Source organism: Amycolatopsis sp. NPDC051061 (genome assembly GCF_040682935.1).
Classification (GTDB): domain Bacteria; phylum Actinomycetota; class Actinomycetes; order Mycobacteriales; family Pseudonocardiaceae; genus Amycolatopsis.
The window spans coordinates 57,672-113,484 of sequence record NZ_JBFBBZ010000023.1 but is presented as its reverse complement, the minus strand read 5'-3'; the positions used below and the strand labels follow the sequence as shown (position 1 = coordinate 113,484).

The window sequence follows — 55,813 nt, the reverse complement described above, 5'->3', positions numbered from 1 at the left end:
TCCCTGTGCTGGTGAAAGGGGGTGCGTCATGCCGTCTTCGTGGCCTCCCCCGCCGTTCGACGACGCGCACGCGCGTATGCGCGAGTGGGATGCCTGGTACACCGGTGATCCCGAGCGGCTCGTCGAGATCTACACCGGTGAACGCCGCCGCGCTGTTACACCTCGGCTCCGTCCTTCGACCTACCGCGGCGGCCTGGTGGGCGGGCTCGCCCGGTTCTTCTGGGGCCGGCCGGTCCCTGTTGGCCAGACGCGACAGCGGGTGCACGTGCCGCTCGCCGCGGACATCGCGACCGCGTCGGCCGACCTTCTGTTCTCCGAACCGCCCCGCATCGGCATCGACGACGCCGCGGCACAAGCTCGGCTCGACTTGGTGCTCAACTCGCCGGCGATGCACTCGAGGCTGCTCGAGGCGGCGGAGATCGCCTCGGCGCTCGGTGGCGCCTACCTGCGCGTGGTCTGGGATGCCGACGTGGCCGAGCACGCCATGCTCGACGCCGTCCACGCCGACGCCGCGGTGCCCGAGTGGCGATGGGGTGAGTTGTCCGCGGTCACCTTCTATACGCGGGTGCGCGTCGACGGGCCGGCCGTGTGGCGCCACCTCGAGCGCTACGAGCCGGGCCGGATCGTGCACGCGCTACACGTCGGCACCGACACCGAACTCGGTCGAGCGGTTCCGCTCGCCGAGGACCCGGCGACCGCGTGGGCGGCACCGCTGGTCAATGCCGAGGGCAGCATCACCACCGGCACCGACCGCCTCGCCGCCGCGTACGTGCCCAACGTTCGCCCTAACCGGGTGTGGCGCGGCACTCCGCAACTCGCTCCGCTGGGCCGGTCGGACTTCGACGGAGTCGAAGGTCTCTTCGACGCGCTCGACGAGACGTACACGAGTTGGATGCGCGACGTCCGGATCGCCAAGGCCCGGCTACTGGTGCCCACTGGGTACTTGCAGGACAACGGCGCCGGTCGCGGCGCGAGTTTCGACGAAGACCGCGAGGTCTACACCGAGTTGAACGCGCTCTCGCGCGGCGGCTCGGACACCCTCACCGTCTCCGCTAACCAATTCGCGATCCGGGTAGCCGAGCACCGCGAGACCGCCGAGGACATCACCCGGACCGCGCTCCGCGCCGCCGGCTACTCGTTGGCGACGCTCGGCGATGACGACGGCGACGCTTCGATCACCGCAACCGAGGTCACCGCCCGCGAGAAGCTGTCGAACCGGACCCGCGACAAGAAGGCGCGGTACTGGGCGTCGGGGCTCGCGCACGTCTCCGCCGCGCTTGTCGAGGTCGACCGGGCCGTCTTCGGCGGCACCGCGACCGTGTCCGAGCTGCCGAAGGTCGAGTTTCCCGACCGGACGCAACCGGACCCCGAAGCACTCGCGCGCACGGTGCAGGCGCTCAGCGCAGCCGAGGCCGCCTCGACCGACGTGCGGGTGCGGATGGTTCACCCCGATTGGGACGACGGTCAGGTCGACGACGAGGTCGCCGCCATCCTGGCCGAGTCCGGCCGAACGGTGCCCGACCCGGCTAAGTTCCGCGGGTCCGCCGGGTCCGACGACACTCCGGACGGAGGTTAGATTTCCTTCTACGGAGGTGGAGTATGCAGGTCGTTGGCTACTGGGAAGCATGGTCCCTGTGGTGGTCGGGGCAAAAAGTAGACGGCATGGAAATGTGGGGCCTACCGATGCACGCATGGGCACGCATGGGCAAGCTTGCACAGTACGCCGGCGGGTTAGTCGCCGTACTCGACCTCATAGGACACGAGCGTCTCAATAAGACTTCCACTTCCATCGCAAACTACTTCAAGGGCTTTGCTCGACGACAAAGAAAAAGCATTGTCGAGTCCAGCATAATAACCACCATCGCAGTCGGCGGACTTGGCATTTACCAGATGTTGAACGGTCCATCAAGCGGGCGGAGCTGGCCCTTAACAGTGCTAATAATCTTCCTCTACCTACTTGCATTTTCTTTCCTGTTTGGCCTGATTACCACAAATATTGACAAGATCATATATCCACTTACAAGAATCCTTCAAGCTCAGCATCAAAGCCACCCAGTCCGATGGTTTGCATTTTTCCTCGTCACCCTGGGGTTTAGCTTTGATTTATTAGCTTCGTAATCTCTAGCTACCGCCCGGGGCGTCACTTTAGGTCGACTCACCGGGGGTGGTCCATGTCGTGGGACCCCCCATCCGGAGTTGATCCGGCCGACGTCGTCGAGCAGCTCGCCGCGGACATCCTCGCCCTGTACACCCAGGCCGAGGCGCGGTTGCTCGGAGATATCGCCCGCCGGGTGCGCGCCAGCCAAGACGTGCCCGAGTGGGCGGCGCAGAAGGCCGCCGCGGCGCGCGAGCTTCGGCTCGCCGCCGAGCGGATCGCTACCCAGGTCACCGGGCAGGCAGGCCAGGCGGCCGCCGATTCCGTGTTCGCCGCGTGGCAGGCCGGCGCCGAGCAGGGGCTCGCGCAGCTCGCCGAACTCGGCGCGCTGTCGTCCGAGCAGCTCGAGCAGCTCGCCGGCGTAGTGCCCGGAATGCAGGCGGCCGCCATCCTCGCCGCGGACCTCACCAGCCGGCTCGATGCGCTGCCGCTCCGCGTCCTGCGCTGGCAGCAGGACGCCTACCGAACCGCCGTAGCCGCCGCGGCGCCTGACCAGTTGCTCGGTACCGGCACGATCCACTCGACGCAACGCGCCGCGTGGGACCGGCTCGCCGCCCTAGGCGTGACCGGGTTCGTTGACCGCGCCGGCCGCAACTGGAATCTCGCAAGCTACGTCGAGATGGCCGTGCGCACCGCGACCGGGCGTGCCTGGAACGACGGGCACCTCGCCCGCATGGCCTCCGCCGGCGTCGAGCTGGTCACGATCACCCGCTCGCGCCACGCCTGCCGGCTCTGTACCCGCTGGGAAGGGCGGGTGTTGGCGCTGTCCGGCCCGGCCGGCGAGCGCCAGGTCGAGCACACCCTCACCGACGAGACGGTCACCGTCGACGTCGCCGCCACCGTCGAGCAGGCGCGGCTCGAGGGGCTCATGCACCCGAACTGTCGGCATCAGTTTGTGCCGTACCTGCCCGGGGTGACCAAGCTCGACGAGATCCGCGAGCACGACGCCAAGGCCGAGCAGCACCGCGAAGGCCTGCGCGCGCTCGAGCGCAAGGTGCGACGGAACAAGCGCAAGGCCGCGGCCGCGCTCACCGACGACGAGCGCCAGGCCGCCGAGCGTCGGGTGCGCGAGACGCAAGCCGAGATCCGCGAGCACGTGAAGCGGACGGGGCTCAACCGCAAGCGCTACCGCGAGCAAGTCAACCTCGGACACGGCGACCTGCGGGCCGCCGAGCGCCGGCGTGACCAGCTCGCCGACCAGGTCGCCGAGGGCAGCGCCGAGCAGAACCGGTTCGACGCTATCGCCGCCGAACAGGCCCGCCGGCGCGAGGTCGAGCGGCTCGCCGCGGAGAAGGCCGCGGCCGACACCGCCATCGCCGACGCGCTCAACGTGCAGCAGCGGACGCCGGCCGAGCTGAGCGACGACGAACTCGCCGTCGCCGACCGGGTGTTCGCCGAGCGCGCCGAGTTGCTCGGCAAAACCGGTCAGGTCGGGCGGACGCACCGGGCCGTACGCGACGAGATCGAACGGCGGGCCGCGCCGCCGGCCGCGCCCGTCGACCTGCGGGAGCTGTCCGACGAGCAGCTCGCCGACCGGCTCGCCGATGTCGGCGACGACGAGGAAGCAGTCGCCGCGGTCCTCGCCGAACTGGACAGGCGCGAAGCCGATCAGCAGTACGCCGACGCGGTCGCCGACGACCCGGACGCCGAGAAGTGGGCCGAGGTCGACCGGCTCGTCGGGACCGGACTGGAATACGAACAGGCGTACGCCGAGGTGTTCGACAAAGACGTCGAGAAGATGCGCCGCGAGGACGCCATCGCCCGACTTCGGCGCGAGGGTTACCGCGGCCGCGGGTTCGACGAACTCGCGCGCGCCGCCTACGCCGACCGGCTCGAACGCGACTACTTCGCCGCCGAGGCAGCGACCAACGGCGTCCTACTCACCGCGGAGGGCCAGCGCTCCGGACTCGACCCGCGGAACCTGTGGCGCCAGAACGAGAACTACGCCCGCCGGTGGGCGTCCGACGAACTGAAACAGTGGTGGGACGAAAACGGTAGGGTCACGTTCGACCAATTCGTCGCCGAGCAGCTCGGCGGCGGCAACGGCGAACGGTTCCGCACCGGGGGTGAGTCGTGGCTGCAATAACCGCCGAGCAGGTCCGCGCCGCCCGCGACCGGGGCTACGCGGCAGGCTACGGGCTCGCGCCGCCTACACCGAACCCGTACACACCCGCCCACGTGCCCGAGTGGCTCGGGCCGCGGACGCCGGCCGAGCGTGCCCACCTCGCGAACGTCGAGCGTGGACCGCTCGCACTCGCGCGCGTGTGGCGCCAGGGCTACCAAGACGGACAAGCGGCGTACGCGCGCGAGCGTTCAGCCGGAGACGCCAGCTAGGCCGGTTCGGACGGGCCGCCGTCGAGTAGCTCGCGTTCCCAGTCCTTCATTTCCGGGTCAACCTTCGATGCAGGAGGCCGACCGCCACCCGCGCCGCGCCCTGGCATTCCGGCTCGCCATTGTTCGATCTCCGGCACGCGAGCCGGCAGCCAACCCGGGGTGCCGCCGTCGATTTCGACGTCTGGCGCGGGGAACGGGTGGGCCGAGTCGGCGGGGTAGCGCTTGAGCCACTTGTCGACCGCGTGCCGGGTGACGCCGAGACGCTCGGCCAGACCGCTTACGCCGAGGTAGCGAACGGTGCTCACGAGAGCACCATCCCGCCGAACAGCTCGTCGCGGACGTAGAGCGTCATAGGGCCGACAGGTTCCGGCCAAGCGAACGTTGCCGAATCTGCGGCCGCGCGTTCGGCAGCGACCTCGGCGCACGCCTCCCAGATGTCGACCTGCCCCGGAATCTGGTCTGCGATGTGCTTGCGCATGGCCTCTGCCTCGAGCAGCGGCTTGACCTCAAAAAGCGCGTCCATCTCTTCCCCCTCAAAACCTTGTCTCGACTTGAGACAATGTTAGAGGCAGTAGAAAACCTTGTCAATAATCGAGACAAGGTTTCTTTCTCGGCCAGGCGCCGAGCACCAATCCCACGACCGCCCAGGAGGCAACCGTGTCTGCACCCATCACCCCGGCCGGCCCCGCTGGCGAGCCATCCAGAACAACTGGCGAGCCGGCCGCCACCGGTGAGCAGCCGCAGGCGGCCGGTCAGCCGAGCGCGCCGACCCCGGCTGATTCGGGCGCGGCCACGGACGGACTCGCCGCGCTGGACCCGGCGACGCTGGCGAAGATGGTGCGCGACCTGCGCACCGAGAACGCCGCGGACCGCACGAACGCGAAGACGAAGGCGGCCGACGAGGCGCGGCAGCAGCTCGCGCAGGACATCGGCAAGGCGCTCGGCCTGGTCGCCGGCGAGGACGACAAGGCCGACCCGGCCAAGCTCGCCGAGCAGGTCACGGCCGAGCAGCAGCGCGCCCGCGCCGCCGCGGTCGAGCTGACCGTGTTCAAGTCCGCCGGTCCGCTCGGCGCCGACCCGGCCGCACTGGTCGATTCGCGCGCGTTCCTCTCGGCGGTCGAGCAGCTCGACCCCACCGCGGCCGACTTCGCCGACAAGGTCGGCGCAGCGATCACCAAGGCCGTGACCGACAACCCGAAGTTGCGCGCCGCCGGCAAGGCGCCGCCGCGCAGCAGCGGGCAGCACGCCGGCGGGTCCGGCGAGAAGCCCGCCGCGAAGTCGCTCACGGACGCCATTTCCCGCCACTACGGCAGCTAAGCCCCATAGGAGAGTTCCATGCCCGTGACCTTGGCCGAGGCCAAGAACAACGCACAGACCGACTACGACCCGGCAGTGATCGACGAGTTCCGCAAGGAGTCGGCGATCCTCGACTCGCTGATCTTCGACGACGTCGTCAACCCCTCCGGCGGCGGCGCGACCCTCACCTACGGGTACCGCCGGCTGATCACTCAGCCGACCGCGGATTTCCGCGCGCTCAACGCCGAGTACGCGCCGCAGAGCGTCACCACCGCACCGTTCTCGGTCAACCTGGCCGTGCTCGGTGGTGCGTTCGAGGTCGACCGGGTTATCGCAAAGGTCGGCCCGGCCGCGTCCGCCGCGGTGTCGCTGAACATGTCGCAGAAGATCAAGGCCGCGAACACCCGGTTTCAGGACGCGGTGATCAACGGCGACACCGCCGTCGACACCAACGGATTCGACGGGCTCGACAAGGCACTCGTCGGCTCCACCACCGAGTTCCGCGCTGGCCAGGTCACCGACTGGACAGACTTCGACACCAACGCTCGCGCCGAGCACAAGGCCCTCGACGCCATCGACGAATTCCTCTCCCTGCTCGACGGCGCGCCGTCGGTGGTCATCGGCAACGCGAAGTCGCTCGCCCGGGTCCGGGCGGCCGCGCGCCGCGCGAGCATGTACACCCGCGACCCGGTCGAGGGGCTGATCGGCGTCAACGGCCGGCCGGTGGTCCGCGAGACCTACGGCGGGGTGCTGCTCGTCGACGCGGGTGCCAAGGCCGGCACGAACAACCCGATCGTGCCGATTCTCAACCGGACCGTTGGCGGCACCGCGGCGACAGGGCTCACCGACCTCTACGCCTACCGCGTGGGGCTCGACGGCTTCCACGGCGTCGCGACCGTCGGCACGCAGCTCGTCGAGAGCTGGCTGCCCGACTTCACCGTCGCCGGCGCCGTCAAGAAGGGCGAGGTCGAGCTCGGCCCGGTCGCCGTCGCGCTCAAGGCCACGAAGTCCGCCGCCGTCTTCCGCAACATCAAGGTGCAGTGATGCCACGACACATCATCGAAACTCCCGTCGCCGAGTACGCCGGCACGGTCGCCGGCGTCCGGTTCACCGCCGGCCGCGGCGAGACCGACGACGAGAACGCCGTCGCCTACTTCCAACGTCAGGGCTACACCGTGACGCCAGTCGAGGACGACGTCGGGCCCGAAGAGCCGCTGGTCGACGGCCTAACGGGCGACACCGCACCCGTCGACGAGCCACCGGTCGATTCCGCGCCGACCGAGCCCGACGGGACCAAGCGCACTAGCCGCCGCACGCCGGCGAAGTAACCACCGCGGTCGGTACCCGACCGGGTGCCGGCCGCGGCTTCCCCACTAGTCATTTTCCAGAGCGCCGACCGCGGCGCCCGGCATTCCGTGCTCGGTAAGCTCCCCGTAAGCATGCCTTGCCCAAGGTGTTTCAGACGCATCCTTGAATGCAATACCTATCCGAGCATAGTCGGCGGCAACGTCTGCCCACATCTCTCCAAGCTTCGACAGCTCGGAGCCAGCGCGAATCTTATAGACATACTCAGTAGGGTTACCTCTCGCATCAGATCCAGACACGATCTTTTCGAGATCTCCACTGAACTTGCCCTCAATGCTTTTTTCGACTTTCGCAAGGCGCCTAGGCTCGACAGTTGGCCCCAATACTGAGTATTCAGCATAGATTCTCTCATCAGACCAACCCAGTTTAGCCGTAAACGACACGCGGTAGATCGGCAACCCGCTGGTATTGCTAAAAAGGACATGGAGTTGGCCTTCAACCGACTCAATCCATACCGCAACCTGACTTGCCTGACTCCGCCGATCCCGCTGGCGGGACTTTTCTTCAACCTCTTGCGCGTGAGCGATTTGATCGCGCATATGCTGAACTTGCCCGAAGGCCGCTTTTGCGGCCAGGCTGGCGATAACAAGCGCTCCGGTGGCACCGACGCCCGAAAACCAGTCCGGGAGCGCGCCTAAGGCAATCGACATACCGCATGGTAAGCCCCATAGTAAGCCTCCGGGAGGTGTGATGCCGCGTGTCTATGCGACGGCTGAGGATTACGCGAATTGGCTGGACGTCACCACACCACCCGAAGGCATTACCCGACAGCTCGCCCGCGCGTCGCAGCTCGTCGACTGGCTGCTCGTGACCGCGGTCTACGTCACCGACGCGGCCGGCTACCCGAGCGACCCGAACGTGCGCGCCGCGGTGCGCGACGCCACGTGCGCCACCGTCGCGTGGTGGGAAGACACCGGCGACGACTCCGGCGCGGCCACCCGGTTCACCTCCGCCGCCGTCGGGTCCGTGACCCTTACCCGGGCGACCACCGCGGCCGCCGGCACACCCGGCGGCGCACAGGTCGCGCGGCTCTCGCCCGAGGCCATGCAGATACTCACCGCGGCCGGCCTGCTCGGCGACGGCCCGGTCGAGCAGGAGGTCGCCCGGTGGCGCTAACCATGCCCGCGTTCCTGCTCCCGCACACCGTGACTGTCCAGCCCTACACCGGCAGTGGCGCGTACGGGCCGACCTTCGGCCGGCCGTTCACCGTCCGACGCGCGTACGTCGAGGACCGCCGGCGCAGGGTTCGCGCGACCGACGGTGCCGAGACCATCAGCGAAACGACCGTGATCACTCAACCCGGCGCCGCGATACCGGCTGGCTCGGAGGTCACCGTGTGGCCCGGGACGCTGGCCGAGCGCACGGCGACCGTCATCACCTCGAGCACCTTCGACCATCCCAGCGCGCCGGCGCACCTCGAGGTCACCCTCACCTAGTGGTGCCTTCGCGCCCCGGCTCGATGGCGTCGCCCGGTACCCACTGCCCGGCAGGCGCGCCGCCGTGGCCGTCGTGGATCTTGAACCGCACCCAACCCACCCAATGACCGGTGGTCGTCGCGTGCCACATCGCCAGCTCACCCGGCACGATCGCCTGTAGATCGAGTCCGTCCGGGATGACCGCTCGAGGCGGGCCGAGCGGATAGACCTTGCCCAGGTCAACCCACACGGGCCGGTGCGGACACAGCCCGCGGAAGTACCGCGACCCCGGCGCCTTACCCCGACCATCATCGAACACAAGTTCGGACTATTACACCGGCGCCTGACCGGCAACAACGACGAGGAGGCTCACCGTGCGGCTCAAGACCGAGTTTCACTGGAAGGGCGATCATGTCCTCGAGGACTTCACCCACGGCGCCGAGAAGGGCGTCAAGCTCGCCGCCGAGCACGTCCGCAGCGTCGCCGTGAACCGCGCGCCGAAGGATACGGGCGCACTCCGGAACACCGGCACGGCGACCACCGACGGGCTCACCGGTGCCGTCTCGTTCGACACCGAGTACGCCGTGCCCCAACACGAAGAGGAGACCTGGCACCACGAGGACGGCCAGGCGAAGTACCTCGAGACCGCGCTCGACGACGAGGGCGACGTCGCCCGGCAGATCATCGCCGCACAGATCCGGAAGGCGACCCGCTCATGAGGTTCGTCGCCGAGCTGGGCGACCTGATCGCCCGCCACCTGGCCGCGGCCGGCGTCGGAACCTACCGGCCCGACGCCGGCTACACGGCCGCCGAGACCGGCATCGTGTTCGGCGGCTTGCCAGCCGAACCGCCGCGCGCGGTAGCCCTGCTGCTCTACCCACTCACCCACGACACCGACGCCGACGCCGAGTACGGCCTGCGTATCCGGTTTCGCTCCGCCGGCCAAGACCCGCGCGACCTGTTCGAACTCGTCGACGCTGCGTTCGACGTGCTCGCTGGCGCCGGAGAGCAGCAGCTCGGGCTCGGCGTCCATCTGATCACCCGCGAGACCTCGAATCCCAGTGGTATCGACCAAAACGGCCGCCACGTGCACACAGCCATCTACCAGATTAAGGCCCACCAACCCACACGCTACCGCCAGTAACTAACCTCGGCTACGCTTTGTTGATGCAGAACATTCAAGTCTCAATATGGGTACCAATCATCGTGGCCATACTGGGAATCGGAGGAGTGATTGCCGGACAACTCATTACCTCCGCACGAGACCGAAAGAAATGGAAGCTAGACGAAGCGCAAGAGATACAGCGAAGCCAAAGGGATCGATCTATTTCTTGGCGAAACGACGTAAAAAAGGACTACGTCGATTTCGTACTTGCAGTCGAAAAGCTAATACTTCGCTTCCGCGAGACTGCCGGATTAGAGCTTCACGGCCTACACGACGGAAGCCAGCTATCTTACCTAGCTACGCAAGGCGATATACATCATCTGAGTCTCGCCTTGCAGATTACAGGAAGCAAGGCCGTACAAGAATTATGCCATAAATTTCGACACGAGGTTCTCCTTTCCGCAGTGCGGGCGATACAGGAAGACGACGTTGCGGCGTGCGATTCGCAACTAGTCGATTTCAGAAGGAAACTTGTCGACCAGATGCGAATAGACCTGGGATCATCCGAATATGGAGAGTAACTGTGAACTTACGTTCGATGCTCGCGAGTGATTGGACTCTTGAGGTCGATACTTCAACGGCCAGCGCGAGCGCCCCCCTTTGGACCCCAGTACGCGGCTTGTCCAGTTTCTCGGAGTCCAGCGACGACAACACCGAAGACGACTCGACCAACGACGCCCCCGGATGGGGTGCCGACGTCATCACGCAGCGGAAATGGAAGATCGAGGCCGAGGGCAAGCGCAAGCGGGACACCAGCGCAAGCACCTACACCCCCGACCCCGGACAGGAGTTCATCCGCAAAGCCGCGCGCAAGGTCGGGTTTTCAGCCGACGTGCATGTGCGGTGGTACCGCCGGGACGGCTCGCCGGACGCGTCCGAGGGACACGCGCAGGTGTCCGAGTTCACCAAGGGCGGCGAGACAACCGACCTCGAGCCGTTCAACTTCACGCTGCTGGGCCAGGGCGAGCCACTCGACATCGCCAACCCTGTGACCACGCCTCCCGCCGGCGGCACCGCAGCGGCCGCGACGACGAGCGGGGTCAAGTGATGGCGTATCGGGATCTCGACGAGCTGCTTGACTGCGGGCTCGAGCTGCCCATCGGCGGCAAGGTCTACGCCGTACCGCCGGTCGACGCCGAGACCGGTCTGCGCTTGCAGCGGCTTCACGACTGGATGTTCGGCGTAGCGGCCGCCGTCAAGGCGCACGAGGACAACCCCGACGCCGGCGAGCTGTCGGTGCCCGAGCCGGGCGGCGAGCTGCTGTCCGATGCGCAGGAAATCGACATGTACCGCAAGTCGCTCGGCACGGCCTACGACGAGATGCTCGCCGACGGCGTCGCCTGGCCGCGGTTCAAGGTGGCCGGCATGACGGCGTTCCTGCACCACACGCAGAGTCCGGAGGCCGCCGAGGCGTACTGGAACGCCGGCGGCCGCCCGGAAGCCTCGGCGGGGAATCGGGCGAGCCGTCGCGCGGCGGCCCGATCGACCCCGCAACGGGCATCCGGGAGTGGTACGAGCCGGACACGGAAGGCGGCGCCGGCGACGGTCCGCGCTGGTCGGACATCTTCGCGCGCTGGTCGCTCGTCGAGCTAGACCTGCACGAGGTCTACGGGCTCGACCTCGAGGCGCCCGGCCTGCTGCGCGCCCGCTCGTGGCGCTGGCTGCGCATCCGTATCGCCGGCTTGTTCTCCACCGACGCCAGTCGGCTACGCCGCGCCATCTACCCGGAGCCCGGTTAGCGCGTTAACAGAGGTGTTAACGCGCTAACGCGTTAACACCTCTGGACCGCCAGAGCCGCCCGCCCGTGACCGAGCAGCGGGCGGGGGTGGTCCCGTGGCGCTCACCATCGGCGAGCTTGTCGGTTACCTCCGCATCGACGACAAGGGCGTCGCCGGCAAGCTCGCGCAGGCCCGCGCCCGGTTCGCCGCCGCGGCCCGGGACACCGACGTCTACGACAACGCGCTCGTACGCGCGGGCAAGTCCGCGCGCGACATGGCGCTCTCCGCGGGCGCAAGTGCACTCAAGATCGGTGCTCTCGCCGGTGCCGCCAACCTCGCCGGGGGTGCTCTCGGCGCGCTCGGCGGCGGCATCGTCACAGCATCCGGCGCGCTGCTGATCCTGCCCGGTGCCGCGGTCGCCGGCGGCGCCGCACTGGCCTCGCTCAAGGTTGGGTTGTCCGGGTTCGGCGAAGCCTTGAAGGCGATCGACGATCCGGCGAAGTTCGCCGAAGCCACCGCGAAACTCGCCCCCGCGGCACGCGACACGGCGAACGCCGTGCGCGCACTGGCGCCGGCGTGGGACGCGGTCAAGCGCTCGGTACAGCAAGAGCTGTTCTCCGAGATGGGCTCGGTGGTGCGCCAGCTCGGCGCGCAGTACCTGCCGATTCTCAAGCGCGGCATGACCGACGTCGCCTCGAGCTTCGGCGTCGGCGCCGCCGGACTGGCCGCGTTCCTAAGGGAAGCACGGACCGGGCGCGACGTCGCGACGATCTTCGACAACTCGTCGACCGCGGTGTCGAACCTGGCCGAGGTCACACAGCCACTCGCGCAGGTGTTCCGCGACGTCGCGACGGTCGGGTCGACTGTGTTCGCCGACTTGACCACGGGCGCGGGATCGGCGGCCGAACGGTTCGCCGCGTTCATCTCCGCGGCGCGCGAGTCTGGGCAGCTCGAGGCGTGGATGCGCAACGGGCTCAATGCGCTACAGCAGCTCGGCCAGCTCGCCGGCAACGTCGGCGGCATCATCTCGGCCGTCTTCTCGGCGATGTCGGCGAACGGCACGTCGACGCTCGACGTGTTGTTGCAGGCCACCGGCGCCGTGCGCGACTTCCTCAACTCCGCGCAGGGCGCCACCCTGCTACAGCAGATCTTCGGCGGTATCGCCGCCGCCGGCCGCGGCTTGGCCCCCGTGCTCGCCGAGATCGGTCGCGTTCTCGCGTCCGATGTCGGCCCGGCAATCGCACTTCTCGGCCCGCAGATCGGTGAGGCGCTTGCTTCCCTGGCACCCGCGGTCGCCCCGCTGGGCAGCGTGCTCGCCGCACTCGCGCCCGTGGTCGCCGCGGTCGCGCAGAGCTTGGCCGGCGGACTGGCCTCGGCCGTCGAGTCCCTCGAGCCGACCGTCGTCGCGCTCGCCCCGGGGCTCGCCACGTTGGCCGGGCAAATCGGCACTGTGCTCGCCGCGGCGCTCCAGGTCGCTGGCCCCCTGCTGGCAATGCTGGCCGGATTCCTGTCCGACAACATGACCTGGCTCGGCCCGCTGGCGATCGGGTTCGGCACCGTCGCCGCGGCCGCCGGCCCGCTCACGACCCTTGTCGGCGGCCTCTCAACCGCCTTCCGCGCCGCGACGACGATTTTCAACGCCTTGCGCGTCGCGATGATAACCAACCCGTTTATCCTGATCGCAACGGCCGTTGCACTTCTCGCGGTGCTGATCATCTCAAATTGGGACACGATCAAGAACGCGATTGGCGCCGCTCTCGACTGGATCGGAAATTTTATTTCTGGCGCGGTCGACTTCATCGTCAATCTGTTCTTGAACTGGTCGCTGCCTGGCCTGATCATCAAGCACTGGGACACCATCGTGGCCGGCGTCCGCACGGCGGTGAACTGGGTCCTTGACGCGGTCGCGTGGCTCGGCTCCCTGCCGGGAAAGGTGGCCGCCTGGTTCGGCGATCTGGCGAAGGCCGCGATAGGCAAGGCGGCCGAGCTGGTCAACTGGCTACGCGGCTTGCCGGCTCGCGTACTCGACGGGCTCGGCAATTTCGGGTCGCTACTGCTGAACGCTGGACGCGATTTGCTCACCGGTTTGTGGAACGGGATTCAGAATGCGGCGGGATGGCTAAAAAACAAGGTGCTCGGTTTCTTCGGCGGCCTGCTGCCCGGTTGGGCGAAGGACATTCTCGGCATCAACTCGCCATCGACTGTGTTCGCCGGAATCGGCCGGTGGATTCCGGCCGGCCTGGCCGGCGGCATCGACAAGGCGGCCGGCGTCGCGCTGCGCTCGGCGTCCGATCTCGCGACGCGCGTGTCGGACACGATGGCAGCCGGCCTAACTACGCCGGCGCTCGCGCTCACCGGCGCGCCCGGCACGGGCACCGGTGGCGCGGCTGGCACGTACGCAGCGACCGGGAACCGGCCCACCGTCCATATTGACCAGTTCCACGCGACGCCGGCGCAGTCGCCGGCCGACATCGCCGGCGAGCTGGACTGGTTGAGCCGCGGGGGTGGGTAGTGGCTGCTGGGGACCTGATCACCCGCGACGGACAACTCGAGTGGCGCGGCACCCTGCTCGGCGCCGGCACGGCGTACGGGTGGCGCGCCCTCGAGGGCTGGCTCGACCTGCCGCAGATGCGCGGCGGTGACATCGACCGGCCCAGACAACACGGCGCGTTCCCTGGGCAGTTGCTCGCCCAGTCGCGCACGATCACCTACTCATTCGTGATCTCGGCGCGGCGCGCCACGCGCGAGCAGTACGCGGAAGCCGTCGAGCTGCTGCGCGCGGTCACCACGCCGACGGAGAATCCCGACGAGGAACCGCTCGTGATCCGGCTCGCCGGCCGGACCTGGCAAGCGCTCGCCCGGTGCACGCGCCGGTCGGTGCCGACCGGGCTCGCCTACGACGCCGGCTACGTCGCCGGCGCCGTGCAGTGGGTCGCCACCGATCCGCGGTTGCTCGAGCTGCCCGGCTACACCGCCTCGACGATGCTCGGCGCCGTCGACGCCGGCGGGCTCGGCTTCCCCGTTCGGTTCCCGATGCCGTTCGGCGCCTCGGCCCGCGGCGGAGTCATCACGTGGAAGAACACCGGCACGGCCGAGGCGTGGCCGCTCTGGCGGATCGCCGGCCCGGTCCGCGGCCCCTCGATCACCCGGCGCGACACCGGGCAGGCACTCGAGTTCGATCCGGACTGGATCATCCCCGCCGGCCAAGTCGTCGAGGTCGACACGCTCGCCCGGACCGTGTTGTTCGTCGGCAGCAACGTCTCGGCGTCCGATCGCCTGTTCACCCGCGGCTGGTTCAGCTTCCCGCCCGGCCGAGAGATACAGGCCGTTTTCGCTTCTGCCGCACCGAGTTCCGACTCTCGACTATCGGTGACCGTGCACAACACCGCCATGTGAGACGGAGGTTTCCTCATGCCCGAGCGCAATTCGTGGGCCGTCGGGTCCGACGCTCGCCCGCTCATCACCACCGAAGACGCCCGGGTCGCGGTGTCCGCGCTGCTCGTGCCCGGCCCGAACGCCGTCACCGCTCGCGACGGCATCCGGCCCGGCCCGGCAACCCCGGGGCGAGTGCACGCGGCCGGCACGGCAAACGGCTCGATCGTGGTCGAGCCCTTCCAGGGCAGCATCCGCGCTTCCCGCGGCATCGGCTCGTACCTGGTATCGCTAGACAGCCCGAAGACCCTCGACGTGCTCGCCGTCCCGGCCGACCCGGCGAACGACCGCTACGACCTGGTAGTCGCCCAGCAGTCCGACGAGTTCTACCTCGACACCGCGACCAAGTTCGAGGTTCGGCTCGTACGCGGTTCCGCGTCGGCCACACCGAGCGACCCCGTCGTCGACGGCTCCCGCGACTGGTTCACCCTCGGCCGCATCCGGGTGACCGCCGGCGCGAACAAGATCACCGACACCATGATCGACCAGCTACCGCCCGGGTGGACGGTCGCCCTCGGCGGCCTGCTGCCCGTCGGCAGCGTCGCCGAACGCAACGCGCTCGCCGCGTACCCCGGGCAGTCGGTCTACCGCATCGACAAGGGATGGACCGAGGTCTACGACGGCGCCGCGTGGCGCGTGCGCGGACAGGTGACCGCGGTCGCCCTGGCCGACATCACCGACCCGTACCCCGGGCAGCTCGTCGTGCTCTCCGGCACCGGTGGGCTCTACCGCTGGAACGGCGAGAAGTGGCTGTACGCCGCACTGCTCAGCGGGGCGACCCCGGGCGGCGACTGGACGATCACCACCAACCAGCCGACCTCGAACTCACCGACCCTGCTCACGTTCCCGCAGATCAACCGACCCCCGGTCGGCATCAGCCTCGCCGGCGGGGTGTTCACCGTCGGCGAACCCGGCTGGTGGGACCTGTCACTGAACCTGCGCTACGGGATCAGCAACACTGACAAGTACGCCATGATCGGCGGCTCGTCTGCAGGGAACCTGTGGGCGAAGGACAGCACCGCCGGCGGCGGCAACAACGTCTCGGCCTCCACCTCGAGGTGGCTCGATAAGGGCGCCACATTCCGGTGCTACGGCTACTCGGGCGCCGCGAGCGCGGTCACCAAGGAATCGGCCGGCGACCTCATCAGCGGGTTCGCCGCGGTGTGGCGGGGGCCGTGATGGCGCTTCCGACGTACACCTACCTTGTCGCCGACCTTCGCAGCGGCCGCGTGCTCGACGAGTTGCCGCTGTCCGGCGTCAAGTACAACAAGCCGTTGAACGACGCCGGCAAGTTCTCCGGCACGTGGAACCTGTCCCGCCACCCGGCCACCCGCCGGCGTGATCCGTACGAGCTGACCATGCCGGCCCGACGCGCGCTGTACGTCCTGCGCGACGACCGACCGATGTGGGGCGGGCTCATCTGGACCCGCAAATACGACAGCAGCACCGGCGCCGTCGACATCCAAGGCGCCGACTGGTGGAGCTACTTCGACCACCGCAAGGTGTTGCCGCTCCTGCCCGACACCGTCGCCGTCGACAAAGTCGCCACCCTCACCACCCGGTACAACGACACGGAGCAAAACGACATCGCGCGGCGCCTGGTCCAGCTCACGCAGTCGCACGCCGGCGGCGACATCCGCGTCGAGGTCGACGACTCGCAATCGTTCATCTACCGCGACCGCGAGTACCCCGGGCACGCATTGGCCGACACCGGCGAGGCCCTGCGCCAGCTCTCGAGCGTCATCGACGGCCCCGACATCATGTTCGGCATCGCCCCGGGCACCGGCGGCCGCGTCCGCCGAACCATGCGCGTAGGCACCCCGCGGCTCGGCCAGACCGGCACCGTCCACGTGTGGGAGACCGGCGGCAACATCCTCACCTACGTGTGGCCCTCCGACGCTACGCGGATGGCTACCCGCATGTTCGCCGCCGGCGACGGCGTGGCCGAGGGAACCCCGATCGCCGTCGCCGAGGACACCGCGAAGTATCCGGCGCACTGGCCGCTGCTCGAGTCCGAACAGGGCTACTCGAGCGTGAACGACCCCGACACCTTGCAAGGCCACGCCGACGCCGACCAGCTCGTCGCCCGACTGCCCGTCGTGCTCCCGACGCTCACCGTCCGCGGCGACACCGCCCCCTACGTCGGGGAGTGGGACACCGGCGACGACGTCCGCGTCGTCATCCGAGACGAATTCATGCGCCGCGGGCTGGACACCGCAATGCGGATCGTCGACGCGCAGTACGCGCCCGGCGAGTCCGTCGAAACCGTCACCATCACCATGAGCCCGCTAATTGAGGACGCCGCCTAATGCAGGTCAACCAGCCTTCCAACATCATCGACCGCGTCATCGCCCTTGAACGCGAACTCGCCGCCGTACGCAAGAAAGTCGGCTTGTCCTCGGCCGTGATCGCCCGCGGCGGCCTGACCCTCGTGGACGACAGCTACATCAAGGTGACCGACTCCGACGGCGTCGAAATCCTCTATATCGGTCCCGACGCCGAGGGCAAACAACGGTTCGTACTCCGCCGAGAAGGCGGCGCAACGCTCATGTACACCGCAGGGTCGGCTCAGTTCGGCCGCGACTTCTGGGCGATGACCGACTCAACCGGCCGCATCATCGTGTCCGACAACGCCGAGGTAGGCGTCGGCCTCGCCCGCCCGTGGATTCCTCTTCCGCTCTACGCGAAGTTTCAGAGCCACAGCTACGAAGACGATCCGGCGCTCGGTTTCCGCTTCTCCTACATGAGCATCGATACCAACCGGCTCGCCGGTGAAACGGTCATGTGGGAAGGCCGCGCGTCCATCTCACACCCGTGGGTCACGGTCGAAGGCGTCTGGGGTGCAGCAGTGGCCACGCCGAGCACGACGTACCGCCTGAATTTCAACGACACGACGGTCGGAACGTGGAATGGCGGGACCGGACCGGCGACCTCTCGCGTCGGCCGTTTCGACGTCAGCCAGTTCACCGGCCAAGACTGGATCAAGGTCACCCTCACCGTGTCTGCTTCCGGTGCCGGCGCGATCGCCTGCCAGGTCCTCGGCTGCTACCTGATGTAGCCCGCCTCACTGCCCGCAGCCGCAACACGCGGCCATTCCGTCATGCCCTAATACAGCAAGGAATTGCCCGTGAACCTCGCCGATCTCGGCGTGCTCGACATCGCCGGGACGGCGGGTGTCGCCGTCGCCGTGTACCTCGTCATCCGCCGGGTGTGGACAGCCGTACACGGCGCCGCACGCGGCCTGCGCCGCCTCGGCCACTTCGCCGACGACTGGTTCGGCGAACCCGAACGCAATGGCGCCCCAGCTCGACCCGGCGTGATCGAGCGCATAGCCGCAATCGAGACCGCCGGCGTTGCCACCGGCAAGGACGTGCGCGGCCTGGTCGAGCGGGTCGAGCGGGTCGAGCACGAACTGCGGCCCAACTCGGGCGCCAGTCTGCGCGACGCGATCGACCGCGTCGAGAACGCCGTCGCCGACGGCACCGATCCCACGAAACCCAACCCACACGAGAAAACGGGGTGAATCATGGCCGTTTCACAGAACGGCTGGCCGGTCGATCCGGCCCGCCGAGCACGCACGATCCCGGGCAGTTCGGTCCGGCTCACCGTCGCCGACGGACCCGCCGGCGACGTCCTGATGTACGTCGCGAGCCAGTTCGACAAGCGCGTCGAGGACATCGACCTGCGCTCAAGCCGCGGCGAATTCGACGACTGGGGGTACGCGAACCGTCCGATTCGAGGCAGCACGAGCACCTCGAACCACGCGTCGGCGACCGCGGTCGACTTCAACGCCACCCGGCACCCGATGGGCGTACGCAACACCTTCTCGGCGGCGCAGCGCGCCGAGATCCACCGGATTCTCGCCGAGGTCGACAACGTCGTGCGCTGGGGCGGCGACTACTCCGGCCGCGTCGACGAGATGCATTTCGAGATCAACGCGCCGTATGCGCGTGTCGCCACCGTCGCCGGCCACCTGGCGGCCAGCGCACCCGTCAACCCGACACCACCGAAAGAGGTCGAGATGAGCGCAATTCCCCTGTCCCTGCCGTACTCCGCGGACTGGAACTACGTCGCGTTGCCGTTCGAGAGCAAGTCGAACTCGGCCGTCATCGCCGACGGCTGGTTCACGATCTTCGCCGCGTGGGGCGAGGTCGAGTACGAGATCGCCACCGTCGGCGGCGGACTGAACTTGGTCGGGCTGATCGGCGGCAACCCGACCGCCGGCCGGCTCGCCGACCGGCAGCGTCTCGCTTGGCAGGTGCCGGACGGAATCAACGGGATCGGTCTGCGCTACCGCGCCCGCAATGCCAAGGGCGACGCCACGAACGGGCGCCTTGGCTACTCGTTCCCGCAGAAGGAGAAATAACCACGATCAGCCACCACTAATCGCCTTCACCGCTTCATTGCCCATCGCAATTGCTGTCGAGGTGACCACGCCCGGCGCGGCCTTCGTAACTCCTGCCATCACGGCATCGATCAACCGACGCCACCGGCCCCGATCGCTCTCGTTGGCCGTGGTCACCTCGCTCAGTTCATCCGCCTGGCGCCCCAACTCAGCGCGTTCATCTTCCGGCAGACCAAGTGTCGGCAGAACTTGACGAACAAAGTCCGCAAAGTCGACAAGCTTAGCTACATCAATACCCGAAGCTTGATTATTAACAATATTCTCGTTTCCAATGACGGTATTTCCAGTTACATGATTCATCGTTACATTTGTCCCATGCGACGCGCCATGACGATTAAGGTATTCCGACACGTCTCCTCCATATTCAATAACACAGTCACGACCCTCAGCAGTCAGCCGTGGCTTTACCGCAGCTGGACCAAGCTGATCGGCCGACATTCCAGTGACGAGATTCCGCTCCGCCAAGTCGCTGATGGCGGGCGCCACCTCGCTATCAGCGAAGCGAGACCCAAAGTAGTGGTTGTCAGCGCTTGCGAGAAAGTCGCTCCAGTCAACAGGGGGAGCACCGGCAACTTCCTGCTGATAGAGCCATGAAAGCATGGCTATTACGCAAGGCCCTAAACCGCTGAATATGATCGTTTCGCACAACAGCCGACCTCTGAGCGAATGCATACCCTTCGGGCGTAATTATCGCGCCCACATAGCCACCCAGCGTGAGAATTGCCTTCAGCAAGCCACGCGCCTCAAGATGTTGAGCAAGCAACCGCGCGCTGCCTTCAGGCAAGTCTTGAGATTCCGTGAACTCCCGAACATCAAAGGACTCAGGCTTCCCTGTTGAGTGTTCGTAAAGCCAGTCCATAAGAAGTGCGCCGTGCCGGTCTAAGTCGAGACGCATGTCGCCCTCTTCCTGCGCCCTTCGCGAGCGCGATTGACCAGCCCATGTGATGACACCAAGTTTTCGTTTTGCCTGCTGGTACCAGTCAACATCAGCAACGACCTGCGCGGGCTTGCGGCGACCCAAGATTGCTGTCGTGTCATAGATTTCGTCGCCGACTACGACATCCGTTCCCGCCTCGATAACCCCATAATCAGGAAAGAGCTGCATGTGGACCGTCCACTCCCGGCTCCGACCGCCGCGAGCGTGGCGTACCACGTGGACCTCTTTGGCCCAGTACCTAAAGAATAACGTCATGCTCGGGCGCCTCGTGTCACTTGCAGGTTGACCGCATGGTCGGACAGATGCCACCAACAGTAAGCGCAGACACCGACAGTCCCGGACACCGGCACATGCGACAACGTTGTCGAGAGAGGCCGCGGCAGTGCGATGCCGCATCAATCGAAGCGCAACTATGCGATAGCTGACTGTTGCTGGTTCGTCCAGCCCAGCAGAGCAAATGACACCCCATCGAGGTAGGCACGGATGCCAGCTAGCGGGTACGGGATCACGTCGTCAGGCAGACTGTCGAGCGGGAACCACCCGACAGCCGAGCATTTGTCAGGCTCGCGGTTGTACGGCTCACCGGACCAACGGCGAGCCTCGAAGAACACGCCTAGCCGCGGCACCGGCCCGGACCCCGCGACGTGCACGGTGTGCGCGTGCCGCAGGTCGGCCGGATCGATGAGCACGCCGACCTCTTCCGCGGCCTCGCGCGCCGCGCCGGCCGGCAGCGACTCGCCGGCGTCGAGCTTGCCGGATGGGAGGTGCCACATGCCGCCGCCGTAGGTGCCGCGTCGCTGGATGAGTAGCAGCTCGTCGCCGCGAACAAGCAGAACGTGCACGTCAATGATGGTGTGCTGGCCGTTGGGCATCCGGTGAGATCCTCACGGGGTGGCGGGTGCTGAACCTGCGAGCCCGCCCGCGCCGGCGGGCTCGCAGGCAGGCTACGCCGATGCCACTTCGGCAGCGGGACCCTCCACCAACTCGGCGATTCGGTCCGCGAGGTAGGCAGCGATCTTCACCGGTGAAGCACCGGAGGTGTCCACGGCAAGCACGGGAAACCGCCGTCGCGCGAGCCGTTCCGCGGCCTGTTCGTACAGCTCGCTTTCTCGCCGGCTGCTCTCCTCGCCGGTGTGAAACCGGTCGTGTGCGCCGCGACCGGCGACCCGCGCTGCCGTCACCTCCGGCGGCGCCTGCAAGATGACGGCGAGGTCCGGCACGTCGGCCGCCAAGTTGATCGCCTCGACGAACGGCAGCGGCACGCCGTCCATGCATTGCAGCACGTAGGACGAGGCGACGTAGCGGTCGCAGACGACGATGGACCCTGCGGCAAGTTGTGGTCGCACCTCCTGCTCGAGGTGGTGATACCGGTCGGCGGCGACCAAACAGGCGAGCGTGTACCCGCGGTAGGTGTCGGTGTTGTGCCGAGCGGTGTCGCCGAGCACCCCGTGCGACGGCTGAGTCGTGGCGTACACCTGGTACCCGCGCTTGCCGAGGTACTCGCGCAGCAGTCGGGTTGTCGTGGTCTTGCCGACGCCGGCAGGCCCGTCGATGGTTACGAACAGCCCGCGGTTCCATCGCCTCACGCGGCCGCCTTCCGGTCGAACTGCGCGCGGGTGACCTTAACCAAGTTGCGCCGGACGTAGTCGATCGGCGCCTCGCTCAACTGGATGTTGACGGAGAAATTGAACTCGTCACGCTCCCGCATCGACTCGTCGACGCCGCCGGAGGTGAGGTCCACGGCGCTGTAGTTGAGCAGTTGCTCGGCGGTGTACTTGCCGGACTTCATCAGCTCGCCCCAGTCGGGCGTACCCGGGTACGGGCGGTACTCGAAGGCCGAGGCACGGAACCGGCCCGGCTGGTTGTCGGTGATGTCCCACAGGTCGTGCACGAGCCGCACGGTGTCGTCGATCTCGGCGCACGTCTCGGTCGGAAACCCGAGGATGAAATACCCCTTGACGTTGATCCCCCGCTCGGCGAGCCGGCGCACTACCGACCGCGCCATGTCCGGGGTGATGCGCTTGTCTATCCGCTCGAGCATCCGCGCGTTGCCGGACTCGACGCCGAGCGCGACCTCACGCAGGCCGTTCGCGACAAGGGTGTCGAGCATGTCGTCGCTCGTCCGGTTCAGCACGTTGATTCGCCCGGTGGCGTCCCACTTCGCCCAGTCGCCGACGTGGTTGGTGGTGAACGCGGCCGTCATCGTCTTGATGACGCGCGGCACGCCGAGGAACAGGTCATCGACGAACCGGAAGGCGTTCACGCCCGTGCCGCGAAGTTGGTCCATCTCGTCGAGGATGTTGTGCGGTTCCCGCGTGCGGATGGTGATATCGGGGTTCGCCGAGACCGCGGCGCCGCAGAACGAGCAGTCGTAGGGGCAGCCGCGGGCGCCGACCATGTTCGCCTCGAGCCGGGCGCCGTCGTGGTGCGGGTCCTGCGCCAGGTAGCCGCGGTCGACGAACGGCAACCCGTTGATGTCCGGCGCGAGGTGGTGCCCGTTCTTGGACCCAATCCCGCCCGTGACCGGGGTGCGCATGATCGGGTCGAGCCACATCACCCCGGGCAGCTCGGTCCGCCGTCGGTGGTCGTCGAGCAGGGCAGCGACCCGCGTCTCGCCCTCACCGATCACCAGGGCTTCGCACTGGCTCATCCGCTGGTCGCACAGGATTTCGGCCGGCATGGCTTTCGCCTGGTGCCCGCCGAGCATGACCATGACGTCGCGGTCGAGCCTCTCGGCGATCCGGGCGCTGATTTCGTACGTCGGGGCCAGCAGGTTGAACCCGACCCACCGCGGCGCGGCCGCGTTCACCAACCGGGCAGTCTGCTCGACGCCGAGCCCGTGCGCCTCGGCGTCGAGCACTCCGACGTTGAATCCCTGAGCGGCCGCGTAGGTGGCGATATAGGCCATGCCGAGCACCGGCAGCGTGAAGTCGTTCACCCGCGGGCGCTCGTCGTAGTCGCGCAACGGCGCGTTGACGAACAGGGCGTCGATGTCGCGTGTCCGGTCGGCACCGGCGATCAGGTCAGAGAGCAACTCCGGTTGCATGTCGAACTCCCCAAGCGAGGGTGAGCAGCGTCCACTCGGACAACTGCGCGCCGGCCATCGCTTGCCACAACCGCCCGAACTCAGGTTCGAGTTTCGGCCAGGAGACCGAAGGGGCGAGCTTGCCCGCCCAGGTGCGCACCGCGAGGTCGGCGAAGGGATAGAGGCTGTAGTCGTTGGTGACGTCGGCGACCGTGGCGCCGGCCGTCCACGGGCCGATGCGACGCACGCTCTGCACCGCGGCGACGAGCTGCTCGCCCGTCATGCCGGCCCAGCCATCCGCCGACTTGAGGCTCGCCTCGGCGGCCGACCGCAAACCGCCGCGGAAGAACTTCATCCGCAGCACGTCGAACTCGTCGTCGGACAAGGCGAGCACGGTCTCGGGCGAGGGGAACAACCACGCCGGGCCGGCCGCGGTGTCGTACCGCTCGCCGTAGGCTTCGCAGAACCGGCGGTAGTTCTCGCGCGCGGTCGCCGCCTTGATGACCTGTCGGGTAACCGCCAGGCCAAGCGCTTCCCACACGTCGGAAGTCCGCACGCGCGCGACCGGGCCGTCGGCCCGCAACGGGTCGCACACGACCGTATCGCCTACCAGAGACTGCGGGTCGATCGTGTCGATGACCGGCGCGACGTCGGTGTCGCCAGCAAGCCGGACAACGTCGACCAGGTGCCCGCCGGTACTCGCCGGCGTACAGATCACCGACCACACCGAGCCGGCCGACCGCAGCACACGCCGAGCGCACCCGTCGTCGCCACGTAGCCATCCGTAGTGGTCAAGCATCATGATCGGTTGCGACACGTTCGACCCTTCTCACGTTGGTTCCCGGCATTCTTGCGCGGGAGGAGATCGCCCAGTCGCGCAGCGCGTGCGTGTCATGCGACCAGCTCAAGCTGTCCGCTGACGCTTTCGTATTCGCCGTCGTCAAACCATGAAACAGCAGGAAATTCGGTGGTTTGATCAGCTTTTTTCCAGAAGTCTTCAAGATATGGGCGAGCCCCCCTAAAATCGCAGGGTAAATCGTCGTAAACATCCGGCCCCACCCCATGCTGACCGACAAGGGGCTCGCCGATTTCCACATGTACATCCTCGCCCACCTCCCCGAAATCGCCTTTCGGGAGATGCACACGACTGTCGACACCGAGCGCGTGTCGTCCCGTGCCCGAAGCGGGCATGAAACAGTACAAGAAGGCGAAAACAAGCATCACGAGCACAACGGCGACAGCTATACCGACGATAGTCACGACAGACATAAGAACCCCACAGTTGGCAATCGGCGGGTGCTACGAATGGATTTTCGTACGCGCACCGGGCGGAACCCAAAGACTTCCCGGCGTCGGTATCACCAGCTTTGGCGCACGCGGGTTAGCCGGATGCGGCAGGTGGAACAGAAGTTCGTCTACTACGTCGACAACAGATCCGTCTTTCCACCAAACGACGAGCTTGCGCTCGACAAGGTTTGCCTCGTCCTCAAAGCGGAGGCGACAGGCCGTAGCATCGTCCTCGCCTCGGATGATCACCTCGTCCATAAACGGCTCGGCCCAGCCACGCGTATACAAGATGCACTCCGGCTGACCCGGCGACCCGGCGATTTCCATGCCTCGAAAACCGCGCTTGACCAGCTCCCTGATGGCGTCGTCACTCGTCCACATTGTTTTCTCCCTTGATCGTGACCACGTACACGCCAGCCGACAGGTTGAGCGCCTGCCAAGCAATACGGTGCATCTTGACCGCGGGAAGTCCGACAAGAATCGCACTGATAGATAGCGCCATAATCAGCACCCACGGCGAATACTCGCCAAGAGTGGCAACAAGCGAAGCCGCGAAGATCAGAACGCCGAGGGTGAAGAATTTTCCGAAGCTCGTCGCCCACCAGTAGGCGACTCGGAATGGTCGACTCTCGTCGACGAGATGTCGCCAGACGAGGACTCGCTCGCGGTCCGAGATAGACGCGCCCGCGCGAGCGAAAACCTCGCCGGTCATCGCGACCTTCCGAGCAGCCGCAGCGCTGGAACGTGGCAGGCGCGGAGGTCCGGGGGACTCACTCCCCGCGCCTGCCACGAACTCGAGGGGATCATCGGACGCACCTTCCGGCGTCCGGCCGTTGTGCGGTTGGGCCGACCGCTGCCCATCAAGGAAGCGGGCACGCTCTCGGCGGACATGCCGGAAGTACGGGACCAAGGCCGAGACCAGCGCGGCACCGGTGGCGAGCCCCATCACCACGCGCACGGCAAGCTCGCCGGCACTCATGACGCAACCCGCCCAGACAGGGCCAGCCAGCATCGTGACGCGCCATCGTTACCGTGTGCTACCTCGTACATGCATTGAGCGTCCGCTTGATCTTCGCGACGGAAAACGACAGCGGCGCATGAGATCCGGCAGGTAGAGCCGCAGAACGCAGGATTCCATACATGCTACGTATGGAATCTGCGACATACGGTACTGGCTCGCATACACTGCGCGTCGAATGGCAGACGAGGGGTGACAGGGTGCAGCGACCTACGCGCAGGTGCGAGAAGTGCAGTACGCGCCTCGCCCGTGACCGCGTGAGCAACCACTGCGGCCCCTGCGTTCGCCTGCTGATTTCCAACGAAGCCCAGCCGCAACCCGATAGCTTCTGGGAGGCAGAGAGCATCCGGGCTGCACTCAAGGCACGCCACTTCGGCCGGCTCTTCGCGTGCTACCGCAGGGAATCCCATCCCCACGTCTCGCAGGCCGCGCTCGGCCGTTGGGTCGGCCTGACGCAGGCGCAGGTCAGCCGCCTTGAGGCTCCCGGCGCACGCCCTCCCAGCAACCTCCTCAACCTCGAGCGCTGGGCGAAGGCTCTGCACGTTCCTTCCGCCCTCCTGTGGTTCAGCGTTTCCTATACACCGGAGGAATCTGCCGGGTCGGTTGTCGCGGTTAGCCTCGAACACGTGCAACGGCGACAGTTCTTGAAGACCGCAGGTGCAGGCGTCACGGCGATTGGCGCCTCATTGCTCGGCACCACCCCAGCGGCAGCGGTCGGTCCATCGAAGCCCAGAAGTACCGACGTCGAGATCGTGCGCGACATGACGGCGACGTTCCGCCGCCTCGACAACCGGTTCGGGGGCGGACACAGCCGTGCGACGACGACGATTACCAACTACCTGACCTCGACCGTGACGCCGATGCTGAACGACACGAGCAGGAAGGCAGCGGCGCGCGACGAGCTGTTCGCCGCGGCGGCCGAGCTGCACCAGGTCGCCGGCTGGATCGCCTACGACATCGGCAACGCCGCGATCGGACAACAGTACTTGCGCGACGCCTTGAAGCTGTCGCAAGATGCCGGCGACGATGCGCTCGAGGCCGAGATGCTCGCCGCCATGAGTCACCATGCCGCTTTCGCCGCGATGAGCGAACACAGGGCGTTCGACGTCGCCCGCGAGGTCGCCGTCGACATGGCGCTCGCTGCCCGGCAAACGGCGAAGCGATCCGGTCTCGTGGCTCTCCAAGCAGAGGCCGCGGTGCTGGAGGCCCACGGCCACGCGCTACAGCAGAACGCCCCGGCGTGCCTCGCTGCGCTCCGCGAGGCCGAACGCGCTTTCGAGCGGTTCACGCCAGGCGCGGGGCCGGCCTGGCTGAACTACTTCGACAGCGCGTACCTGTCAGCCAAGTTCGCCCACACCTTCCGCGACCTCGGCCGTCCTGCTGAGGCCGAGCAGTTCGCCCGCCGATCCCTCAGCATGAGCGACGGATACGACCGCGGGCGGCTGTTCAACACCGCGCTACTCGCGTCAACCCTGGCTGACCAAGGCCGCGTTGACGAGGCGTGCGCGGAGGCCCGCAGGGCAGTGGAGATGAGCGAGCACGTCCGGTCGATTCGAGGCGGCGCGTACCTCGCGGACGTCGGCCGGCGTCTTGCCCCCTACCGCACGGACCACCGGGTGCGTTCCGTCTATGCGCAGATGGGCGCCGCCGGCGTCCCCACACCGGCGTAGCTCAGCGGTAGAACGCAAGGATGTGCAGTAGCGCGACCTGCGAGGCAGCGCCGACAATCTCGCCCTTGGTGATGCGGTCCCGGACCGTGTCAAGCGGAATCCAGGCGACCCGCTCGGCTTCGTTGATGTCCTCGGGCTCACCGATGTACTCGGACCGTCGAGCCACATACAGCAGGTTCTCGGCGTCGGCACTGCCCACAATGGGCTGCAACGAGCCGAGCGGCTCGACGTCGAGCGGCCGCCAGCCGGTCTCTTCCTCGACCTCACGCGCCGCCGTCACCGTGGGATCTTCGTCCGGGTTGACGTAGCCGCCGGGCAGCTCCCACACCCACCGATCGATGATGAACCGGTGCCGCCAAAGCATCAGCACCCGGTCTTGATCGTCAAGGACAGCCATCATCGCGGACTTGCGGATGCGGAACACCCACTGCTCGAAAGTCACCCCGTCAGGTAGTTCGACCGAGGCGATGCTCACGCGGTCACGGCGTGTGTCGTCGACGAGCCGCTCGCCGTGGATCTTCCAGCGCGTCAGCTCTTGCCCGTTGGGTTCCGTGGCCACGTGGGTAGATGCTACGGCGAACCTTCGACGCCGCATTGTGAGCTAGCTGACCGGACCTGATTCAAGAGGACCGCGAGTCTGTCGCGTTGCTCGGAGCTAAGCGGGGGCGCCTGGGCGACAAGTCGCTCGACGTACTCGTCGACTTCGGCGCCGTCCGCCGTCCGCGTGCTGGTCGTCATGCCTCGACGATCACACGCCAGGTGTCACGCCGCGGCGCGCTCCTTCCATTCGGTGCGCACCGTCTCGGGCGAGAAGTAGAGGCCACTGGCGTGGCGGCCGGGCCGAGTCTTGAGAACGGTCACGGAAAGCAGAGTGTCGAGGATGGCTCGCCGACGCCCGATGCTCAGCCCATCTGAACGGTCCGGCTTCGTGCCGAACCACACCTCCGCGACGTTTGACGCGCCAGCAACACCCGACAGCGGGTCAAGCTGCGCCGCAGCGACGATGTCGCGCTCGATCGCGTCGAGCCGTTCACGAGACTTGTTCGTGCCGGCACGCAACTGCGCCGCGGTGATATCACCTTCGGCGAACATCCCCGACAGCTCGTCGAGCCGTTGCCGGAGCACATTCGCTTCGTTGTGCAGCGCGACCGTGTCGACCTCGCGCCCTCGGTCTTGGGCGACGAGCAGGTCTCGTGCATCCGGCTTCGCCAGGCGGGCAACGATCACCTTCTCGATGAAGTCGTCGAGCGAGTCGGCATGTCGTATGACGTGCTTAATGCCGTTCTTCGGCGCCGGGTTGCCGCACCTGTACCCGCGGTAACCCGGCTGGGCGCCACGTCCGATCTTCATGCCTGCCCAGTGGCAGACGCCGCAGATATACAAGCCGGTTCCCAACCACTTCACCCGGTTGTTTCCCCCGTTGGTGAGCCGCTTGGGGTCCGTAAGGAGCGCTCGAAGGGCATACCAGGTATCCACCGGGATGATCGGCGCCCACACAGCCTTACCGATGATCTCGCCGCGGTACACCGACAGGCCGGCGTTTCGCGGCCGCAACAGCATGTCGCGGTAACCAGGAGTATCCCACCGGTTACCTTGGGAAGTAGTCGCACCGCGCGCGTTCGCGTCCATCACCAGACCCCGAACGCTCCCGCCGGCGAGGACTACCTCGGTTGCCGAGATGATCTCAGCCGCTTCCTCGTAGCGGACGGTCTCGCCGTCGGGCTCGAAGCCAAATGGCCGCAATCCTCCGCTCCAATGGCCGTTCACGGCGTTCTGGTGGATAGCGGCACGAATCCTGTCCGCTTTGTGCTCGCTCTCGAAGCGAGCAACGGCGCCGAGCTGCCGGGCCACCATCCGGCCGGCCGGAGTCGAGAGGTCGAGGTGCCCGGCCTTGACCGTGAAGGTCATGCACCCTGCCGGCTCGCACACGGCGATGTAGTCCTCGAGTTCGACGGGGGAGCGGTGCAGTCGGTCGGTGTGCCAAGCCGTCACGGCCGTACCCGGACGGTGGGCGACGTCCTCGAGCATCTGGAGGTAGTCCGGACGCTTCTTGCCCGAGTAGGCCGAGATGTCGTTGTCGGCGTAGACCCCAGTGAGTCTCATGCCGAGCCGCTCGAACAGGTCGCATTGCTCCTCGAACTGGCGGACCACGCCCATGCCGGCACCGACGCGGTCCATGGAGATTCGCGCGTACATGAAGCTCGGCTTTCCCTGCCCCTCGGCCAGCGCGTGCAGGCGGTCGAGCAGGGTGTCGGGAAGGGCCAGCTTGGGGGGAAGTCGAAGTGCCATGAGCCCAGGTATGTCATCAAAGTGGCACCGGGAAACCGGCGCCGGACGTCTACCTCCGCGCGGCCGAGCTGCTGGGGGTGGCGCCCGAGCGGTGTGCAGCCGTGGAGGACACGACCAACGGGCTGCGGTCGGCGTTGGCGGCGGGGATGGCGGTGTACGCGGTGCCGAACCCGCATTTCCCGCCGGATCCGGAAGTGCTGAAGCAGGCCACGGCGGTGGTGGAAAAGATCACCGGCTTGCCGGGTTCGCTGGGACTGGGTTGACCTCGAAGCGCACCGGCGGAGAGCCGGGGGACACGTCGGTCACGAACACCCGGTCCGCCCCCAGCGCACCGAACGGCATCGTCGCCAGGCTCAGATCACCATCGGCGTTGAACATTCGCAGCGTGTCCACCTGGGGAGTGGCGAGGTAGACCGCTTTGCCCGACGGCAACGGCCCCGCGCCCTCGCCCACATAGCCCGCGCGCACCGGACCACCTCCCAGCGCCACGCAGACCGGCGAATTCATTCCGTACTGCGGTGCGTCGGAACTGAGCTGCGCACCCCTGGGCACCGCGGCAACGCAGAACTGCAGTGAACCAGTCACGGTGGCGGTGAACGCATACGAGGTCCACGCGTCGGTCTGGCCGGCGAAGTTGGTGAGGCTGACCGGCGTGCTCGCCATGCGGAGCTCGGACATCGGCCGATGCACCGGCCGCGCGAGCACCAGCGGTCCGCCGGGGTTCGCCGGCGGTGCCGAGGGCCTGTTCAGCTGCGTGGCCAGCAGCACGCTCGTCAGCACCACGAGGACCGCCGCCAGTGGCGCGATCACCACCGTCAAGCGGCGGCGAGGTGGCCTCCGCTGCCGGCGCTGCTGCTCGGCCCAGGCCGCGGCGAGGTTGGGCGTGACCGCACCCGCCTGCTCACGCAGCGTCTCGGCCAGCTTGCGTTCGAGGTCGGTCATCGCTCACCTCCTGGTTCGTCCCCCAGGTGTTTGCGCAGATTCTCCATCGCGTGGTGTGTGGTCGCCTTGACCGTGCCCGGTGAGATCCCCAAAGTCTCCGCGATGCCCGCTGTGCTCAAGTCCAGCCAATAGCGAAGCACCAACACCTCGCGTTGTCGCCGGGAGAGTTTCCCGAGCACCCCGCGCAGCTGTTCGTGCTCCCAGTTGGCCACCGCCCTGACCTCGGCCGACAGCTCGTCCGCGGGCCGTTCCTGCGGCGTGCGCCGGACGACCCGCAGGTGCCGCGTGCGCGACCGGGACATGTTCACCACGGTCGTGCGCAGGTAACCGGCCACTCGCGTGTGGTCGGTCAGCGTGTCCCACCGCTGGTGGAGCTTGACGAAAGCCTCCTGCGCGACGTTCTCCGCGTCGTCCGCGCCGAGCAGGTGCGCCAGCCGTGTCATCTGGGCGAAGTACTCCCGGAACAGGTCGTGGAACGTCGGCGCGCCCAGGTCCCCCGGCGCGCTCTCGCCCACGCTCGCACTCACACCCCGCCAACGCACACCCCGCCCCACCGGTTTAGTCCACCACGCGAAGAAGGCCGCCACCAGCGGTGACGGCCTTCGACGGGGGACGGTCTTACCGCTCGACCTCGCCACGGATGAACTTCTCGACGGCGTCGCGGGCGGTCGAGTCGTCGTACTGCTCCGGCGGCGACTTCATGAAGTACGACGACGCCGACAGGATCGGGCCGCCGATGCCGCGGTCGAGCGCGATCTTCGCGGCGCGGACGGCGTCGATGATGATGCCCGCCGAGTTCGGCGAGTCCCACACCTCGAGCTTGTACTCGAGGTTCAGCGGCACGTCGCCGAAGGCGCGGCCCTCGAGCCGGACGTAGGCCCACTTGCGGTCGTCGAGCCACTGCACGTAGTCCGACGGTCCGATGTGGATGTTCGCCTTGCCCAGGTCGCGGTCGATCTGGGAGGTGACGGACTGGGTCTTCGAGATCTTCTTCGACTCGAGGCGCTCCAGCTCCTTCATGTTCAGGAAGTCCATGTTCCCGCCCACGTTGAGCTGCATCGTCCGGTCGAGCTGGACGCCGCGGTCCTCGAACAGCTTCGCCAGCACGCGGTGCGTGATGGTGGCGCCGACCTGGGACTTGATGTCGTCGCCGACGATCGGGATGCCGGCGTCGGTGAACTTCCGCGCCCACTCCGGGTCGGAGGCGATGAACACCGGCAGCGCGTTGACGAACGCCACGCCGGCGTCGATCGCGGCCTGGGCGTAGAACTTGTCCGCCACCTCGGAGCCCACGGGCAGGTACGACACGAGCACGTCGGCCTCTACCTCGCGCAGCGCGGCGACGATGTCGACCGGGGTCTCGTCGGACTCCTCGATCGTCTCGCGGTAGAAGCGGCCGAGCCCGTCGTGGGTGTGGCCGCGCTGGACGGTGACGCCGAGCGGCGGCACGTCGGCGATCTTGATGGTGTTGTTCTCGGAGGCGAAGATCGCCTCGGACAGGTCGCGGCTGACCTTCTTGGCGTCCACGTCGAACGCGGCGACGAACTCGATGTCGCGGACGTGGTAGCCGCCGAAGTCGACGTGCATCAGACCCGGGACCCGCGTGGTGGGGTCCGCGTCGCGGTAGTACTGGACACCCTGGACCAGCGACGCCGCGCAGTTGCCGACGCCCACGATGGCCACCCGAACGCGGCGGTTCTCGCCCATGGGGGTTTCTCCTTCAATCCGTGTCTGTTCAGTAGGTCTGGTGCCGCGACGCTGCGGCCCGGCCGCGGCTCAGGTCTCCGGACCCTGCCGTTCGGCTTGTTCGTGCGCGATCAGCTCGTTGAGCCAGCGCACCTCCCGCTCGCTGGTCTCCAGCCCCAGCCGGTGCAGCTCGCGGGTGTAGCGATCGATCTTCTGCTCGGCCCTGGCCAGCGCCGCCCGCATTCCCTCGCGGCGTTCCTCGACCCGGCGGCGGCGACCCTCGAGGATCCGCATCCGCACGTCGGCCGGGGTCCGCGAGAAGAAGGCCAGGTGGACGCCGAAGCCTTCGTCGTCCCAGGTCTGCGGCCCGGCGTCGCCGAGCAGCTCACCGAAGCGCTCCTTGCCCTCCGCGGTGAGCTTGTAGACCCGCCGTCCGCGCCGCGACCACGCCCGGTCGTCGGCCTCGTCCAGCTCTTCGACCAGGTACCCGGCCCGCAGCAGCTTCCGCAGGGTCGGGTACAGCGAGCCGTACGAGAACGTCCGGAACGTGCCGAGCGTCTCGTTCAGCCGCTTGCGCAGCACATACCCGTGCATGGGCGCTTCGTGCAGAAGACCGAGGATCGCGAACTCCAGCACACCGCACCCCCTTCCGGGAACAAACCGAGCCGACCGACGTTGCTCCGAATGATCGCCTCGATCCAACCTACTCAGCCACTATATCGCGCCGATACATCGAAGTGGCGAAGCCAACAGGCCCGCTCACTCTGGAGTGGGCGAAATTCACCGGAGAGTTATCGAACGTCCGGCGTGTCCCTGCCGGGCGTGCCACCGGCCGCGCTAGGGGGCGTGGACGACACAGGAAGAGCCCGTACTCTGTCCTGGTGATTAACCAGCGGCAGGTCGTGGACTACGCGTTGCAGCGCCGTGCGCTGCTCGCCGAAGTCCGCTCCGGGCGCGTCGGCAGCTACGAAGCCTGCGACGCGAGCCCGTACCTGCTGCGGGCGGCGAAGTTCCACGGCCGGGCCGGTGACCAGCCCTGCCCGATCTGCCGCCAGGAACCGCTGACCCTGGTGTCCTGGGTCTACGGTGACGAACTCAAGCACGTCGCGGGCTCGGCGAGGACCCCCGAAGAGCTGGCCAGGATGGCCGGCCGGTTCGCCGAGTTCACCGTGTACGACGTCGAAGTGTGCCGGGCGTGCCACTGGAACCACCTGGTCCGGTCGTACGTCCTCGGCACGGGGGAACCGGCCGACGGTCCGCGAAGGACCGCGGGCCGGTGAGCTGTATCACAACCGCTGAAGAGCGCAGAACGGCGCGACACCGGGCGCCGGTCTGGGAGGCCCATTCGTGAACGACGACCGCAACCGCTCCTGGCCCGGCCAGGAGCCTGATGCACCTCGCCGTGCCCAGTCAGGCCCGTGGCCGGGGGAAGACCCCGGCCCCGCGTGGCCCGGCGAAGAAGCCCCCCGCCGGTCACGCGGTGATTCGGCGCAGCGTGGCACGCCGCCCCGGGGCAACCCGCGCGGCGGCTCGCCCGAATGGCCGTCCGGTGACGACGGTGGGCCCCAGTGGCCCGGCGACGAACCGCCACGGCGTCCGCAGCGCCCGCGTCAGCAGGGTCAGCAGGGTCAGCAGGGGATGCCGCCGCGGCGCGCGGTCCCGCCGACCGGTCAGCGTCCGCAGCAGGGTCCGCCCGGCTCTCCGCCGCAGGGCTTCCGCCAGCCCGGAAACCGGCCGGTGCCGCCGCCCGGGCGCGAGCCGGACCTGATCACCCACCACGCGCACAACGGCACCGACGACATCGGCCGCGACCCGTACGACGACGGCTACGAAGACGCCGCCTTCAACGAGTTCGCCGACGACGTCGAGCCCCAGGACGAGCTCGACGAAGAGGGCAAGAAGGTCCTCACGCCGGCGCAGCGCAAGAAGCGCCGGTGGAAGATCGCCCGGCGGGTGGCATACGCCTGCGTCGGGCTGTTCTTCGTCGTGCCCGCGATCGCGTTCGTCATCACCTACTTCCTGGTCGACGTGCCGACGCCGGAGAGCATCAAGTCGCTGCAGAACCAGCCGATCACCTACTACGACGCCAGCAACCAGGTGATGGGCCGGGAGCTGCCGCCGGGCGGTGACCGCCAGCTGCTCAAGCCGGGCGAGGTGCCCGACGTCGTCAAGCGCGCGGTGTACTCGGCGGAGGACGCGACGTTCGAAACGAACTCGGGCTTCGACGTCACCGGCATCCTGCGCGCGGTCTGGAACCAGGTCTCCGGCGGCCAGGGCGGTGGTTCGACCATCTCCCAGCAGTACATCAAGCAGGCGACGCAGAACGACGCCCCGACGCTGACCCGCAAGTGGACCGAGCTGGCCAAGTCGTTCAAGATGAACAACCAGCAGTCCAAGGAAGAGATCATCACTTCCTACCTGAACATCGTCTACTTCGGACGCGGGGCGAACGGCATCCAGGCGGCCGCCAAGGCCTACTTCAACAAGGACGCCAAGGACCTGAACGCGTCCGAGGCTTCGCTGCTGGCCGGCCTGATCCAGGGCCCGGGCCGCTCGGAAAACCAGGCCTACGCCCAAAAGCGCTGGGCGTACGTGATGGACCAGATGGTCGCCAACAAGTGGCTGCCGCAGGCCGAGCGGACCGCCGCCCAGTACCCGACGCCGATCGCGAAGAACGCCAACAAGGAGCAGAACTCGGGCAAGCTCACCTACCAGGTCCAGCAGCGGATCAAGGACGAGCTGGCGACGAGGGGCTACGACGAGAACAAGCTGTTCTCCAGCGGCGCCAAGATCTACACCACGATCGACCCGGCCGCCCAGGATGCCGCGGAGAAGGCCATCGCGGACGGCATGAAGGGCCAGACCGACGAGAACCTGCTCAACGCGCTGGTCGCGGTCGACCCGAAGACCGGCGGGGTGCTCGCCTACTACGGCGGGCCGGAGCTGGTGAAGGACGCCAACGGCAAGGACCAGATCGGCCAGGACCGCGCCAACCAGGCCAGAAACCCGGGTTCGTCGGTGAAGGCGTTCGACCTCACGGCGTTCCTCAAGATGGGCAAGGGCCTCGGCGAGACGTTCGACGGCTCGAACAACCGGGTGCTCGGCGGCCGCACGGTCCGGAACGCGGGTGACAGCGCCAGCTGCGGCAAGGACTGCACCGTCGCCAAGGCGATGGAGATCTCGGCGAACACCGTGTTCTACGACATGGTCCTGAACGTGACGAAGCCGTCGCGGGTCGCGGAAGCGGCGAAGGAAGCCGGCGTCAAGATCGCCCCGGACGGCAAGAGCACTCTCTACACCGACGACAACAACATCTCGCTCGGTGGTGGTGGCACGGCCGTGACGCCGGAGGACATGGCGGCCGCGTACGCGTCGTTCGCCAGCGGTGGCACGTACCACGAGCAGCACTTCGTCTCGAAGCTGACGAACAACCAGGACGAGGTGGAGTTCGACCAGAACAACATCAAGACCAACCCGGCGTTCGACGACGACGCGTCGAAGAGCCAGCAGATCGCGGGCAACGTCACCGAGGCACTGGTGCCGGTCATCGACCACTCGAAGCTGAAGTGCCCGAGCGGCCACGAGTGCGCGGGCAAGACCGGTACGCAGCAGTACACGGCGAAGGCCGACGACCCGAAGGCGTACAACGACCGCAACGCGCAGACGTGGATGGTCGGCTACACACCGTCGGTCTCGGCCGCGGTCTGGGTCGGCGGCGACGGCAACAAGCCGCTGCACGACCCGAAGAACAAGCCGATCTTCGGTGCGACCATCGCCGGTCCGACGTGGCAGAACTTCATGAACCTCTACCTCAAGGGCAAGCCGGCGGAGAAGTTCGACAAGGTGCAGGCGATCGGCAAGGACGTCAACGCCGTGACGACCACGCCGTCGAAGCCGTCCGACACCCCGACTGTCACCACGACGCCGACCACCCCGGAGTCGTCCGAGAGCACCGAGCCGTCGGACACCGAGACGAACACGTCGAAGCCGACCAAGTCCCGGCCCGGCCTGCCCACCACCATCGATCCCGGCGGGTTCGGGAACACGGGTGGTGGTGGGATCGCCCAGCCACCGGGCGCCGGGCCCGGCTAGAGACGTCCTCCTTCAGGGCCCTTCGCGACGCGCGGAGGGCCCTGAAGCGTTTCAGGAAGATCGTTTCGGCAACCCCGGCCTTTCTCGCGCGTCCCTTCCAAGAGGGGGTGGCGACTGTCGCCGCCCACGATTGCTGGAGGACTGCCCCGTGCCCGACGATCGATCCCGCTCCTGGCCGCCGGGCCAGGGTCCCGATCCACGCCGTCGAGGGCCCGCGCAACCTCAAGGCCCGCACGGCCAGGGCCCGCGACGCCCGGTGCCCCCGCCGCCCGGCCGGCCGCAGCAGCCGCGCGGGTACCGGCCCGAGCCGCCGCCGATGAGCGGCGGCCCCGAGCTGATGACGCACCACTCCTACGAAGAGCCGGACGGCTACGACGACGTCCAGCCGGATGCCGACGGCAAGCCGGTCCTCACGCCGGAGCAGCGCAAGAAGCGACGCTGGAAGATCATCCGACGGGTCGGCTACGGGTTCGTCGGGGTGTTCTTCGTGCTGCCCGCGATCGCGTTCGTCATCACGTACTTCCTGGTCGACGTCCCGTCGCCGACCGAGGTCGCGCAGAACCAGAGCCAGGCGGTGACCTACCTCTACGCCGACGGCTCCCCGATGGGCAAGGACGTCCCGCGCGGCGGCAACCGGGTGCTGCTGACCCCGGAGCAGATCCCCGACGTCATGAAGCACGCGGCGATCGCAACCGAGGACGACTCCTTCGAGACCAACTCCGGCTTCGACGTCGGCGGCCTGCTGCGCGCGGTCTTCAACCAGGCCACCGGCGGTACCGGCGGTGGTTCGACGATTTCGCAGCAGTACATCAAGAAGGCCACCGACAACGACGCGCCCACGCTGACGCGCAAGTGGACCGAGCTGGCCAAGTCGTTCAAGATGAACCAGACGTACGAGAAGAAAGACATCATCACCGCGTACCTGAACATCATCTACTTCGGGCGCGGCGCGTACGGGGTGGGCGCGGCGTCGCAGGCCTTCTTCCACAAGGACGCGAAGGACCTGAGCTTCTCGGAAGCCGCGTTGCTGGCGGGGCTGATCCAGCAGCCGGGCCGGTCCGAGAACCCCAAGGTCGCGCAAGACCGCTGGAACACCGCGCTCGACCGGATGGTGAAGAACAACTACATCTCCGCGGCCGACCGCGCGGCGGCCCAGTTCCCGACGCCGATCCCGCTGGAGGACAGCAAGCAGCAGGCCGGCGCACCGCCCGCGTTCGTCGTCCAGCAGGTGAAGGACGAGCTGGCCGCGCACGACATCCCGGAGGACCGCTACTACTCCGGCGGTTTCCAGGTGCAGACGACGATCGACCCGAAGGCGCAGCAGGCCGCGGAACAGGCCGCCACGGACGCGATGAAGGGCCAGGTCGACGACAACCTGCTCAACGCGCTCGTCGCCGTCGACCCGAAGACCGGCGGCGTGCTCGCCTACTACGGCGGCAAGCCGATCGTGCAGGTCAACGGGCAGGACCAGGCCGGGCGCGACTGGGCGGACACGCCGCAGAACCCGGGCTCGTCGATGAAGCCGTTCGACCTGACGGCGTTCCTCAAGATGGGCAAGGGCCTCGACGCGAAGTTCGACGGCTCCAACAACCGCACCTTCGACGGCCGCGTCGTGCGCAACGCCGGCCCGGGCAGCAGCTGCTCGCAGCAGTGCACCGTCGCCGAAGCGATGGAGCGCTCGGCGAACACGGTGTTCTACGACATGGTCCTCAACCAGACCCACCAGGAACCGGTCAAGGACGCGGCGCGGGAAGCCGGCGTGAAGACCAAGAACGACGACGGCGGCCAGTCGATCATTTCCACCAAGGACAACAACATCTCCCTCGGCGGTGGCGAAACCCAGATCACGCCGCTGGACATGGCTTCGGCGTACGCGACCTTCGCGGCCAACGGCGAGCAGCGGGCCCGCCACTTCGTGCTGAAGGTGACCAATGGGCAGAACGAGGTCGCGTACGAAGCCGCCACCGACGGCAAGTCCGCGTTCGACAGCGACTCGGACAAGAGCCGTCAGATCGCCGGGAACGTCACCGAAGCGCTGAAGCCGGTCATCGGCTTCTCGAAGCTGAAGTGCCCGGCCGGCCACGAGTGCGCCGGCAAGACCGGGACGCAGCAGCACACGAAGGTGGCGGGCGAGCCGTCCTGGGCGGCGAACGCGAACTCGCAGACGTGGATGGTCGGGTACACGCCGTCGGTCTCGGTGGCGGCCTGGGTCGGCGGCGACGGCAACAAGCCGCTGCACGGCAAGAACAACTCACCGATCTACGGCTCGACCATCGCCGGCCCGATGTGGCAGAAGTTCCTGTCGCTGTACCTGACGGGCAAGCCGGGCGAGCGGTTCGACAAGGTCGACCGCATCGGCGGCGAGGTGCCCCCGCCGTCGTCCGACGTGGCCACGACGACGGACGCGACGCCGACGAACGAGAACCCCGACGGCGGTGACCAGGGCGGCGACGGCAACGGCGACGACAACGGTCACGGCCACAACCAGTCGTCGTCGCAGTCGAGCACGCCGAAGCACACGAAGACACCGACGTCGAAGGAAACACCGACGAAGACCGACGAGCCGGAGAACTAGCCGCCCCGGGCTGAACCACGGTGGGCCGCGGTCCGTGTCCCTTCGAGAGGACTGCGTCCGCAGCCCACCGTGGAGGACGGCCCGTGAACAACGACCGCACGTCACCCGGCCGGCGGCCCGACCCACGTCGTCGTCGTACCCGGCGGCCGGTGCCCCGCGCCGGGCTGCTGGGCGCCGAGCCGGAGCTGATCACCCACCACGCGCACAACGGCACCGAGCCGGACGATCCGCCGACCGTGCCGATCCTGCGGCCGCGCCCCGGTCAGCCGCCGCGGCGGCCACGGCCACTCACCGACGGGGACCTGCGGAAACGGCGGTGGCGGCGAGTCCGGCGGATCGCCTACGTCGTCGCCGGGCTGTTCTTCGCCGTCCCCGCCGTCGCATTCCTGATCACCTACCTCGCCGTCGGCGTCCCTTCGCCGGAGACGGTCGCGCAGGCGCAGGGCCAGGCCGTGACCTACCTCTACAGCGACGGCACCGAGATGGGCAAGGACGTGCCCACCGGCGGCAACCGGCAGATCCTCGCGGCGAACCAGATCCCGGACGTCGTGAAGAAGGCCGTGATCGCGACCGAGGACGCGTCGTTCGAGACCAACTCCGGCTTCGACGTCGGCGGCATCCTGCGGGCGGCGTACAACCAGGTCACCGGCGGGTCCGGCGGCGGGTCGACGATTTCGCAGCAGTACATCAAGAACGCCTCCGGCGACGACGACCCGACGCTGACGCGCAAGTGGGTCGAGCTCGCGAAGTCGTTCAAGATGAACCAGACCTACGAGAAGGCGGACATCATCACCGCCTACCTCAACATCATCTACTTCGGCCGCGGCGCCTACGGGGTCCAGGCCGCCGCGCAGGCCTACTTCGGCAAGGACGTCGGGCAGCTCGACTACTCGCAGTCCGCGCTGCTGGCCGGGTTGATCCAGCAGCCGGGCCGCTCGGAGAACATCGCCGTCGCGACGAGCCGGTGGAACACCGCGCTGGACCGGATGCTGAAGAACGGCTACCTGACGCCGGCCCAGCGCGCGGCGGCGAAGTTCCCGACGCCGATCCCGCTGCGGGAGAGCCGGGACGCGGGTGCGCTGAACCCATTCATCAAGAAGCAGGTCAAAGCCGAGCTGGCCGCGCAGGGCATCGACGAGAAGCAGTACTACTCGGGCGGGTTCCAGGTCTTCACGACCATCGACCCGGTGGCTCAGCAGTCGGCCGAAAAAGCCGTGGCCGAGGGGATGGACGGGCAGACCGACGACCGGATCCTCGACGCTCTCGTCGCGGTCGACCCGAAGTCCGGCGGCGTGCTCGCCTACTACGGCGGCGACGCGATCGTGAAGGGCCCGAACGGCGAGGACCAGGCCGGCCGCGATTGGGCCGACGAGCCGCACAACCCGGGTTCGTCGATGAAGGCGTTCGACCTGGCCGCGTTCCTCAAGCTGGGCCGCGGCCTCGACGCGCGGTTCGACGGCACCTCGCCGCGGACGTTCCCCGGCGTCGACCTGCCGGTCCGCAACGCGGGCGACAGCAGCAGCTGCTCGCAGCAGTGCACGGTCGCCGAAGCGATGCAGCGGTCCACGAACACGGTCTTCTACGACATGGTCCTGAACACCACGAAGCCGTCCGGGGTGGCGGAGGCGGCGCAGGAAGCGGGCATCCGGACCGACGAGAACGGCGGGCGCAGCAAGCTCTTCACCGGCGACAACAACATCTCCCTCGGCGGCGGTGGCACCCAGGTGACGGCGGCGGACATGGCGTCGGGTTACGCGACGTTCGCGGCGGGCGGCGTCCAGCGCGACCGGCACTTCGTGCAGAAGGTGACCAACGCGAACGGCGAAACCGCGTACCAAGCCAAGGACCGCTCGACCGACGCGTTCGCCGACAACGACGCCCAGAAGAGCGCGCAGATCGCGGGGAACGTGACGGCGGCTCTGGCGCCGGTGATCCAGTTCTCCCGGCTCAGCTGCCCGACCGGCCACGAGTGCGCCGGCAAGACCGGCACCCAGCAGCACACGCCGCAGAACGACGAGCCGGCGTCGGCGGCGAACGCGAACTCGCAGACCTGGATGGTGGGCTACACGCCCTCGGTGTCCGCGGCGGTCTGGGTGGGCAGCGACGGCGACAAGGCGTTGCGCGGCCCGAACGGCGCGCCGCTGTTCGGTTCGACGCTCGCGGGGCCGATCTGGGACCGGTTCATGCAGCTGTACATGTCCGGCAAGCCGGGCGAGCGCTTCGACCGCGTGGCCGCGATCAGCTCGCCGCAGGACCGGGTGCAGGTGCAGGCCCAGCAGCCGCAGCAACCGGACCAGCGGAACCAGCAGGACCAGCGCGGGCAACAGCAGCAGCCCGGGAACCGGCAAGAGCAGCAGCTCGACCAGTTCCGCCAGTTCCAGCAACGGCTGCAGGAGCTGCAGGACCAGCAGCGCGGCCGAAAGAGGCCGTGACGTCGGCGCTGGGGGACACCGGCGTCACGGCCAGATCGGGGGTCAGAGCTTGATGACCGTTCCTTCGACGCCGGAGCGGTGCGCGGCCTCGATCACGCGCAACGCTTCGACCGACGACTCCGGATCGACCGGGAAGTCGCCTTCGCCGCGCAGCGCGTCACGCACCTGGGCGTAGAACCGCTCGTAGCGGCCGGTTTCGGTGGGCACCGTCTTGAGGTCGTTGCCGACGCCGATCTTGCCCGCGTCCGAGGCGGGCTCCACGCCCCAGCCGTCGTCGCCCGGGCGCATGCCCGACTTGATCTGGGGTTCCTGCACGTCGAGGCCGTACTTGGTGAACGTCGCCTGGTCGCCGAGCACCCGGAACCGCGGGTTCTGGGTACCGGCGAGCGCCGACGCCCACAGGTGCGACCGGACGCCGCTGGCGTGCTTCAGCGCGACGAACACGTCGTCGTCCACCTGGACCCCGGCCCGGCGGCGGTCGGCCTCGGCGTAGACCTGCGTGACCGGGCCGAACAGCTGCAGCGCCTGGTCGACGATGTGCGCGCCCAGGTCGTAGAGCAGGCCGCCGGCTTCGGCCGGGTCGCCGAACTCGCGCCAGTTGTCCTTCGGCTTGGGCACCCAGCGGTCGTAGCGGGACTCGAAGCGGTACACCTCGCCGAGCTTCCCGGACTCCAGGACCTTCCGGACGGTGAGGAAGTCGGAGTCGAGGCGCCGGTTCTGGAAGACGGTCAGGCCGACACCCGCCGCCTTCGCCGCGGCGACGACCTGCTCGGCTTCGAGCGCGGTGGGCGCGAACGGCTTGTCGACGACCACCGGCAGGCCGGCCTCGATCGCCCGCAGCGCGAGCGGCACGTGCGTGCGGTTCGGCGTGCTGACCACGACGAGGTCGAGGTCGCCGGCCCGCTCGAACAGCGCGTCGGCGTCCGGCACGATCTCCGCGCCCGGGTGGTCGGTGCGCGCCTGGGCGGCGCTGCCCGACGTCGTGATCACGGCCGGCGTCAACCCGGGAGTCGCCGCCACCAGCGGCGCGTGGAAGACGCGCCCGCCGATGCCGTACCCGAGGATGCCCACGCGCAAGTCACTCATGCGGCCATTAAACAACACTGTTGCGTAATTGGCCAGACGTGGGAAGATCCGGTCATGGCGGACATCGGGGTGAACCTGCGCGACGTGCGCGAGCACAACCGGGCCCTCCTGCTCACGCACATCCTGCGCGCCGGCGGCCTCAGCCGCGTCGAGCTCGCCGAACGCACCGGGCTCACCCAGCAGGCCGTCTCCAAGATCGTGCCCGAACTCCTCGACGCCGGCCTGCTGGACGAGCGGCGTCAGCCGTCCACGGGGGTCGGCAAGCCCCGCACGCAGCTGACCATTCGCGCCGGTGCCCGCCACGCGCTGGGCGCGCGCCTCGACCGCGACGAGTTCCGCGTGCTGCGCACGAACCTCATCGGCGAGGTCGAGGAGACGGCAGGCGGCCCGCTCCCGGCCGGCTTCACCCCCGAGCATGCCGTCGAGGCCATCGGCACGACCGCGCTCGAGCTCGCCGACGGCTTCGACGTGCTGGGCCTCGGGCTCGGCGCGGTCGGCCCGCTGGACCACCTCGCCGGCCTGGTCCGCGACGCGACGAACATGCCCGGCTGGCACGACGTCCCCCTGCGCGACCTGCTCGAGAAGCGCACCGGCTTGGCGGTGACGCTCGACAAGAACACCAATTCCGCCGCGTTCGCGCAGCTCTGGCCGCACGGCGAGCCGACGGCGACGGCGGTCGTGCTCGTCGGCACCGGCATCGGCGTCGGCCTGCTGATCGACGGGCGGCTCTACCGCGGCCCGCGGACCAACGCGGGTGAGTTCGGGCACACCACGATCGCCTACGACGGGCCGGTCTGCGCCTGCGGGCGGCGCGGCTGCGTCGAGATCATGGCCAAGCAGGCCCCCGACACACGGACCGCCGCGGGCTTCCTCGGGATCGGCCTCGCGGACCTCGTGCAGGTGCTCGACCTGGAACGGATCGTGCTGGCCGGACGCGCCGTGCGGGACGAACCGGGCACGCACCGTGACGCCGTCTCGGAGCGGCTCGAGGAGCTGCTGCCGCTGCCGCACTGGCAGCGCATCGAGGTCGTCGAGGACTCCTTCGGCGAGGAGATCGTCACGCGCGGAGCCGCCGCGGAGGTCCTGGCCTCGTACTACGCGAATCCGGCATGATCACCACCTTCACCTCGGCGGCGGGCACCGACCGCTAACATCCGCACTCGTGCCAGAGGAGACCACGCGCGAGCCGGACCCCGGCCCCGTGACGCTGAGCCGGACGGACCGGGTCGTCCCGAGCTGGGACGAGCCACTCGCGGCGGCGGTCACCAGACCCATCGGCGGCCCGCTCGGCGAGCACGCGGCGGTCGGCAGGCACTGGTTCTGGTCGCCCCAGCGCGTCGGGCTGCTGCTGGCCACCCTCGCGCTGATGCTCTGCTGGTTCGGCAAGGGCTCCTGCATCCAGCAGTACCAGGACTCCAGCGGCGCCAACCAGCTCGACTGGCGCGCGGGCCGCCCGTTCGTCGCGATGTGCTACTCCGACATCGTGCCGCTCTACAGCTCCGAGCGGCTCGACCGGCCGGGCACCTTCCCGTACTACACGTCGTGGAAGGAGAGCTCGCAGACCGCGGAGAACGACACCCGGTACATGGAGTACCCGGTGTTCACCGGCCTGTTCCAGTGGGTGAACGCGACGCTCGCGGCGGGCTGGGAGAAGGTCGCCGAGAGCGGCTGGCTGCCCGGGGGGCTGCCGGTCGCGGTCTACTTCGACCTCTCCGCGCTGTTCCTGGCGATGGCCTGGCTGGTCACCGTCTGGGCGACCGGCCGGACGGTGAAACGCCGGCCGTGGGACATGGTGCTGGTGGCGGCCTCGCCACTGGTGCTGGTGCACGCGTTCACCAACTTCGACGCGATCGCGACCGCGTTCACCGCGACCGGCCTGCTGGCCTGGGGACGCAAGCGGCCCCTGCTCGCCGGGCTCCTGCTCGGCCTGGGCGCGACGGCCAAGCTCTACCCGCTGTTCCTGCTCGGCGTGCTGTTCGTGCTGTGCCTGCGCGCGGGCAAGCTGACGCCGTTCTGGAAGACCGCGGCCGCCACCGTCGTGACGTGGCTGGCGGTGAACGCGCCGTTCATCCTCACCGCGACCCGCGGCTGGTGGGAGTTCTTCCGGCTGAACACGCTGCGGCCGATGGACCCGGACTCGCTGTACAACGTCGTCTCCTACGCCACCGGCTGGACCGGGTTCGACGGCGTGCTGCAGAAGAACCAGACGCCGGCGTACCTGAACCTCACGGTGGCCGTGCTGTTCCTGACCTGCTGCGCGGGCATCGCCTACGTCGCGCTCGCGGCACCGCGACGGCCGCGCGTCGGCCAGCTCGCGTTCCTCGTCGTGGCCGCGTTCCTGCTGACGAACAAGGTGTGGAGCCCGCAGTACTCGCTGTGGCTGGTGCCGCTGGCGGTGCTGGCGATCCCGCGCTGGCGGCTGCTGCTCGGCTGGATGCTGCTCGACGCGCTGGTCTGGGTGCCGCGGATGTTCTACTACCTCGGCGTCGACCACAAGGGCCTGCCCGAAGGCTGGTTCCTCGGCACGGTGGTGGTCCGCGACCTCGCCGTCGCCGCGCTGTGCGTGCTGGTCGTGCGCGAGATCTACCGCCCGGCCACCGACCTGGTCCGGGCCGCCGGCGACGACGACCCGGCCGGCGGCTTCCTCGACGGCGCCCGCGACGTGATCGTTCCGAACGCCGTCCGGCGCCGCCGGAAGGCCGTGGCCGCCTAGCCCAGCTGTTCGCGCAGGTAGGCGATGTCGGCCGCCTGGCCGTCGGCCGGGGTCTCGACGATGACCGGCGCGCCCGCCTCGCGGGCGACGGCGACCAGCACCTCGGGGTCGATCGTCCCCTCGCCCTCGACGACGTTCGCGTGCCGGTCGCGGGTCGAGCCGAACTCGTCGCGGGAGTTGTTGAGGTGCACCAGGTCGATCCGGCCGGTGATGGCCTTGACCTTTTCGACGGCGGTCGCGAGGTCCCAGCCGGCGGCGAACGCGTGGCAGGTGTCCAGGCAGAACCCGGCGCCGAACTCGCCGACCTTGTCCCACAGCCGGGCGATGACGTCGAGGTCGCGGGTGATCGCGTTCTCGCCGCCGGCGGTGTTCTCGATCAGGATCGGGACCTTGAAGCCGCCCTTCTCCTGCTCGCGCTCGAAGAGCTTGCGCCAGTTGTCCAGGCCGACCTCGACGTCGTCGGTGTCGCCGACGTGCCCGCCGTGCACGATCAGGCCCTTCGCGCCGACCGCCGCCGCGCCGTCCGCGTGCTGCGTGACGTTCTTACGGGATGGGATCCGGATCCGGTTGTTCAGCGAAGCCACGTTGATGAGGTAGGGAGAGTGGATGAACACCTCGACCGGGTCGGCCGCGATGGCCTCGCCGTGGGGGTGTGGCTTCGGGGCCTTCCAGCCCTGCGGGTCCGAGAGGAAGAACTGGACGACGTCGGCTTTGCGCTCGGCGACCGCGGTCAACGGGTCGTCGTCACGGACATGGGCGCCAATCAGCATGCCGAGCACGCTACTCCGGGGCTTCTTTTCGCCTGAGGGACCGGTTGGTGACGCTCGTGGAGTACCGTGAGCGCGTTCCGTGATCCAGATTGGTCCGACTGCCGGAGGGCATCGATGGGGAAGCACGTCGCCCGGATCACCGCACTGGGGTTCACTCTCGCCGCATCGGCCGCTTTGGCGATGCCGGGCGTGGCGAGCGCCGATCCGAGCCCGACCCTCGGCGGGGACTGCGGGGCCACCCTGCAGAACGGCCAGGCCCGCGACGCGAAGACCGGCCTGGTCCTCGACGCCGGCGCCCCGCTGAACGCCCCGAACCGGCTGACCGTCGGCCTCGATTCCAGCGCGCGGAACACGAACGGCTCGGCCCCGCTGCTCACGCTGCCGGTGGGTGACACGGTGCGGGCGCTCGGGATCGGCGACGTGCCGGTGGTCGGCGACGCGGCGGCCAAGGCCGTCTGCCCGACCGCGCAGAGTGTCGTGAACACCGTCGGCGGGGTGACGCAGGGCGTGGCCGCCGAGCTGCCCCCGCTGCCGCTCCCGCCGGGCCCGAACCCGCCGGCACCGCCCGCACCGCCGGCCCCGCCGGGCCCGACGCCGCCGGGGCAGACCCCACCCGGCGACAGCACGGGCCCGGTGACCACCGGGCCCGGCAACGCCGCCCTGCCGGGCGACGCGATTTCCGGCATCTTCACCAACTCCGCCCTGCTGCCCGGCAGCCTGATCCAGGCGCCGGTGATCGCCCAGGTCATCCCCGGTCAGCAGATCCCGACGGTCGACGAGCAGCGGTCCGGCACGGCCGAAGCGCTCCCCGCCGTCACGCCGCCGGCGAAGCTGCCGATGCTGCTCGCGGTGCTGGCGCTGGCGATCGTCGCCGCGGCCCTCGTCCGGGCGTGGATCCGCCGCAATCCCGCCTGAATCTCACCGACGGTCACACCCGTTCCACTCGAATGCCGGACATTTCTGAGCGAGCGGGCGTTACCGTGCTGCCTTAACGTCGTTCTTCAGGGTAGAGGCGACGAGACAGGGGCGGCGAGCATGCAGGATCGGACACGGAGGGCAACGGCGGTCGGCGCGACGGCGTTCGTGCTCGCTGGTTCGGCTGTGCTCGGCATGCCCGGCACCGCCTCGGCGGGCGAGACCAAGACTGTCCCCTGCGGCAGCACGGTGGACGCCAAGCCGGGCGACAAGATCCAGGGGACGCTGCTCGGCCTGCCGCTGCCGATCGACCTGGGCATCGTCGGCCAGGCGACCACCGTGCTCACCTCCACCGTGGGCGGGCTGCTCACCACGGTCTGCAAGGTCACCGTGAACGTGGTGAACACCGTCGTCTCGCCGCTGCCCGGCGTGGGTGCGCCTGCGGCGAGCGCGATCAACCAGGGTGTCGAGGGCCTGACCAGCGGCGCCCAGCAGGGCCTGGGCGCGGTGAGCGGTGGGAGCAAGCAGGGGTCGCCGCAACCCGGCACGGGTGGCAACCCGCAGCAGCCGCCGTCCGGGGGGACCGGGGGCGCGCCGCAGGGTGGGACGCCGGCCGGCACCACGCCGATTCCCGAGGCGAACAGCCCGCTGCTGCCCGGCTTCTCGAGCAGCCCGGTGTTCGGTGGCTTCCCGTTCAGCATCGGCACGGGCTACGCGCCGATGCGCGACTACAGCGGGATCCCGTTCGCGACGGCCGGGCTGTTCACGCCGTCGCCCGCCATCCGGTACGGCAGCCAGATCCCGGGTTACGCGCCGCAGTACGGCCTCACCGGGTCCGACCAGGCCGCGGCCGGCAACTCCGGTATCCAGACGGCGGGCCAGGCCGAAGCGCTGCCCTCCGCGTCCGACGGCTTCACGGACGGGTCGAACCTCCCGCTGCTGATCGCGGTGCTGGCACTCTCCGGAGTCAGCGCGGGTCTCGTGCGGACGTGGGTGCTCCGCCGAATGGCCGCTGCGAATTGACCCGACTGCCGAGTATCTTTCACGTATCTTCTTCGTTGACCCTGGTGTTCAGGACGACGTCTCGATAACCCCACGGAGGACAGTGCTCGTGCGGAAGTTCTTGACCGTGACCGCCCTTGCCGCCTTCGTGACCGGAAGCGCGTTCCTCTCCGCGGGCACAGCCTCGGCGAGCCAGCAGGTCGTGAGCACCAGCTGCACCGGCACGGTCACCGGCCAGATGGGCGACCAGATCGCGATCACCGGCGCTTCCGTGAAGACGCTGGTCACGAACGGCGCCAACAACGCCGGCACGTTGGCCATCGGCGGCTGGGCCGGCGACTCGATCGCCGGCGTTCCCGCCATCGCTGTCGGCCAGGTGCCGAACTCCGCGGGCGGCGAGGCGACCGGCGCGGCGATCGGCAATGCGGTGCGCACCGCATTGGCGAACTCCCACTCGCTGGGTCTCGGTCTCGACTGGAACAAGACGCTGGACAGCGTCGAGAGCACCGTCGCGAAGGGCTGCAACCTCACGCTGCTCGCCGGCAACTACGTCGCCCCCAGCACGCCGGGCCAGCAGGGCACCGGCACCGCGGCGGGTGGCACCGGGACCACCGCCGGCGGCACGTCCGGCAACCTCTCCAACCTGAACCCGGGCAACGCGGCCGGCTCCGGCACCGCGCCGATGCGCGACTACGGCGGCATCCCCACGGCGACCGCCGGCACGGCCGTCGCCCCGGGCGCGCGCTACCCGGCGAACGGCACCCTCCCCGGCGACGCCTCCGCGCCGCAGGGTGACACCGGGGCCCAGAGCGGCCAGGGCGCCGACATCCGCGACGCGGGCAACGCCCAGTCGCTGTCCTCGCCCGGCTCGTCGAACGACGTCCAGCTGCCGATGCTGCTCGCGGTGATCGTGCTCGCCGGCGTCACGGCCGGGCTCGTCCGCACCTGGGTCCTGCGCCGCGCGAGCTGACCCGGCCGCCGACCCTCGAGCGGCCCCCAGGTACTCTTACCTGGACAAACCCTCCTGCTACGGACAGTCCGTGGCCGCGAGCCCATAGGAGGTGAGTGGTTGTGTCACGCCATTACGAGGTAATGGTCATCCTGGACCCCACGCTCGACGAGCGCACTGTCGCTCCGACGCTGGACACCTTCCTCAACGTGATCCGCACTACCGGCGGTTCCGTGGAGAAGGTCGACGTCTGGGGCCGGCGCCGGCTTTCGTACGAGATCAAGAAGCACGCGGAGGGCATCTACGCCCTGCTGGACCTGAACTCGTCTTCGGACGCGGTGAAGGAGCTGGACCGCCAGCTTTCGCTGCAGGAGACCGTGCTCCGCACCAAGGTCATGCGTCGCGAGGTCAAGCGCGTCGCGGCCAAGCCCGCCGCCGTCAAGGCCTGAGCCGAAGGGTATTCCCGATGGCTGGAGACACCGTCATCACGGTGATCGGCAACCTGACGTCCGACCCGGAGCTGCGCTTCACCCCGTCCGGTGCGGCGGTCGCGAACTTCACCGTCGCGTCCACGCCCCGCACGCTCGACAAGCAGTCGGGCGAGTGGAAGGACGGCGAGGCACTGTTCCTGCGCTGCAACATCTGGCGGCAGGCGGCGGAGAACGTCGCCGAGTCCCTGACCCGCGGCGCCCGCGTCGTCGTGCAGGGCCGCCTGAAGCAGCGCTCGTTCGAGACGAAGGAAGGCGAGAAGCGGACCGTCGTCGAGCTCGAGGTCGACGAGATCGGCCCCTCGCTGCGCTACGCCACGGCCAAGGTCAACAAGGTCAGCCGCGGTGGCGGCGGCGGTGGTGACTTCGGCGGCGGCGGTGGCGGCGGAAACCGCGGTGGCGGCGGCGGTGCACCCGCCGACGACCCGTGGGGTTCGGCCCCGGCTGCCAGCAGCAGCAGCAGCGGTGGCGGCGGCGGCTTCTCCGACGAGCCTCCCTTCTGATCTCGTACACATCCACAGATTTGAATTTCCAGGAGTAGACAGTGGCCAAGCCACCCATTCGCAAGCCCAAGAAGAAGGTCTGCGTGTTCTGCAAGGCCGAGAAAAAGGGCCGTCCGGAACTGATCGACTACAAGGACACCAACCTGCTGCGGAAGTACATCTCCGACCGCGGCAAGATCCGTGCCCGTCGCGTCACCGGCAACTGCAGCCAGCACCAGCGTGACATCGCCATCGCGGTCAAGAACTCCCGCGAGATGGCGCTGCTGCCCTACACCTCGACCGCGCGCTAAGGGAGGGCACTGACATGGCGAAGATCATCCTCACCACGGACGTGGCCAACCTGGGCGGCCCCGGCGACATCGTCGAGGTCAAGGACGGTTACGCGCGCAACTACCTGCTCCCGCGGGGCTACGCGATCGTGGCCTCCAAGGGCGCGGAGAAGAACGTGCGCACCATCCAGCGGGCGCAGGAGAGCCGTCGCATCCGCGACCTCGACCACGCCAAGGAGATCAAGGCGACGCTGGAGGGCCTCGGCGCCATCCAGCTCACCGGCAAGGCGGCCGAGGGCTCGAAGAAGCTCTTCGGTTCGATCACCGCCGGCGAGATCGTCGACGCGATCAAGGCGGCCGGTGGCCCGCTGCTCGACAAGCGCGTCATCGAGCTGCGCGACCACATCAAGACCGTGGGCAAGCACTCGGTCGGCGCCCGGCTGCACCCGGACGTGAAGGTCGACGTGCGGCTCGAGGTCAAGGCCTCGGCCGCGCAGTAAGCAAGTACGTCGTGGAAGGCGGGTCGCTCCCTGGTGGGCGGCCCGCCTTCACGCGTTTCGGGGGAACCTCGGACACGCGGGCGTCGTCGTAGGACAATGGAGCGGGACGCGAAGGGAGCGCACTCGGATGGGTAACGAGGTCAACATGTCCGCGCCGTCCGGCGGAGGGGGCTTCACGTTCGACGCCGACAAGATCGACGGCGTCATCAAGAAGTGGCAGGACCTGCAGACGGACCTGCAGAACGACGCCGCCGACGCCAACCTGATGGCCGACGTCAAGGCGCCCGGCAAGGAGTTCGCGAGCGGTGACTGGGAGAAGCTCGCCAACCCCTCCGGCAAGGCGTTCCTCGAGCAGAACCAGAAGATGCAGGAATACGTGAAGAACTACATCCAGGCCCTGCTCGACGCGAAGAAGAAGATCACCGCCGCGGACGCGGACCACACCGGCGACATCTCGAAGGCGGGGACGCAGGCGTGAACCGCCGTCTCGTGCTGCCCGGGCTCGCCCTCGCCGCACTCGCCCTGGCCGGCTGCAGCACCACGACCGGCGGGACGGCCAACCCGGCCGCGTCCGGCACCCCGGACTCCGCGAGCAGCAGCTCGGACGGCGGCGGTGGCGACGGCGCGCCCAAGGTGTCGAGCCCGCTCGACCCGGCCAAGCTGAAGTCCGACCCGTGCTCGGTCCTTTCGGCCTCGCAGCGCTCGACGCTCGGCCTCGAGGACGGCACGCCCCGCACCAGCGAGGCGGGCGCGACCTGCGCGTGGATCTACCCCGCCGACGAGACCCGGAGCAGCCGGATCGACATCGCGGCCGACCCGAACACCGACGGGCTCGCGGGCATCTACGACCTCTACGCCAAGGGCGGCAAGGACCAGTACGAGTACTGGGAGCCCGCCGACGTCTCCGGCTACCCCGCGGTGTACGCCGCGACCAAGGACTTCCGCGCCCAGGGGCAGTGCAAGCTGCTGGTGGGCGTGACGGACACCCAGGCCGTCCAGGTCTTCACGCAGATCGGCAACGGACCCGGGGCGACCCAGCCGTGCCCGTACGCGGAGAAGGCGGCCGAGGCGATGATCCAGACCTTGAAGGAGGGCTGAGATGCTGGAACTGGTGCTGCTCGGCGGGTTCGCCGCGTACAACATGGCGACCACGCACTCGGACGACCACACCTCGCAGCAGGGCGACCGCAAGATCGACTGCTACGACATCTGGCACCAGATCACCACCGGTCCCGGCACCGGCTCGATCCAGAACGGGCAGTCGGCGGCCGGCCGGCTGAAGGGCGCCTACTCGGACCGGCTCAGCACGATCGACGGCCTGGCCAAGGAGATGGACGCGGCCTGGACCGGCGGCGGCTCGGAAGCGGCGCAGAACGCCGGCGCGCACCCGCTGCGGGTGTGGATGGAGGACTCCGGCACCAAGCTGACCGACTCCGACAAGTACCTCGGCGAGCAGAACAACGCGTTCACCACGGTGCACGCGCAGGTGCAGGAGGTCCCGAAGGACCCGCCGAAGAACAACCTGCTCAACGCCGTGACGCCGTGGACGACCGACACCGACCGGGCGATCCGCGACTACAACGCCAGGGGCCAGGCCAACGTCGACGCCTTCAACACCTACTACAAGGCGAGCAACGACAACGGCCAGAACATGCCGACGTACTCCGCGCTCAAGGGGCAGCAGGAGAACGTCGACGTCGACGACGGCAAGAAGAAGCCGGACGACGGCAAGGGCGACAGCAACGGGAACGGCGACGGGAACGGGACCGGCAACGGGACCGGCACGGGTCCCGGCGGCGTGAACATGCCGGGGCCGGGCGGCGTCCCGTCGTTCAACGGCCAGCCGCCGAACACCCCCGGCGGCAGCTTCGACCCGTCGAAGGTGCCCGGTGGGAGCTTCGACCCGTCCCAGGTACCGGGCTTCGACCCGTCGAAGGTGCCGAGCGGCGGTTACGACCCGTCGAAGATCCCGGGCGCGGGCAACTACACCCCGCCGAACTTCAGCGACGGCACGAACACGTCGGGCTTCTCGCCTTCGGACGTCCCGGGGGTGCCGAGCTTCGGCCCCGGCAGCACGCCGAACTTTTCCGGCGGCGGAGGCGGCGGCTTCGGCCCCGGTGGCTCGGGCGGCATCGGCGACCCCACGGCGGGCTTCGGCCCGGGCGGCGGCGCGGGCTTCGGGCCCGGCGGCTCGACCGGCGCGTCCCTGCCGGGTGGCGCCGGCGGGACGGGCGCGGGCCGGGGCGGCATGGGTGCCGGCGGCGGCGCGCCGGGCGCGGGCGGCGCGGCGGCCGGGCGCGGTTCCACCGGGATGGGTGGGATGGGCGGCATGGGCCACGGCGCGAAGGGCCAGGGCGGCGGCGACGAGGAACGCACGTCGAAGTACCTGCTCGGCGAGGACCCGAACGACATCTTCGGCAGCGACGAGCTGACCGCTCCGCCGGTCATCGGCGAGTAGCGAACGCGAGATCGCCGGGCGCGTGCCAAGATGGGCGCGCCCGGCTTCTTCGGGCTCACGAAGCTGATCTTCACTGGATTCGATCTTCACTGGGGGAAGAGCGGTGCTGGACAGGCAGGTCACCATCACGACCGGCACCCTGATCAACCTGATCCGGCGCCGGGGCGGCGAGCCGCACACGGTGCTGTCCGACAAGCCGACCTGGTACAGCGAAGAGGCCCAACGCGCCGAGGACGAACGCGTCAACGCCGAGCTGGGCAAGCTGGGGCTGTTCGGTCCGCGCGGCATGCACCCGGGATTCGTCGCGACGGTCGAAGCGATCGCGCGGCCGCAGCTGGAGTACTACGGCTGGGTCGACGGCGGGTTCCAGGGCAAGCCGGTCAGCTACCGGCTGCTCGCCGGCAGTGCCGGCGGCGAGGCCTTCGTGCTGGCCAAGCACGAGGAGCTGGACGTCGTCGTGCTGGAGTCGACGCAGCCGCACGAGCTGCTCGACGGCTTCCTCGGCCAGATCCCGAAGCTGGCGCCCGGGCGCGGGACGCCGCTCGCCGTCCCGAAGAGCCAGATCGAGGGAACCGCCCGCGGTGACGACGGCGGTGGGTACGCGGTGCTCCGCAACGACCGCCCCGCCGAGGGTTCGCAGGAGGTCGACGAGCTCCGGCGGATCTTGGCGCTACGCCGGATGGGGAGCGGCAGCCTCTACGTCGCGGCCCGCAGCCGCACCGGGGCCTGGCACCGCATCGAACGCCCGGTGAACTACATCGATACCTCGGAAGGCCGATGGCTGACCGAAGAGATTCCGGGACGTGGCGAGAACCGGATCGCCTTCACCCCCGCCGACCAGCGCGTTCTCGCTGACCGGTTACGCAGCGCACAGGGCCGGCTCACCGCTGCCTGAGGCGTCGGCCATTCAGCCCACCGTGTGACGCCTCTACTCTCGGTGATATTCATCCACAGGGCGTGTGGGTCAATGGGCTCCGGCTGGTCCACGACACGCCGAACAACGGACTTCGCGCGACACGCCGAACGAGTTTTCGGGAAGTTCTCCACACCTTGTTCACAGCCTTTGACCTGGGGATTTGACGAACCCGATCACGTTTGTCCCCAACTTGTCCACAGCTCTCGCGGCACCTGTGACTGGTTACCCCCATTCATCCCCAGGTTGTCCACAGAAGGGTCCCCATCCGGAATTGCCTTCGGCCTTCCGGGGGATCTAGCGTGCCCGCTCGGGCCTGTACTCACGGTGGCGCCCGGCGTGCCTCCGAGAGTCGGGTGACGTTCTCGCCGATCATCGGGGGACGCACCCGAAATTGTCAGGGCACGGGCCGGGCCGCGTGCTTCGAGAGCGAAGATCCGGCATACTCGAACGGGTGTTCGACACGATGAGGAGGTGGCCGGAGCGGTGGCGCTGACCGACGACCGCAGTCCGATGTATGCGGAGAACGACCCGGGTCCGAGCGACCCCGGCTCCGGCGGCGGGTTCGACCGCCAGCCACCGCAGGACATCGCGGCCGAGCAGTCCGTGCTCGGCGGCATGCTGCTGTCCAAGGACGCGGTCGCCGACGTCATCGAGGCGCTCGGCCCCGACGACTTCTACCGCCCGGCGCACCAGGCGATCTACGACTGCGTCCTCGACCTCTACGGCCGTGGCGAGCCCGCCGACCCGATCACCATCTCGGCGGAGCTGGAACGCCGGGGCGAGCTGGGGCGCGTCGGCGGCGCGCCGTACCTGCACACGCTGATCGCGACGGTGCCGACCGCGGCGAACGCGGGCTACTACGCGGAGATCGTCGCGGAGAAGGCGGTGCTGCGCCGGCTGGTCGAGGCGGGCACCCGGATTGTGCAGTACGGCTACGGCGCGGCCGCGGCCGACGGCGCGAACATCGACGAGGTCGTCGACCGCGCGCAGGCCGCGATCTACGACGTCACCGAGCGGCGGACCAGCGAGGACTACGTCGCGCTGGAAGAACTGCTGCAGCCGACGATGGACGAAATCGACGCGATCGCGTCGCGCGGCGGCCAGTCCCAGGGCATCCCGACCGGGTTCACCGACTTCGACGAGCTGACCAACGGCCTGCACCCCGGCCAGATGATCATCGTCGCGGCCCGTCCCGGTGTCGGCAAGTCGACCCTGGGCCTGGACTTCGTCCGGTCGGCGTCCATCAAGCACGGGCTGACCAGCGTCATCTTCTCGCTGGAAATGAGCCGGACCGAGATCGTCATGCGCATGCTCTCGGCCGAGGCGAAGATCCGCCTCTCCGACATGCGCGGCGGCAAGATGTCCGACGACGACTGGACGCGGCTGGCCCGCCGGATGAGCGAGGTGTCCGAGGCGCCGCTGTTCGTCGACGACTCGCCGAACATGACGATGATGGAGATCCGGGCGAAGGCGCGCCGGCTGAAGCAGCGCAACGACCTGAAGCTCGTCGTTCTCGACTACCTCCAGCTGATGACGTCCGGCAAGCGCGTCGAGTCGCGGCAGCAGGAAGTCTCGGAGTTCTCGCGGCAGATGAAGCTGCTGGCCAAGGAGATCGAGGTCCCGGTGATCGCGATCAGCCAGCTCAACCGTGGTCCCGAGCAGCGGACGGACAAGCGCCCGATGCTGTCCGACCTGCGTGAGTCCGGCTCACTGGAGCAGGACGCCGACCTCGTCATCCTGGTCAACCGCCCCGACGCGTGGGAGCGCGACGACCCGCGCGCGGGCGAGGCGGACCTGATCATCGCGAAGCACCGTGCCGGCCCGACCGCGACGATCACCGTCGCGCACCAGCTGCACTACAGCCGCTTCGTGGACCTCTCCCACGACTAACCGAGAGCGCTGTACCCGCGGACGAACGCCGTGAGGAGCCGGCCGAAGTTCGCGCGGTCCTCGTCCGGCCAGTCCGCCATGACCTCGGCGAACACCGAGCGCCGGAAGGCGTGGAG

62 protein-coding genes and 1 pseudogene (1 of these 63 running past the window's edge) are annotated in these 55,813 nt (G+C 68.5%); 40 read left to right on the top strand and 23 right to left on the bottom strand.

Going from position 1 to position 55,813, the window contains the following annotated elements; genetic code table 11:
* Positions 1-28: 28 nt before the first annotated feature.
* Genes AB0N03_RS28830 through AB0N03_RS28815 form a run of 4 tightly spaced genes read left to right on the top strand, consistent with a single transcriptional unit; the run spans position 29 to position 4,489 of the window.
* Complete coding sequence (locus AB0N03_RS28830) at positions 29-1,576, top strand: phage portal protein (protein WP_364377866.1); 1,548 nt, start codon at positions 29-31, stop codon at positions 1,574-1,576.
* Between the two features lie 23 nt (positions 1,577-1,599).
* Positions 1,600-2,118, top strand: a complete 519-nt coding sequence (locus tag AB0N03_RS28825) for a hypothetical protein (RefSeq protein WP_364377864.1) — start codon at positions 1,600-1,602, stop codon at positions 2,116-2,118.
* A gap of 53 nt (positions 2,119-2,171) precedes the next feature.
* The gene (locus AB0N03_RS28820) at positions 2,172-4,241 is read left to right on the top strand and encodes a phage minor capsid protein (protein ID WP_364377863.1); all 2,070 of its coding nucleotides are present in this window, start codon (positions 2,172-2,174) and stop codon (positions 4,239-4,241) included.
* Positions 4,229-4,489, top strand: coding sequence for a hypothetical protein (locus tag AB0N03_RS28815; RefSeq protein ID WP_364377861.1), 261 nt, complete (start codon positions 4,229-4,231; stop codon positions 4,487-4,489). The genes AB0N03_RS28820 and AB0N03_RS28815 overlap by 13 nt, the downstream gene beginning before the upstream one ends.
* On the opposite strand, the gene AB0N03_RS28810 is transcribed toward AB0N03_RS28815, so the two are convergent.
* Positions 4,486-4,794 (bottom strand): hypothetical protein, encoded by a 309-nt coding sequence (locus tag AB0N03_RS28810; RefSeq protein WP_364377859.1) that lies wholly within the window; start codon positions 4,792-4,794, stop codon positions 4,486-4,488. The genes AB0N03_RS28815 and AB0N03_RS28810 overlap by 4 nt on opposite strands.
* Positions 4,791-5,012 carry a hypothetical protein gene (locus AB0N03_RS28805; RefSeq protein ID WP_364377858.1) on the bottom strand — a complete coding sequence of 74 codons (222 nt, stop codon included), beginning with the start codon at positions 5,010-5,012 and terminating at the stop codon, positions 4,791-4,793. The genes AB0N03_RS28810 and AB0N03_RS28805 overlap by 4 nt, the downstream gene beginning before the upstream one ends.
* A 134-nt stretch (positions 5,013-5,146) precedes the next feature.
* Here AB0N03_RS28805 and AB0N03_RS28800 point away from each other — a divergent pair, with 134 nt between their 5' ends.
* From AB0N03_RS28800 to AB0N03_RS28790, 3 genes are read left to right on the top strand one after another with little or no spacing between them, the layout of a single operon-like run.
* Complete coding sequence (locus AB0N03_RS28800) at positions 5,147-5,806, top strand: hypothetical protein (RefSeq protein ID WP_364377857.1); 660 nt, start codon at positions 5,147-5,149, stop codon at positions 5,804-5,806.
* Between the two features lie 18 nt (positions 5,807-5,824).
* On the top strand, positions 5,825-6,829 hold the full coding sequence (locus AB0N03_RS28795; protein ID WP_364377855.1) for a major capsid protein: 1,005 nt from the start codon (positions 5,825-5,827) through the stop codon (positions 6,827-6,829).
* The gene (locus tag AB0N03_RS28790) at positions 6,829-7,113 is read left to right on the top strand and encodes a hypothetical protein (RefSeq protein WP_364377853.1); all 285 of its coding nucleotides are present in this window, start codon (positions 6,829-6,831) and stop codon (positions 7,111-7,113) included. Before AB0N03_RS28795 ends, AB0N03_RS28790 begins: the two co-directional genes overlap by 1 nt.
* A gap of 45 nt (positions 7,114-7,158) precedes the next feature.
* On the opposite strand, the gene AB0N03_RS28785 is transcribed toward AB0N03_RS28790, so the two are convergent.
* The gene (locus AB0N03_RS28785) at positions 7,159-7,800 is read right to left on the bottom strand and encodes a hypothetical protein (protein ID WP_364377851.1); all 642 of its coding nucleotides are present in this window, start codon (positions 7,798-7,800) and stop codon (positions 7,159-7,161) included.
* 40 nt (positions 7,801-7,840) lie between these two features.
* Between AB0N03_RS28785 and AB0N03_RS28780 the strand changes: the two genes are divergently transcribed.
* On the top strand, positions 7,841-8,266 hold the full coding sequence (locus AB0N03_RS28780; RefSeq protein ID WP_364377849.1) for a hypothetical protein: 426 nt from the start codon (positions 7,841-7,843) through the stop codon (positions 8,264-8,266).
* Positions 8,257-8,586, top strand: coding sequence for a hypothetical protein (locus AB0N03_RS28775; protein ID WP_364377847.1), 330 nt, complete (start codon positions 8,257-8,259; stop codon positions 8,584-8,586). Before AB0N03_RS28780 ends, AB0N03_RS28775 begins: the two co-directional genes overlap by 10 nt.
* Here the strand turns inward: AB0N03_RS28775 and AB0N03_RS28770 are convergent.
* Positions 8,579-8,815: a hypothetical protein gene (locus tag AB0N03_RS28770; RefSeq protein WP_364377845.1), complete on the bottom strand. Its 237-nt coding sequence runs from the start codon at positions 8,813-8,815 to the stop codon at positions 8,579-8,581. The two genes, AB0N03_RS28775 and AB0N03_RS28770, sit on opposite strands and share 8 nt — an antisense overlap.
* 124 nt (positions 8,816-8,939) lie before the next feature.
* On the opposite strand from AB0N03_RS28770, the gene AB0N03_RS28765 reads away from it, so the two are divergent.
* The 11 genes from AB0N03_RS28765 to AB0N03_RS28715 all read left to right on the top strand — a co-directional run bounded on the left by AB0N03_RS28765 (position 8,940) and on the right by AB0N03_RS28715 (position 19,246).
* Positions 8,940-9,284, top strand: a complete 345-nt coding sequence (locus AB0N03_RS28765) for a hypothetical protein (RefSeq protein WP_364377843.1) — start codon at positions 8,940-8,942, stop codon at positions 9,282-9,284.
* Complete coding sequence (locus AB0N03_RS28760) at positions 9,281-9,709, top strand: minor capsid protein (protein ID WP_364377841.1); 429 nt, start codon at positions 9,281-9,283, stop codon at positions 9,707-9,709. The genes AB0N03_RS28765 and AB0N03_RS28760 overlap by 4 nt, the downstream gene beginning before the upstream one ends.
* A 640-nt stretch (positions 9,710-10,349) precedes the next feature.
* Positions 10,350-10,778 carry a hypothetical protein gene (locus tag AB0N03_RS28755; protein ID WP_364377839.1) on the top strand — a complete coding sequence of 143 codons (429 nt, stop codon included), beginning with the start codon at positions 10,350-10,352 and terminating at the stop codon, positions 10,776-10,778.
* Positions 10,778-11,323 (top strand): hypothetical protein, encoded by a 546-nt coding sequence (locus AB0N03_RS28750; RefSeq protein ID WP_364377838.1) that lies wholly within the window; start codon positions 10,778-10,780, stop codon positions 11,321-11,323. The genes AB0N03_RS28755 and AB0N03_RS28750 overlap by 1 nt, the downstream gene beginning before the upstream one ends.
* Positions 11,324-11,563: 240 nt before the next feature.
* Positions 11,564-13,960, top strand: coding sequence for a hypothetical protein (locus AB0N03_RS28745; protein ID WP_364377836.1), 2,397 nt, complete (start codon positions 11,564-11,566; stop codon positions 13,958-13,960).
* Positions 13,960-14,844 carry a hypothetical protein gene (locus AB0N03_RS28740; RefSeq protein ID WP_364377834.1) on the top strand — a complete coding sequence of 295 codons (885 nt, stop codon included), beginning with the start codon at positions 13,960-13,962 and terminating at the stop codon, positions 14,842-14,844. The genes AB0N03_RS28745 and AB0N03_RS28740 overlap by 1 nt, the downstream gene beginning before the upstream one ends.
* 15 nt (positions 14,845-14,859) lie before the next feature.
* The gene (locus tag AB0N03_RS28735; RefSeq protein ID WP_364377832.1) at positions 14,860-16,059 is read left to right on the top strand and encodes a hypothetical protein; all 1,200 of its coding nucleotides are present in this window, start codon (positions 14,860-14,862) and stop codon (positions 16,057-16,059) included.
* On the top strand, positions 16,059-17,189 hold the full coding sequence (locus AB0N03_RS28730) for a hypothetical protein (RefSeq protein WP_364377830.1): 1,131 nt from the start codon (positions 16,059-16,061) through the stop codon (positions 17,187-17,189). Before AB0N03_RS28735 ends, AB0N03_RS28730 begins: the two co-directional genes overlap by 1 nt.
* Positions 17,189-17,938, top strand: a complete 750-nt coding sequence (locus tag AB0N03_RS28725) for a hypothetical protein (protein ID WP_364377828.1) — start codon at positions 17,189-17,191, stop codon at positions 17,936-17,938. The genes AB0N03_RS28730 and AB0N03_RS28725 overlap by 1 nt, the downstream gene beginning before the upstream one ends.
* Before the next feature lie 69 nt (positions 17,939-18,007).
* The gene (locus AB0N03_RS28720) at positions 18,008-18,403 is read left to right on the top strand and encodes a hypothetical protein (RefSeq protein ID WP_364377826.1); all 396 of its coding nucleotides are present in this window, start codon (positions 18,008-18,010) and stop codon (positions 18,401-18,403) included.
* A 3-nt stretch (positions 18,404-18,406) separates the two neighbouring features.
* Positions 18,407-19,246, top strand: coding sequence for a M15 family metallopeptidase (locus AB0N03_RS28715; RefSeq protein WP_364377824.1), 840 nt, complete (start codon positions 18,407-18,409; stop codon positions 19,244-19,246).
* Between the two features lie 6 nt (positions 19,247-19,252).
* Here AB0N03_RS28715 and AB0N03_RS28710 read toward each other — a convergent pair whose 3' ends face one another.
* The 9 genes from AB0N03_RS28710 to AB0N03_RS28670 all read right to left on the bottom strand — a co-directional run bounded on the left by AB0N03_RS28710 (position 19,253) and on the right by AB0N03_RS28670 (position 25,513).
* On the bottom strand, positions 19,253-19,885 hold the full coding sequence (locus AB0N03_RS28710; RefSeq protein WP_364377823.1) for a hypothetical protein: 633 nt from the start codon (positions 19,883-19,885) through the stop codon (positions 19,253-19,255).
* Positions 19,836-20,390, bottom strand: coding sequence for a hypothetical protein (locus tag AB0N03_RS28705; RefSeq protein ID WP_364377821.1), 555 nt, complete (start codon positions 20,388-20,390; stop codon positions 19,836-19,838). Before AB0N03_RS28705 ends, AB0N03_RS28710 begins: the two co-directional genes overlap by 50 nt.
* Before the next feature lie 242 nt (positions 20,391-20,632).
* The gene (locus tag AB0N03_RS28700) at positions 20,633-21,094 is read right to left on the bottom strand and encodes an NUDIX domain-containing protein (protein ID WP_364377819.1); all 462 of its coding nucleotides are present in this window, start codon (positions 21,092-21,094) and stop codon (positions 20,633-20,635) included.
* A gap of 72 nt (positions 21,095-21,166) precedes the next feature.
* Positions 21,167-21,808 carry a dTMP kinase gene (gene tmk / locus AB0N03_RS28695; protein WP_364377817.1) on the bottom strand — a complete coding sequence of 214 codons (642 nt, stop codon included), beginning with the start codon at positions 21,806-21,808 and terminating at the stop codon, positions 21,167-21,169.
* On the bottom strand, positions 21,805-23,268 hold the full coding sequence (locus AB0N03_RS28690; RefSeq protein WP_364377815.1) for a radical SAM protein: 1,464 nt from the start codon (positions 23,266-23,268) through the stop codon (positions 21,805-21,807). Before AB0N03_RS28690 ends, tmk begins: the two co-directional genes overlap by 4 nt.
* The gene (locus AB0N03_RS28685) at positions 23,246-23,995 is read right to left on the bottom strand and encodes a hypothetical protein (RefSeq protein ID WP_364377813.1); all 750 of its coding nucleotides are present in this window, start codon (positions 23,993-23,995) and stop codon (positions 23,246-23,248) included. The genes AB0N03_RS28690 and AB0N03_RS28685 overlap by 23 nt, the downstream gene beginning before the upstream one ends.
* 143 nt (positions 23,996-24,138) lie before the next feature.
* Positions 24,139-24,507 (bottom strand): hypothetical protein, encoded by a 369-nt coding sequence (locus AB0N03_RS28680; protein ID WP_364377812.1) that lies wholly within the window; start codon positions 24,505-24,507, stop codon positions 24,139-24,141.
* Between the two features lie 39 nt (positions 24,508-24,546).
* Positions 24,547-24,915 carry a hypothetical protein gene (locus AB0N03_RS28675; RefSeq protein ID WP_364377810.1) on the bottom strand — a complete coding sequence of 123 codons (369 nt, stop codon included), beginning with the start codon at positions 24,913-24,915 and terminating at the stop codon, positions 24,547-24,549.
* A complete protein-coding gene (locus AB0N03_RS28670) occupies positions 24,902-25,513 on the bottom strand; it encodes a hypothetical protein (RefSeq protein ID WP_364377808.1) in 612 nt (203 codons plus the stop codon). Before AB0N03_RS28670 ends, AB0N03_RS28675 begins: the two co-directional genes overlap by 14 nt.
* 296 nt (positions 25,514-25,809) lie before the next feature.
* Here AB0N03_RS28670 and AB0N03_RS28665 point away from each other — a divergent pair, with 296 nt between their 5' ends.
* On the top strand, positions 25,810-27,222 hold the full coding sequence (locus AB0N03_RS28665; RefSeq protein WP_364377806.1) for an XRE family transcriptional regulator: 1,413 nt from the start codon (positions 25,810-25,812) through the stop codon (positions 27,220-27,222).
* A gap of 1 nt (position 27,223) precedes the next feature.
* On the opposite strand, the gene AB0N03_RS28660 is transcribed toward AB0N03_RS28665, so the two are convergent.
* Together AB0N03_RS28660 and AB0N03_RS28655 are read right to left on the bottom strand one after the other, a co-directional pair.
* Positions 27,224-27,781: an NUDIX hydrolase gene (locus AB0N03_RS28660; protein ID WP_364377804.1), complete on the bottom strand. Its 558-nt coding sequence runs from the start codon at positions 27,779-27,781 to the stop codon at positions 27,224-27,226.
* A gap of 203 nt (positions 27,782-27,984) precedes the next feature.
* Positions 27,985-29,511 (bottom strand): recombinase family protein, encoded by a 1,527-nt coding sequence (locus tag AB0N03_RS28655; RefSeq protein ID WP_364377803.1) that lies wholly within the window; start codon positions 29,509-29,511, stop codon positions 27,985-27,987.
* Between the two features lie 17 nt (positions 29,512-29,528).
* Between AB0N03_RS28655 and AB0N03_RS28650 the strand changes: the two are divergent.
* A pseudogene (locus tag AB0N03_RS28650) lies at positions 29,529-29,774 on the top strand (HAD-IA family hydrolase); the annotation flags it as partial.
* On the opposite strand, the gene AB0N03_RS28645 reads toward AB0N03_RS28650, so the two are convergent.
* From AB0N03_RS28645 to AB0N03_RS28630, 4 genes are all read right to left on the bottom strand, one after another.
* The gene (locus AB0N03_RS28645) at positions 29,740-30,453 is read right to left on the bottom strand and encodes a hypothetical protein (protein ID WP_364377801.1); all 714 of its coding nucleotides are present in this window, start codon (positions 30,451-30,453) and stop codon (positions 29,740-29,742) included. The pseudogene AB0N03_RS28650 and the gene AB0N03_RS28645 overlap by 35 nt on opposite strands.
* Positions 30,450-30,980: a SigE family RNA polymerase sigma factor gene (locus AB0N03_RS28640; protein ID WP_364377799.1), complete on the bottom strand. Its 531-nt coding sequence runs from the start codon at positions 30,978-30,980 to the stop codon at positions 30,450-30,452. The genes AB0N03_RS28645 and AB0N03_RS28640 overlap by 4 nt, the downstream gene beginning before the upstream one ends.
* Positions 30,981-31,071: 91 nt before the next feature.
* Positions 31,072-32,160 carry an inositol-3-phosphate synthase gene (locus tag AB0N03_RS28635; RefSeq protein WP_364377797.1) on the bottom strand — a complete coding sequence of 363 codons (1,089 nt, stop codon included), beginning with the start codon at positions 32,158-32,160 and terminating at the stop codon, positions 31,072-31,074.
* 69 nt (positions 32,161-32,229) lie between these two features.
* Positions 32,230-32,775: a PadR family transcriptional regulator gene (locus AB0N03_RS28630; RefSeq protein WP_155548231.1), complete on the bottom strand. Its 546-nt coding sequence runs from the start codon at positions 32,773-32,775 to the stop codon at positions 32,230-32,232.
* A gap of 245 nt (positions 32,776-33,020) precedes the next feature.
* Here AB0N03_RS28630 and AB0N03_RS28625 point away from each other — a divergent pair, with 245 nt between their 5' ends.
* Positions 33,021-33,419 carry a DUF5318 domain-containing protein gene (locus AB0N03_RS28625; RefSeq protein WP_329053600.1) on the top strand — a complete coding sequence of 133 codons (399 nt, stop codon included), beginning with the start codon at positions 33,021-33,023 and terminating at the stop codon, positions 33,417-33,419.
* Positions 33,420-33,612: 193 nt separating this feature from the next.
* On the opposite strand, the gene AB0N03_RS28620 is transcribed toward AB0N03_RS28625, so the two are convergent.
* Positions 33,613-33,915 carry a hypothetical protein gene (locus AB0N03_RS28620; protein ID WP_364377795.1) on the bottom strand — a complete coding sequence of 101 codons (303 nt, stop codon included), beginning with the start codon at positions 33,913-33,915 and terminating at the stop codon, positions 33,613-33,615.
* On the opposite strand from AB0N03_RS28620, the gene AB0N03_RS28615 reads away from it, so the two are divergent.
* From AB0N03_RS28615 to AB0N03_RS28605, 3 genes are all read left to right on the top strand, one after another.
* Positions 33,877-36,231, top strand: coding sequence for a transglycosylase domain-containing protein (locus AB0N03_RS28615; RefSeq protein ID WP_364377793.1), 2,355 nt, complete (start codon positions 33,877-33,879; stop codon positions 36,229-36,231). The genes AB0N03_RS28620 and AB0N03_RS28615 overlap by 39 nt on opposite strands.
* A 256-nt stretch (positions 36,232-36,487) precedes the next feature.
* Positions 36,488-38,806, top strand: a complete 2,319-nt coding sequence (locus AB0N03_RS28610) for a transglycosylase domain-containing protein (protein ID WP_364377791.1) — start codon at positions 36,488-36,490, stop codon at positions 38,804-38,806.
* An 83-nt stretch (positions 38,807-38,889) separates the two neighbouring features.
* Positions 38,890-41,238, top strand: a complete 2,349-nt coding sequence (locus tag AB0N03_RS28605; protein WP_364377789.1) for a transglycosylase domain-containing protein — start codon at positions 38,890-38,892, stop codon at positions 41,236-41,238.
* 42 nt (positions 41,239-41,280) lie between these two features.
* On the opposite strand, the gene AB0N03_RS28600 is transcribed toward AB0N03_RS28605, so the two are convergent.
* Complete coding sequence (locus tag AB0N03_RS28600) at positions 41,281-42,324, bottom strand: Gfo/Idh/MocA family oxidoreductase (RefSeq protein ID WP_364377787.1); 1,044 nt, start codon at positions 42,322-42,324, stop codon at positions 41,281-41,283.
* 54 nt (positions 42,325-42,378) lie between these two features.
* Between AB0N03_RS28600 and AB0N03_RS28595 the strand changes: the two genes are divergently transcribed.
* Together AB0N03_RS28595 and AB0N03_RS28590 are read left to right on the top strand one after the other, a co-directional pair.
* Positions 42,379-43,437: an ROK family transcriptional regulator gene (locus AB0N03_RS28595; RefSeq protein WP_364377785.1), complete on the top strand. Its 1,059-nt coding sequence runs from the start codon at positions 42,379-42,381 to the stop codon at positions 43,435-43,437.
* A 49-nt stretch (positions 43,438-43,486) separates the two neighbouring features.
* Positions 43,487-45,037 (top strand): glycosyltransferase 87 family protein, encoded by a 1,551-nt coding sequence (locus tag AB0N03_RS28590; protein ID WP_364377783.1) that lies wholly within the window; start codon positions 43,487-43,489, stop codon positions 45,035-45,037.
* Here the strand turns inward: AB0N03_RS28590 and AB0N03_RS28585 are convergent.
* On the bottom strand, positions 45,034-45,807 hold the full coding sequence (locus AB0N03_RS28585; RefSeq protein ID WP_364377781.1) for a deoxyribonuclease IV: 774 nt from the start codon (positions 45,805-45,807) through the stop codon (positions 45,034-45,036). The two genes, AB0N03_RS28590 and AB0N03_RS28585, sit on opposite strands and share 4 nt — an antisense overlap.
* 114 nt (positions 45,808-45,921) lie before the next feature.
* On the opposite strand from AB0N03_RS28585, the gene AB0N03_RS28580 reads away from it, so the two are divergent.
* The 12 genes from AB0N03_RS28580 (at position 45,922) to dnaB (ending at position 55,697) form a co-directional block, all read left to right on the top strand.
* Positions 45,922-46,722, top strand: coding sequence for a hypothetical protein (locus AB0N03_RS28580; protein ID WP_364377779.1), 801 nt, complete (start codon positions 45,922-45,924; stop codon positions 46,720-46,722).
* A gap of 120 nt (positions 46,723-46,842) precedes the next feature.
* Entirely contained in the window at positions 46,843-47,745 is a 903-nt protein-coding gene (locus AB0N03_RS28575) for a hypothetical protein (protein ID WP_364377777.1), read from the top strand.
* A gap of 82 nt (positions 47,746-47,827) precedes the next feature.
* On the top strand, positions 47,828-48,694 hold the full coding sequence (locus AB0N03_RS28570; protein ID WP_364377775.1) for a hypothetical protein: 867 nt from the start codon (positions 47,828-47,830) through the stop codon (positions 48,692-48,694).
* 101 nt (positions 48,695-48,795) lie between these two features.
* The gene (gene rpsF / locus AB0N03_RS28565) at positions 48,796-49,122 is read left to right on the top strand and encodes a 30S ribosomal protein S6 (RefSeq protein WP_364377773.1); all 327 of its coding nucleotides are present in this window, start codon (positions 48,796-48,798) and stop codon (positions 49,120-49,122) included.
* Between the two features lie 17 nt (positions 49,123-49,139).
* The gene (locus tag AB0N03_RS28560; RefSeq protein ID WP_364377771.1) at positions 49,140-49,664 is read left to right on the top strand and encodes a single-stranded DNA-binding protein; all 525 of its coding nucleotides are present in this window, start codon (positions 49,140-49,142) and stop codon (positions 49,662-49,664) included.
* A gap of 41 nt (positions 49,665-49,705) precedes the next feature.
* The gene (gene rpsR, locus AB0N03_RS28555) at positions 49,706-49,954 is read left to right on the top strand and encodes a 30S ribosomal protein S18 (protein WP_003098744.1); all 249 of its coding nucleotides are present in this window, start codon (positions 49,706-49,708) and stop codon (positions 49,952-49,954) included.
* A gap of 14 nt (positions 49,955-49,968) precedes the next feature.
* Positions 49,969-50,433 carry a 50S ribosomal protein L9 gene (rplI, locus tag AB0N03_RS28550; RefSeq protein WP_364377769.1) on the top strand — a complete coding sequence of 155 codons (465 nt, stop codon included), beginning with the start codon at positions 49,969-49,971 and terminating at the stop codon, positions 50,431-50,433.
* A 127-nt stretch (positions 50,434-50,560) separates the two neighbouring features.
* Positions 50,561-50,911: a hypothetical protein gene (locus tag AB0N03_RS28545; RefSeq protein ID WP_364377767.1), complete on the top strand. Its 351-nt coding sequence runs from the start codon at positions 50,561-50,563 to the stop codon at positions 50,909-50,911.
* The gene (locus AB0N03_RS28540; protein WP_364377766.1) at positions 50,908-51,531 is read left to right on the top strand and encodes a DUF3558 domain-containing protein; all 624 of its coding nucleotides are present in this window, start codon (positions 50,908-50,910) and stop codon (positions 51,529-51,531) included. The genes AB0N03_RS28545 and AB0N03_RS28540 overlap by 4 nt, the downstream gene beginning before the upstream one ends.
* Before the next feature lies 1 nt (position 51,532).
* Positions 51,533-52,891, top strand: a complete 1,359-nt coding sequence (locus tag AB0N03_RS28535) for a hypothetical protein (RefSeq protein ID WP_364377764.1) — start codon at positions 51,533-51,535, stop codon at positions 52,889-52,891.
* A gap of 103 nt (positions 52,892-52,994) precedes the next feature.
* Positions 52,995-53,786 carry an ESX secretion-associated protein EspG gene (locus AB0N03_RS28530; protein ID WP_364377762.1) on the top strand — a complete coding sequence of 264 codons (792 nt, stop codon included), beginning with the start codon at positions 52,995-52,997 and terminating at the stop codon, positions 53,784-53,786.
* A gap of 504 nt (positions 53,787-54,290) precedes the next feature.
* Positions 54,291-55,697 (top strand): replicative DNA helicase, encoded by a 1,407-nt coding sequence (gene dnaB, locus AB0N03_RS28525; protein WP_364377984.1) that lies wholly within the window; start codon positions 54,291-54,293, stop codon positions 55,695-55,697.
* Here dnaB and AB0N03_RS28520 read toward each other — a convergent pair.
* Positions 55,694-55,813 carry the 3' portion of a MarR family winged helix-turn-helix transcriptional regulator gene (locus AB0N03_RS28520; protein ID WP_364377760.1) on the bottom strand. It continues 333 nt past the right edge of the window, so only the last 120 of its 453 coding nucleotides appear in the window; the start codon falls outside the window, past its right edge; the stop codon is at positions 55,694-55,696. The two genes, dnaB and AB0N03_RS28520, sit on opposite strands and share 4 nt — an antisense overlap.

Coding starts and splice junctions, on each gene's coding strand:
- AB0N03_RS28830 (WP_364377866.1), top strand. CDS start 29: ATGCCGTCTTCGTGGCCTCCCCCGCCGTTCGACGACGCGCACGCGCGT.
- AB0N03_RS28825 (WP_364377864.1), top strand. CDS start 1,600: ATGCAGGTCGTTGGCTACTGGGAAGCATGGTCCCTGTGGTGGTCGGGG.
- AB0N03_RS28820 (WP_364377863.1), top strand. CDS start 2,172: ATGTCGTGGGACCCCCCATCCGGAGTTGATCCGGCCGACGTCGTCGAG.
- AB0N03_RS28805 (WP_364377858.1), bottom strand. CDS start 5,012: ATGGACGCGCTTTTTGAGGTCAAGCCGCTGCTCGAGGCAGAGGCCATG.
- AB0N03_RS28795 (WP_364377855.1), top strand. CDS start 5,825: ATGCCCGTGACCTTGGCCGAGGCCAAGAACAACGCACAGACCGACTAC.
- AB0N03_RS28790 (WP_364377853.1), top strand. CDS start 6,829: ATGCCACGACACATCATCGAAACTCCCGTCGCCGAGTACGCCGGCACG.
- AB0N03_RS28785 (WP_364377851.1), bottom strand. CDS start 7,800: ATGTCGATTGCCTTAGGCGCGCTCCCGGACTGGTTTTCGGGCGTCGGT.
- AB0N03_RS28780 (WP_364377849.1), top strand. CDS start 7,841: ATGCCGCGTGTCTATGCGACGGCTGAGGATTACGCGAATTGGCTGGAC.
- AB0N03_RS28760 (WP_364377841.1), top strand. CDS start 9,281: ATGAGGTTCGTCGCCGAGCTGGGCGACCTGATCGCCCGCCACCTGGCC.
- AB0N03_RS28750 (WP_364377838.1), top strand. CDS start 10,778: ATGGCGTATCGGGATCTCGACGAGCTGCTTGACTGCGGGCTCGAGCTG.
- AB0N03_RS28735 (WP_364377832.1), top strand. CDS start 14,860: ATGCCCGAGCGCAATTCGTGGGCCGTCGGGTCCGACGCTCGCCCGCTC.
- AB0N03_RS28730 (WP_364377830.1), top strand. CDS start 16,059: ATGGCGCTTCCGACGTACACCTACCTTGTCGCCGACCTTCGCAGCGGC.
- AB0N03_RS28725 (WP_364377828.1), top strand. CDS start 17,189: ATGCAGGTCAACCAGCCTTCCAACATCATCGACCGCGTCATCGCCCTT.
- AB0N03_RS28715 (WP_364377824.1), top strand. CDS start 18,407: ATGGCCGTTTCACAGAACGGCTGGCCGGTCGATCCGGCCCGCCGAGCA.
- AB0N03_RS28710 (WP_364377823.1), bottom strand. CDS start 19,885: ATGCTTTCATGGCTCTATCAGCAGGAAGTTGCCGGTGCTCCCCCTGTT.
- AB0N03_RS28705 (WP_364377821.1), bottom strand. CDS start 20,390: ATGCAGCTCTTTCCTGATTATGGGGTTATCGAGGCGGGAACGGATGTC.
- AB0N03_RS28700 (WP_364377819.1), bottom strand. CDS start 21,094: ATGCCCAACGGCCAGCACACCATCATTGACGTGCACGTTCTGCTTGTT.
- AB0N03_RS28690 (WP_364377815.1), bottom strand. CDS start 23,268: ATGCAACCGGAGTTGCTCTCTGACCTGATCGCCGGTGCCGACCGGACA.
- AB0N03_RS28675 (WP_364377810.1), bottom strand. CDS start 24,915: ATGTGGACGAGTGACGACGCCATCAGGGAGCTGGTCAAGCGCGGTTTT.
- AB0N03_RS28670 (WP_364377808.1), bottom strand. CDS start 25,513: ATGAGTGCCGGCGAGCTTGCCGTGCGCGTGGTGATGGGGCTCGCCACC.
- AB0N03_RS28655 (WP_364377803.1), bottom strand. CDS start 29,511: ATGGCACTTCGACTTCCCCCCAAGCTGGCCCTTCCCGACACCCTGCTC.
- AB0N03_RS28645 (WP_364377801.1), bottom strand. CDS start 30,453: ATGACCGACCTCGAACGCAAGCTGGCCGAGACGCTGCGTGAGCAGGCG.
- AB0N03_RS28635 (WP_364377797.1), bottom strand. CDS start 32,160: ATGGGCGAGAACCGCCGCGTTCGGGTGGCCATCGTGGGCGTCGGCAAC.
- AB0N03_RS28600 (WP_364377787.1), bottom strand. CDS start 42,324: ATGAGTGACTTGCGCGTGGGCATCCTCGGGTACGGCATCGGCGGGCGC.
- AB0N03_RS28595 (WP_364377785.1), top strand. CDS start 42,379: ATGGCGGACATCGGGGTGAACCTGCGCGACGTGCGCGAGCACAACCGG.
- AB0N03_RS28585 (WP_364377781.1), bottom strand. CDS start 45,807: ATGCTGATTGGCGCCCATGTCCGTGACGACGACCCGTTGACCGCGGTC.
- AB0N03_RS28580 (WP_364377779.1), top strand. CDS start 45,922: ATGGGGAAGCACGTCGCCCGGATCACCGCACTGGGGTTCACTCTCGCC.
- AB0N03_RS28575 (WP_364377777.1), top strand. CDS start 46,843: ATGCAGGATCGGACACGGAGGGCAACGGCGGTCGGCGCGACGGCGTTC.
- AB0N03_RS28560 (WP_364377771.1), top strand. CDS start 49,140: ATGGCTGGAGACACCGTCATCACGGTGATCGGCAACCTGACGTCCGAC.
- rplI (WP_364377769.1), top strand. CDS start 49,969: ATGGCGAAGATCATCCTCACCACGGACGTGGCCAACCTGGGCGGCCCC.
- AB0N03_RS28545 (WP_364377767.1), top strand. CDS start 50,561: ATGGGTAACGAGGTCAACATGTCCGCGCCGTCCGGCGGAGGGGGCTTC.
- AB0N03_RS28535 (WP_364377764.1), top strand. CDS start 51,533: ATGCTGGAACTGGTGCTGCTCGGCGGGTTCGCCGCGTACAACATGGCG.